The 44197-nt window shown below is 57.4% G+C and carries 43 protein-coding genes and 5 tRNA genes; 9 read left to right on the plus strand and 39 right to left on the minus strand.

Annotated features, from left to right (window positions below):
• The 15 genes from PHU01S_RS19830 to PHU01S_RS19900 form a co-directional block, all read right to left on the minus strand.
• Window positions 1–1283 (minus strand): glycosyltransferase family 4 protein (locus PHU01S_RS19830; protein WP_164763132.1); only part of this gene is annotated, 1283 nt, incomplete at its 3' end.
• A 68-nt stretch (window positions 1284–1351) separates the two neighbouring features.
• A complete protein-coding gene (locus tag PHU01S_RS19835; RefSeq protein WP_127509503.1) occupies window positions 1352–1993 on the minus strand; it encodes a WcaF family extracellular polysaccharide biosynthesis acetyltransferase in 642 nt (213 codons plus the stop codon).
• Window positions 1990–3210 carry a glycosyltransferase gene (locus tag PHU01S_RS19840; RefSeq protein WP_076353634.1) on the minus strand — a complete coding sequence of 407 codons (1221 nt, stop codon included), beginning with the start codon at window positions 3208–3210 and terminating at the stop codon, window positions 1990–1992. Before PHU01S_RS19840 ends, PHU01S_RS19835 begins: the two co-directional genes overlap by 4 nt.
• Before the next feature lie 16 nt (window positions 3211–3226).
• A complete protein-coding gene (locus PHU01S_RS19845; protein WP_127509506.1) occupies window positions 3227–4375 on the minus strand; it encodes a glycosyltransferase family 4 protein in 1149 nt (382 codons plus the stop codon).
• Window positions 4372–5769 carry a hypothetical protein gene (locus PHU01S_RS19850; protein WP_127509509.1) on the minus strand — a complete coding sequence of 466 codons (1398 nt, stop codon included), beginning with the start codon at window positions 5767–5769 and terminating at the stop codon, window positions 4372–4374. The genes PHU01S_RS19845 and PHU01S_RS19850 overlap by 4 nt, the downstream gene beginning before the upstream one ends.
• An 8-nt stretch (window positions 5770–5777) precedes the next feature.
• Complete coding sequence (gmd, locus tag PHU01S_RS19855; RefSeq protein WP_127509542.1) at window positions 5778–6773, minus strand: GDP-mannose 4,6-dehydratase; 996 nt, start codon at window positions 6771–6773, stop codon at window positions 5778–5780.
• A gap of 204 nt (window positions 6774–6977) precedes the next feature.
• Entirely contained in the window at window positions 6978–7916 is a 939-nt protein-coding gene (locus tag PHU01S_RS19860) for a GDP-L-fucose synthase family protein (RefSeq protein ID WP_127509512.1), read from the minus strand.
• A 26-nt stretch (window positions 7917–7942) separates the two neighbouring features.
• A complete protein-coding gene (locus PHU01S_RS19865) occupies window positions 7943–8614 on the minus strand; it encodes a sugar transferase (protein WP_076353624.1) in 672 nt (223 codons plus the stop codon).
• Between the two features lie 47 nt (window positions 8615–8661).
• Window positions 8662–9621, minus strand: a complete 960-nt coding sequence (locus tag PHU01S_RS19870) for a polysaccharide pyruvyl transferase family protein (protein ID WP_076353622.1) — start codon at window positions 9619–9621, stop codon at window positions 8662–8664.
• Window positions 9618–11027 carry an oligosaccharide flippase family protein gene (locus PHU01S_RS19875; protein WP_307721816.1) on the minus strand — a complete coding sequence of 470 codons (1410 nt, stop codon included), beginning with the start codon at window positions 11025–11027 and terminating at the stop codon, window positions 9618–9620. Before PHU01S_RS19875 ends, PHU01S_RS19870 begins: the two co-directional genes overlap by 4 nt.
• A gap of 78 nt (window positions 11028–11105) precedes the next feature.
• Window positions 11106–12005 (minus strand): glycosyltransferase family 2 protein, encoded by a 900-nt coding sequence (locus PHU01S_RS19880; protein ID WP_127509515.1) that lies wholly within the window; start codon window positions 12003–12005, stop codon window positions 11106–11108.
• Between the two features lie 44 nt (window positions 12006–12049).
• On the minus strand, window positions 12050–12964 hold the full coding sequence (galU, locus tag PHU01S_RS19885) for a UTP--glucose-1-phosphate uridylyltransferase GalU (protein ID WP_048746805.1): 915 nt from the start codon (window positions 12962–12964) through the stop codon (window positions 12050–12052).
• Window positions 12965–13575: 611 nt separating this feature from the next.
• Window positions 13576–14271: a CpsD/CapB family tyrosine-protein kinase gene (locus tag PHU01S_RS19890; protein ID WP_048746804.1), complete on the minus strand. Its 696-nt coding sequence runs from the start codon at window positions 14269–14271 to the stop codon at window positions 13576–13578.
• Entirely contained in the window at window positions 14252–15028 is a 777-nt protein-coding gene (locus tag PHU01S_RS19895) for a YveK family protein (RefSeq protein ID WP_048746803.1), read from the minus strand. Before PHU01S_RS19895 ends, PHU01S_RS19890 begins: the two co-directional genes overlap by 20 nt.
• 147 nt (window positions 15029–15175) lie before the next feature.
• Complete coding sequence (locus PHU01S_RS19900; RefSeq protein WP_218032479.1) at window positions 15176–15622, minus strand: hypothetical protein; 447 nt, start codon at window positions 15620–15622, stop codon at window positions 15176–15178.
• 2 nt (window positions 15623–15624) lie between these two features.
• Between PHU01S_RS19900 and PHU01S_RS26420 the strand changes: the two genes are divergently transcribed.
• Window positions 15625–15954 carry a hypothetical protein gene (locus PHU01S_RS26420; protein ID WP_218032480.1) on the plus strand — a complete coding sequence of 110 codons (330 nt, stop codon included), beginning with the start codon at window positions 15625–15627 and terminating at the stop codon, window positions 15952–15954.
• Window positions 15955–16129: 175 nt separating this feature from the next.
• On the opposite strand, the gene PHU01S_RS19905 is transcribed toward PHU01S_RS26420, so the two are convergent.
• Window positions 16130–16564: a GtrA family protein gene (locus tag PHU01S_RS19905; RefSeq protein ID WP_048746801.1), complete on the minus strand. Its 435-nt coding sequence runs from the start codon at window positions 16562–16564 to the stop codon at window positions 16130–16132.
• A 752-nt stretch (window positions 16565–17316) separates the two neighbouring features.
• Between PHU01S_RS19905 and PHU01S_RS19910 the strand changes: the two genes are divergently transcribed.
• The 3 genes from PHU01S_RS19910 to PHU01S_RS19920 all read left to right on the plus strand — a co-directional run bounded on the left by PHU01S_RS19910 (window position 17317) and on the right by PHU01S_RS19920 (window position 19491).
• Window positions 17317–17547: a hypothetical protein gene (locus PHU01S_RS19910; protein WP_021879285.1), complete on the plus strand. Its 231-nt coding sequence runs from the start codon at window positions 17317–17319 to the stop codon at window positions 17545–17547.
• Between the two features lie 117 nt (window positions 17548–17664).
• Window positions 17665–18651, plus strand: a complete 987-nt coding sequence (lplA, locus tag PHU01S_RS19915; protein ID WP_127509521.1) for a lipoate--protein ligase — start codon at window positions 17665–17667, stop codon at window positions 18649–18651.
• Window positions 18652–19041: 390 nt separating this feature from the next.
• Entirely contained in the window at window positions 19042–19491 is a 450-nt protein-coding gene (locus PHU01S_RS19920) for a hypothetical protein (RefSeq protein WP_127509524.1), read from the plus strand.
• A 201-nt stretch (window positions 19492–19692) separates the two neighbouring features.
• Here the strand turns inward: PHU01S_RS19920 and PHU01S_RS19925 are convergent, their stop codons facing one another.
• From PHU01S_RS19925 to PHU01S_RS19980, 12 genes are all read right to left on the minus strand, one after another.
• Window positions 19693–20094: a DUF2500 domain-containing protein gene (locus PHU01S_RS19925; RefSeq protein WP_246029292.1), complete on the minus strand. Its 402-nt coding sequence runs from the start codon at window positions 20092–20094 to the stop codon at window positions 19693–19695.
• A 347-nt stretch (window positions 20095–20441) separates the two neighbouring features.
• Entirely contained in the window at window positions 20442–21470 is a 1029-nt protein-coding gene (locus PHU01S_RS19930) for an ABC transporter ATP-binding protein (RefSeq protein ID WP_048746797.1), read from the minus strand.
• A complete protein-coding gene (locus PHU01S_RS19935) occupies window positions 21467–22504 on the minus strand; it encodes an ABC transporter ATP-binding protein (RefSeq protein WP_127509527.1) in 1038 nt (345 codons plus the stop codon). Before PHU01S_RS19935 ends, PHU01S_RS19930 begins: the two co-directional genes overlap by 4 nt.
• A complete protein-coding gene (locus tag PHU01S_RS19940; RefSeq protein ID WP_048746793.1) occupies window positions 22471–23448 on the minus strand; it encodes an ABC transporter permease in 978 nt (325 codons plus the stop codon). The genes PHU01S_RS19935 and PHU01S_RS19940 overlap by 34 nt, the downstream gene beginning before the upstream one ends.
• Entirely contained in the window at window positions 23448–24413 is a 966-nt protein-coding gene (locus PHU01S_RS19945) for an ABC transporter permease (RefSeq protein ID WP_048746791.1), read from the minus strand. Before PHU01S_RS19945 ends, PHU01S_RS19940 begins: the two co-directional genes overlap by 1 nt.
• Before the next feature lie 216 nt (window positions 24414–24629).
• Window positions 24630–26396 carry an ABC transporter substrate-binding protein gene (locus tag PHU01S_RS19950; protein WP_307721817.1) on the minus strand — a complete coding sequence of 589 codons (1767 nt, stop codon included), beginning with the start codon at window positions 26394–26396 and terminating at the stop codon, window positions 24630–24632.
• A gap of 498 nt (window positions 26397–26894) precedes the next feature.
• Window positions 26895–27965: a M42 family metallopeptidase gene (locus PHU01S_RS19955; protein WP_127509531.1), complete on the minus strand. Its 1071-nt coding sequence runs from the start codon at window positions 27963–27965 to the stop codon at window positions 26895–26897.
• 72 nt (window positions 27966–28037) lie between these two features.
• Window positions 28038–29855 (minus strand): sensor histidine kinase, encoded by a 1818-nt coding sequence (locus tag PHU01S_RS19960; RefSeq protein WP_127509534.1) that lies wholly within the window; start codon window positions 29853–29855, stop codon window positions 28038–28040.
• On the minus strand, window positions 29852–30697 hold the full coding sequence (locus PHU01S_RS19965) for a response regulator transcription factor (protein WP_048746263.1): 846 nt from the start codon (window positions 30695–30697) through the stop codon (window positions 29852–29854). The genes PHU01S_RS19960 and PHU01S_RS19965 overlap by 4 nt, the downstream gene beginning before the upstream one ends.
• A 193-nt stretch (window positions 30698–30890) precedes the next feature.
• Window positions 30891–32606 carry an extracellular solute-binding protein gene (locus tag PHU01S_RS19970; RefSeq protein WP_021879933.1) on the minus strand — a complete coding sequence of 572 codons (1716 nt, stop codon included), beginning with the start codon at window positions 32604–32606 and terminating at the stop codon, window positions 30891–30893.
• A 96-nt stretch (window positions 32607–32702) separates the two neighbouring features.
• On the minus strand, window positions 32703–33596 hold the full coding sequence (locus tag PHU01S_RS19975; RefSeq protein ID WP_048746262.1) for a carbohydrate ABC transporter permease: 894 nt from the start codon (window positions 33594–33596) through the stop codon (window positions 32703–32705).
• Window positions 33597–33635: 39 nt separating this feature from the next.
• Window positions 33636–34586, minus strand: coding sequence for an ABC transporter permease (locus tag PHU01S_RS19980; protein ID WP_048746254.1), 951 nt, complete (start codon window positions 34584–34586; stop codon window positions 33636–33638).
• A gap of 320 nt (window positions 34587–34906) precedes the next feature.
• On the opposite strand from PHU01S_RS19980, the gene PHU01S_RS27230 reads away from it, so the two are divergent.
• The gene (locus tag PHU01S_RS27230) at window positions 34907–35803 is read left to right on the plus strand and encodes a DUF4183 domain-containing protein (protein WP_507763354.1); all 897 of its coding nucleotides are present in this window, start codon (window positions 34907–34909) and stop codon (window positions 35801–35803) included.
• A gap of 202 nt (window positions 35804–36005) precedes the next feature.
• On the opposite strand, the gene PHU01S_RS19990 is transcribed toward PHU01S_RS27230, so the two are convergent.
• From PHU01S_RS19990 to PHU01S_RS20015, 6 genes are all read right to left on the minus strand, one after another.
• Window positions 36006–36091, minus strand: a tRNA-Leu gene (locus PHU01S_RS19990).
• Window positions 36092–36119: 28 nt separating this feature from the next.
• Window positions 36120–36195 (minus strand) — tRNA-Lys (locus PHU01S_RS19995).
• Window positions 36196–36200: 5 nt separating this feature from the next.
• Window positions 36201–36275 (minus strand) — tRNA-Glu (locus tag PHU01S_RS20000).
• A 184-nt stretch (window positions 36276–36459) separates the two neighbouring features.
• Window positions 36460–36550: transfer RNA gene (locus PHU01S_RS20005), tRNA-Ser, on the minus strand.
• Window positions 36551–36553: 3 nt separating this feature from the next.
• Window positions 36554–36629 (minus strand) — tRNA-Asn (locus PHU01S_RS20010).
• A 33-nt stretch (window positions 36630–36662) separates the two neighbouring features.
• Window positions 36663–37142 carry a SprT family protein gene (locus PHU01S_RS20015; protein WP_048746251.1) on the minus strand — a complete coding sequence of 160 codons (480 nt, stop codon included), beginning with the start codon at window positions 37140–37142 and terminating at the stop codon, window positions 36663–36665.
• A gap of 104 nt (window positions 37143–37246) precedes the next feature.
• On the opposite strand from PHU01S_RS20015, the gene PHU01S_RS20020 reads away from it, so the two are divergent.
• Together PHU01S_RS20020 and cmpA are read left to right on the plus strand one after the other, a co-directional pair.
• Window positions 37247–37600: a hypothetical protein gene (locus PHU01S_RS20020; RefSeq protein ID WP_021879928.1), complete on the plus strand. Its 354-nt coding sequence runs from the start codon at window positions 37247–37249 to the stop codon at window positions 37598–37600.
• A gap of 114 nt (window positions 37601–37714) precedes the next feature.
• The gene (gene cmpA / locus PHU01S_RS20025) at window positions 37715–37849 is read left to right on the plus strand and encodes a cortex morphogenetic protein CmpA (protein WP_094248199.1); all 135 of its coding nucleotides are present in this window, start codon (window positions 37715–37717) and stop codon (window positions 37847–37849) included.
• Between the two features lie 272 nt (window positions 37850–38121).
• Here cmpA and PHU01S_RS20030 read toward each other — a convergent pair whose 3' ends face one another.
• The 4 genes from PHU01S_RS20030 to uptA all read right to left on the minus strand — a co-directional run bounded on the left by PHU01S_RS20030 (window position 38122) and on the right by uptA (window position 42396).
• Complete coding sequence (locus PHU01S_RS20030; RefSeq protein ID WP_176587494.1) at window positions 38122–40305, minus strand: Tex family protein; 2184 nt, start codon at window positions 40303–40305, stop codon at window positions 38122–38124.
• Window positions 40306–40488: 183 nt separating this feature from the next.
• Window positions 40489–41124, minus strand: a complete 636-nt coding sequence (locus PHU01S_RS20035) for an MBL fold metallo-hydrolase (RefSeq protein ID WP_049869700.1) — start codon at window positions 41122–41124, stop codon at window positions 40489–40491.
• Window positions 41125–41132: 8 nt separating this feature from the next.
• The gene (locus PHU01S_RS20040) at window positions 41133–41699 is read right to left on the minus strand and encodes a thioredoxin family protein (protein ID WP_127509539.1); all 567 of its coding nucleotides are present in this window, start codon (window positions 41697–41699) and stop codon (window positions 41133–41135) included.
• An 88-nt stretch (window positions 41700–41787) separates the two neighbouring features.
• Window positions 41788–42396 (minus strand): undecaprenyl phosphate transporter UptA, encoded by a 609-nt coding sequence (gene uptA, locus PHU01S_RS20045; RefSeq protein WP_048746248.1) that lies wholly within the window; start codon window positions 42394–42396, stop codon window positions 41788–41790.
• A 165-nt stretch (window positions 42397–42561) separates the two neighbouring features.
• Between uptA and PHU01S_RS20050 the strand changes: the two genes are divergently transcribed.
• Together PHU01S_RS20050 and PHU01S_RS20055 are read left to right on the plus strand one after the other, a co-directional pair.
• Window positions 42562–43017: a cupredoxin domain-containing protein gene (locus PHU01S_RS20050; RefSeq protein ID WP_048745020.1), complete on the plus strand. Its 456-nt coding sequence runs from the start codon at window positions 42562–42564 to the stop codon at window positions 43015–43017.
• 282 nt (window positions 43018–43299) lie between these two features.
• Window positions 43300–43614: a hypothetical protein gene (locus PHU01S_RS20055; protein ID WP_021879922.1), complete on the plus strand. Its 315-nt coding sequence runs from the start codon at window positions 43300–43302 to the stop codon at window positions 43612–43614.
• Window positions 43615–43759: 145 nt separating this feature from the next.
• Here PHU01S_RS20055 and PHU01S_RS25905 read toward each other — a convergent pair.
• A partial coding sequence (locus PHU01S_RS25905) for a hypothetical protein (RefSeq protein ID WP_164763134.1) occupies window positions 43760–44197 on the minus strand: 438 nt, incomplete at its 5' end.

Here is a 44197-nt window from a genome sequence, read left to right on the forward strand (position 1 = left end):
GGAGCGACGCGGACCCGGCGCCCGCGCCGTCCGCCGCTGCCATACAGCGAGAGCAGCAGCTGCCGGTACTTCTCCAGCGAGAGGCTGCGCCGCAGATGGCGCTCGAGGTAAGCTCTTCCGGCGAGCCCTCGCCTCGACAGCTCCCCGCGTCCCATCGCGTACAGCTCCGTGAGCTGGCGCGCCGCATCTCCGTAACGCTGCGGCTCCGACGAGCTGCCGCACCCGCTTTCCATAATCAGGCGATGGGCTTCGCTGCCTTCCTCCAGGACGCCCATGACTGCTTTTCCCGCAGCCATGACGCCGTAGATCTTGCTCGGAACGGACACGCCCTTGATGCCCTTCTGATTGACGACCAGATGCACGTCGGCCGCGTTCAGCGAGTAGCGGAGCCTGTCCTTCGGCTGATAAGGGAGGAAGAGCACGTTGTCGAGCCCATGCTCCGCGACGAACTGCTCCATGAGCGGCTTGACCGCTCCCTCTCCGATGAACACGAACATCAGGTCCGACATCTGCCGGAATTGCGGCGCGATGCGGATCAGATTCTCAAGGTCGTAGTAGAGGCCCAGGTTGCCGGAGTACATGACGACGAATTTGTCCTCCAGTCCGTGCTCCCGCAGGAATGCGGCCACGCCGGGATCGTCCCGCCGCAGAGGTACGATGTCCTGCTCGTCCGTCCAGTTGTTGATGACGGTATGCGCCGGCACCCGGCGTCCGGCAAACCGGCGCTCCAGCGTCTCCTTCATGTCCTGTCCGACCGTAATGATGTGATCCGACAGGCGGCAGTTCAGCTTGTCGAGCTCCAGCGCGGTCCGGTGGATCAGCGGATGGTTCATGAAGCCGACCGCCTGCGCCTGCTCGGGATTGAAGTCCTGGATGTTGTAGATATGCTTGGCCCGCTTGACCAGCTTGCCGATAGTGCCGATCAGCCCGCCCAGAACGGGAGGCTGCGAGATCGTATAGATGAAGTCGACCTTGCGCTGGCGCAGCAGCAGCCGTACCGCATGGAAGAAATAGGAGGCGATGTACTTGAGGCGGCTTGCCTTGCTGCGCTTGTCCACCTCCGGCAGGCGGATCCGCAGGATGGTGATGTTCTCCAGCCGGTCCTCGGCGAAGCGGGCCGCCTTGGCGTCCTTCTTCTCGCCGGCGTAGCCCGGCTGCTGCGCGATGACCGTAATGTCGAAGTCATGCTGCAGATGCAGGCACAGCTCCGTCAGCAGCTGGCCGGTCGAGGCATAGTCGGGATAAAAGTAATTGATGACGAAAACGATGCGCGGCTTGCTCACTTTCTCCAGGCCTCCTTTCTTGCGGGCTGGCCGGCGCTGCGGCCGGACTCCCTGTTCCCTCTGTCCGGCTATCCGGCGCTTCTGCCCGCATGACCGCTATGTCTCGGCGGCAGCCCGCTGTCGGCGACGGCCGCGCTGCCCCCAGCGTTGTCCGCAGCTTCCTCCGCGAATCGGCGCTTCACGAATGCGGCCGGCGTGCCGGCATGCACCTCTCCGTCCGGAATGCTCCGGGTTACGGTGCTGCGGGCCGCGGCGACCGCCATCGTGCCGACCGTGACGCCGGGATAGACGAAGACGTCGCTGGCGATCCAGGCTCCGTCGCGGATGACGACCGGCTTGGTGATGAGGCCGAAGCTCGTATCCCCGATGTCATGCGAGCCGGTGCACAGATAGCTGCGCTGCGAGACGACGCAGTGGCTGCCGACCTTGATTTCATCGAGGCTGTAGAACTCGGCGTCGTCGCCGACCCAGGAGCAGTCTCCGATGCTGATCTTCCACGGATAGGTGAAGCGGGCCGTGGAGCGGATCTGGACGCCGCTGCCGATGCGGGCTCCGAACAGGCGGAGCAGGAACCTTCTCCAGCCGTACATCGGATGCAGCGAATAGCGGAACAGGCTTCCCTGCACGAGCCACCAGAGCAGCACGACGGGACCGCTGCGGCCCCGGGAGTACCCGTCCTGGTAGTACCGATCCAGGCGGATGCGGTTCATCTCGTCATCTCCAGAGCGGCGCCGGCAGAGCGTTCTGCCTGTTGCCGTCCGCTCTTGCCGATCAGCTGCCGGTATTCCTGCTCCAATTGCGCGCCAACCTGGCTCCACTCGTAATATTTCTCCACGAGCTGCTTGCCCTGACGGCCCATTTCGGCTCCAAGCTCCGGATGGCTCAAAATTTCCGATACCGCCTCCGCTACCTTCCCCGGATCGCATGGAACGGCGCGTCCGGCGCCTTCCTGCACGACCTCGCGCCAAATGTTGACCTTGTCCGAGATGACGACCGGCACTTCGCAGGCCATCGCCTCTACAACCGCGATGCCGAAATTCTCCGTATAAGAAGGGAGGATGAAGACATCCGCATCCCGGAGCACGGCAAGCTTGTCCCTGCCGGTCAGCATCCCCGTGAAGATGACGAAGTCGCTTAAGTCCGCCTTGGCCAGCCATTCCTTGACCTTCTGGCCATAGTTCTCGTCGTCCGGGCCTGTCACCACAAGCACCGTATCCGGATGGCGACGATGGATTTCGCGGAAGGCTTCGACCAGGATGTCGAGACCCTTCTTGAAGTTGATGCGGCTGAAGAACAGAAGCATCCTCTTGCCGTCGAGCAGGCGGTAGCCGCGGCGGAAGGATCCCTTCATCGGAAGGTCCGCGTATTCGGAGGTGTTGACGCCGTTCGGAACGACGAAGCCGGAGCTGCCATGGACATAAGGCTTGGCAAGCACCAGCTCCTCCTCCGTCGTGTAGTGGAGGGCGTCGGCGAGTCTGATGTTGCGGTTCTCGAACAGCGTCTCCATGATCCGCTTGCGGCCGCGGTGCCTGGCATACATGACCGGATCGAGCGTGCCGTGCGGCCGCACGATGTAAGGCACGCCGTGCTTGCGGGCGAAATGCCCTGCGGCCATGCCGTGGAACAGGTACAGCGAATGGATATGGACGATGTCGAACTTCGGAATTTCCTTGTTCAACGCAAGCGCCATCGCCGGTGAGGTTCTCCAGAATTTTGGCTGGATGACCGGGAAATAGCGTATCGTCACCCCGTTTTTAACGACCGGCGTATCCACGGGCACGTCAAGGACGCCGTCGCCGTCCTGGTTGGTGGTGAAGATCGTCACTTCATGTCCTTTGGCCGCCAGCACAGCGGCCATCTCCAGCCCGGCCTTGGCCGGCCCTCCGTAACGGGGGGCCAGATTTGCGATGACATGCAGGATTTTCATCTTTGCTTCCCCCTTTTCAATGAATGGAGCCCGACAGCCTTCCCGTATTCCGGCCTTGGCGTGGAATCGCAGGCTTGCCCAGCCGGTCCAGGATATCGTGGAGCCGGGCGGTGTAATTGCCGAACGAGAAGTAACCGAGCTCCTCCGGAACCTCGCCCTTTGGCTTGCGCAGCAGCCGCCGGATGCCCAGCTCCACTTCGGATGGAACCGAAGGATCCACCAGGATGCCCAGCTTGCCCCGCATGAGCGCCTCGCTGCTGCCGTCGGCCTTGCTCGCCAGCACGGGAATGCCGCAGGCCATCGCCTCCAGCAGCACGATGCCGAAGCCTTCGCCGTGGCTTGGCATTGCAAAGCCGTCGGCCAGGCGGTAGTGATCCGCCTTTTCTTCCTCCTTGATCATGCCTGTGAACACGACGGCTTCCTCCAGGCCGAGGCTGGCCGCCTTCTGCTCCAGCCGGCCGCGGTCGGCGCCGTCTCCCACGATGAGATATTTCAGCGAGGGCTCGTCGCGCAGCAGGGAAGGCATCGCCTCAAGCACTTCGTCGAAGCCCTTGCGGCGCTGCTCGCCTGCGAGCCGCCCGAGCGTCATCAAGATGCGATCGGACCGTTGCAGTCCGTATCGGCCGAGAAGCCCCTCCGGGGCCGGTCCAGGCACGAACAGCCCCGGCTCGAAGGAGTTCGGAAGCACGAACGAGGGTACGCTCTCCAGGCCTGCCCAGCCTTGGAAGCGATCCAGCGTCAGCTTGCTCACCGCAATGACCGCATCGACCTGGCGCAGCGAATAGCTTGTTCCCTTGCGGGTAACGGGATCCCATGCGTCGATCCCATGAATGACAAGGGCGAGCTTGGCGCCCGTCAGCTTTTTGGCCAGGACGGCGAACGGCAGCAGATTGATATGGCCGCATACGATGAGATCGCTCTTCCGCGCCCGGCCAAGGACGGAGCGCAGCACGGCGCTCAGATAACGCCCCTTTCCTCCGAGCCCGTCCGTGACGTAGCTCAGGTTGGACGGAATCGGCTCCGGCGGGAACGGCATCAGCCGCGGAATCGCGGTCGCCTCCCTCAGTCCCGGATACGAGCTGAGCGAGGTCAGCAGATCCCGGTTGAACTTGGCGATGCCGCCATGTCCCCCGTATGCGTCGGACAGCAGCACAAGCGGCTTCATGTAAGACTCTCCTTCATCCGTCCGCTGGAGAGCAGGCTTTCCGTCCCGGAGGACGGCTCCTCTTTCGCGGCGGCTTGTTGATTCCGGCGGGCCAATACGGCCGCCGACAGGGCGAGCAGGAACAAATACACGAACTGCTCCAGGATGTTGGTCGAAATGCACAACACGACATTGACGACGAGAAGCACATACAGCTGCATCGATTGGCCTTTCAGCCTGCGGAGCACGGCTGGCGCTGCCGCGATCGCAGCGGCAGCCAGCATGCACAGGACGAACAAGCCGTACTGGGTCAGAATGGAGTTGATCGTTCCATCCATGATTTTGTGCTCCAGATCCACGTCAAGCTGCTTGTTGAGGTTAACGCCGCTGTTGGTGCCGTAGCCGATGCCGTCTCCGAACAGCACGACGGAAAGCGGGTTGTCTGTGAAAAAGCCCGTGACCATGTCGATTCTGCCTCCCTTGACCTGAGCCTCCACGATGCTGCCGCGGTCCGCCATCAGCGTCGCGGCCTGTATGCCCGCCATGAGCACCAGCATGGAGAAGCAGACGACAGCCGGCATAAGCAGGCTTTTTCCCGGAAGCTTGCGGCCGCCGAACGCTTTCTCCACCAGCAGGAAAAACAGGATGAGGAAGCAGCCGATAATGGCCGAGCGCGTTCCCGAAATGCCGGCGATGCCCAGGCAGAGCAGCTGCAGCAGCGGAGACAGGCGAAGCATGGTTCTGTCGAGCTGTCCCCTCGCGGAATAGAGGAGAATGGAGCTGCCAAGCGCCATATAACCCGAGATCGATATGCCGCCGAAGGTTCCGATCAGACGCAGGGAGAACGGATTGACGACGCCGAACCTTCCCGTGAACAATACATACTGGGCGACAAGAACCGCGAACTCGATGACGAGCAGCCATGCAACGCAGCGGCATAGCCTGCGCACGAATGCGGGACGGCCCGCGTAAGCCGCTGCCTTCAAGCAAAACACGATCAGCAGCAGCGACCTCCCTCCCGCAGCGACCTGGTACACATTGAGGCCGGCCTCCCGGAAGACGAGAACGCAAGTGCCGTAAGCGAGCAGCAGCAGTACAGGCAAATACCATTTGGCAAGCCGATAACGCTCTCCCTTCCGGGCATCCAGGGCGAAGAACGCAGCGGTCATCAGGACCAGAATGACGTCCTTGAAGTACCGGATGTTCAATCCGAACAGCGGCTCGTTGATGGAGAATTTGGCGTAGGAGATTCTAGCGTTCAGAATGTCGTTCAGCGCCTCGGGCAGATAAGCCATCGCAGCGAAAATCAGGTACAGAAGGATGCCCCTCTCCATCCACTTGCGTTCCGCCGGCTCCGGAACCCCGCCTTCCAGGACGGCGCCGGAAGCGGCGGCCGCCGGTTGCCTCGTCTTCATGGCAGCCCCTAAGCGTTCACGCTCATGGCATGAAGGTACGCGTTCTCCAGGCCGACCCGCTTGAGGTCCTCATCCACCATCATGGTGATGAGCTGCTTGAAGCCGACCTCCAGCTCCCAGCCGAGCTTCTCCTTCGCCTTCGTGCAGTCGCCGAGCAGCAGGTCGACTTCTGCCGGACGCTCGAATTCGGGATCGATGACGACATAGTCCCGGTAGTCCAGGCCGACATGGGAGAAGGCGACTTCCAGCAGCTCCCGCACCGAGTGCATCTCGCCGGTAGAGATGACGAAATCATCCGGCTCGTCCTGCTGCAGCATCAGCCACATCGCCTTGACGTAGTCGCCGGCGAAGCCCCAGTCGCGGAGCGAATCCAGGTTGCCCATCCGCAGCTCGCCCGCCAGGCCCAGCTTGATGCGGGCAACGCCGTCCGACACTTTGCGGGTGACGAACTCCACGCCGCGGCGCGGCGACTCGTGGTTGAAGAGAATCCCGGAGCAGGCGAACATGCCGAAGCTTTCGCGGTAGTTCACGGTGATCCAGTGGCCGTACACCTTGGCCACCCCATAAGGGCTGCGCGGATAGAACGGCGTCGTCTCCTTCTGCGGCGTCTCGACGACCTTCCCGAACATCTCGCTGCTGGACGCCTGGTAGAACCGGGCCGACGGCTTCACGATGCGGACCGCCTCCAGCATGTTCGTCACAGCGATCGCGGTCAGATGGGCCGTCGCAAGGGGCTGCGGCCACGATGCGGCCACGAACGATTGCGCCGCCAGGTTGTACACCTCGTCGGGATCGGAAGCCCGCACCGCTTCGATCAGCGAAGCCAGATCCGTCAAGTCGCCCGACAGCCACGTGATGCTGTTCTTGATCCGCTCCACGTTCTCGTAATTGGGCGTGCTCGTGCGGCGGCGCATGCCGTACACCTTGTAGCCCTTGGACAGCAGGAACTCCGCCAGGTACGATCCGTCTTGACCGGTTACTCCTGTAATTAGCGCTCTCTTCATCTTCCGCATCCCCCAATAGGTTGTTAGATTGAGCCGTCCATTCCGGACGGCGACAGTACGGTTCATGCCTGTTCGCACCGCCATGCGCTTCTCTCGCGCTTCTGTGCGGCGGTGATGCTGCTTCCACTCCCGATGTTGAATCAGACTTCCTGGACGCCAGGCTCCCGAGTCCGCGGCGGGCCGTGCGGCTGGGCGCCTCGGCGGTCAGCCCAGCGCCGGCTCCGCTTGGCGGTAAGCGGCATAGACCTTGCGGATGCCTTCCGGCAGCGGCGTTCCCGCGCTCCAGCCGAGGCGGTTGATGCGGCCCGTGTCGACCAGCTTGCGCGGCGTCCCGTCCGGCCGCGAGGAATTGAATGCCAGCCGGCCTTCAAAACCGACGACCGAAGCGATCATCTCCGCCAGCTCGCGGATGCTGATGTCGTCCCCGACGCCGACGTTCACGATGTCGTCGCCTTCGTAATTCTCCATCAGGAAGATGCAGGCGTCGGCGAGATCGTCCGAATGGAGGAATTCCCGGCGCGGCGTACCCGTTCCCCAGATCTCCACCTCCGCAGAGCCCGTCTCCTTCGCCTCATGGATTTTGCGCAGCAAGGCCGGGAGCACATGCGACGTTTCGAGGTCGAAGTTGTCGTTCGGCCCGTACAGATTGGTCGGCATCGCGGAAATGAATTTCGTGCCGTACTGGCGGTTGTACGCCTGGCACATCTTGATGCCGGCGATCTTGGCGATCGCGTAAGCCTCGTTCGTCGGCTCCAGATCGCCGCGCAGCAGGCTGTCCTCCTGAAGCGGCTGAGGCGCCAGCTTCGGATAGATGCAGGTCGAGCCGAGGAACAGCAGCTTCTTGATGCCATGCCGGCGCGAAGCCTCGATGACATTCGTCTGGATCATCAGGTTGTCGCGGATGAAGTCCCCGCAAAAATCGTTGTTGGCGACGATGCCGCCGACCTTGGCAGCGGCGAGAAACACATACTCGATCGCCTGGCTGCCGAAGAAGGCTTCCACTTGAATCGGATCGCGGAGATCGAGCTCGCGGCTCGTGCGGCCGATCAGATTGCGATAGCCCTTCGCCTCCAGCGCCCGCCAGATGGCGGATCCCGCCAGGCCGCGATGGCCCGCTACGTATATCGCTGCTTGCTTGTCCATATCCGTTCTCCTCCAGTAGGGGTTGTTTAGAAAGCGTCCTTGCTGCCCGCCAGCACCTTCACCGTCCGCAGCAGAATCCGGAAATCCATGCCGAGAGAGCGTTCCCGCACATAGCGCAGGTCCAGCTCCACCATCTGCTCGAAGCTCAGGCTGCTGCGTCCGCTGACCTGCCACAAGCCGGTGCAGCCTGGCGTGACGTCCAGGCGCTGCCGGTCGTACGGCGTGTATTCCGCCACCTCGCGCGGCAGCGGCGGCCTTGGGCCGACGAGGGACATGTTCCCGAGCAGCACGTTCACCAGCTGGGGAAGCTCGTCGATGCTCGTCTTGCGGATGAAGCGGCCGACGCGGGTGACGCGGGGATCGTTCTTCATCTTGAACATCGCCCCCTGCACCTCGTTCTGCGCCATCAGCTCCTTCAGCTTCTCTTCCGCATTCGATACCATGGAGCGGAACTTGTACATGCGGAACGGCTTGCCGTCCTTGCCGACGCGGGTCTGGTAGAAGAACACCGTGCCGCGGGGATCCTCCAGTTTGATCAGCAGCCCGATCAGGACGAATACCGGGCTCAGCAGCAGCAGGCCGGCCAGCGAGCAGCCGATGTCGACCGACCGCTTAAGCTGCTCGTAGATCGCCAGCTGCCGCGCTTGCGCCGGACAGCCCCCGCCGACCGCTTCCTCGCTTCTGTCGTGAAATGCCAAGTGAAATCATCCTCCGCTCATTTGGATTAAGGCTGCCGAAGACGCTTCTAGTTGGCCAGGGTTTCCGCCGACAGCTCGGCTCCGGGCACCCGATTCGTCCAGGCATTGTAATAGCTCGTATTTTTGCCGTAGGAATTGTCGAGCAGGACGCTCGGCTTGTCCATCAGGCAGGCGAGAATATGGCCGTGCAGCCTTGAAGTGACTATGCTGCCGTAGGCGCCGAATTCGCGGATCGCCTTGTTCACGAGGAACTGGGAGTACCGGTACCAGATCCGCTGCAGCGGCCCCCGCGCTCCAGGAAGCCGATAGAGCTTCATCATGACGACAAGCGCCTTGCGCTCTGCCGCCGTATAGAGGCTTGTCCAGTCTTTGGCCGCGCTGCTTGCTCCTCCCGACCGCTCAAGCCGCTCCTGATGAGGCGTCTTCTCGATGTCGTTCCGGAGAAAGAACAGCGTCTCGCCCGCCAGAGGCGAGGATGAGGCGATCGGATACAGCTGGTGGGCCATGTCCGGGGACATGAACACCTTGATGTTTTTGAACTTCTTGCGGGCCATCTCGTAGCTGAGCGTGTCCCGCACGTACAGATGCAGGTCCCGGTGCCGGTTGAACACGGCCGCGGTCCGGCCGAAGTTCAGCTCGCTCTTGTAGAAGATCGTCTGCGGCAGCATGACGATCCGATGTCCCGGGTACTGCTCCACGATCTTTTCCCGCAGCAGCTGATGCTTCGTATAGAGATCCCCGAAGTTGCCTCCTCCGTGCAGCACGAGGATGCAGCTCGGCGGAACCTTGAGCCCGTCCGGGAAGTCCAGCACGCTGTAGCGGGCGCGGACGCGGATGCCGTAAGCCTTGAAGAACGCCTCGGTGCCCTTCATGATGAGGATGTCCCCGCCGTTGCTGTGCACGGGATAGTCGATATAGATGATTTCAGAGCCTTTTGGAATGCTTCTCGTAATAAGCGAGAGGCGCTCCTTCAGCTGCTCCATCGAATAGGATTCAAGCTTGTTCATGCCTTTCTCGTTCCTCCTCCGGCGGCCGCAGCCGCCATTCTTCTTGACTGGATCCGGTTCAGGAGGAACCGGAAGTCCTCGCGGTCGTACAGGATGCGGCGCAGAGGAACGCCGAACAGCAGCCGCATCGAGGCGATGGACACCGCCATGCGGATCAGCGCTCCGCAGAGCAGCGCCAGCGCAAGTCCCTCAAGCCCCATCAGCGGCGTCAGGACGAAGAACAGCGCCACCGTTGCCGCAAGAGCGATGATCTGGCGGATCAGCACCATCCCGGGACGCCCCATCGCATTGAAAGCCGAGGCGAGAATCCACGATCCCCCGCCGATGATGCATTCGATCGACAGCAGATAGAACGTTCCGCTCGCTTCCAGGAATACAGGGCCGAATACAAGCCCGATCAGCCTGCTTCCGATCAGCATCGCGGGCACGACTGCTGCCAGCATCAGCAGCATCGACAGCCGGAACGCCCGGCTGACGGTGGAGATGACCGCTTCCCGGCCCTCGCCCGTTACTTTGGGAAACACAACGCTCGTAATCGCCGTCTGCACGACGTTGAACATCCGGGAGAGGGCGTATACGACCGAGTACAGCCCGAAATCCCGGGGCGTGAGCAGCGAGAGGATGATGAGCTTGTCGAATTGGCCGTACAGCGTGCCGAGCAGGTCCGTGCCGAACACCCGGCTGCCGTACGACAGCAGCGGAGCGGCGACTTTCCGGTTCCACGCCTGTCTCCAGCTCATCGCGGCGAATTCGCGGCGCATGCCCATCGCAGCCAGCGCGATGACGGCCGCCGTCGTGACGAGATAGACGATGACGGCCGAAGGCACCGTCAGCCTGCCTGCCGCCCACAGGACGGCCAGCCCGGCCAGATTGAGCAGCGGCACATACAGCCGAATGCCGTTGTACACCTGGAAGCGGCCCGCGCTTTGCGCCGCGGCGGCGATCAGATTGACGGCCAGCGCCATCGGCACGGCGATCACCGTGTACAGCCTGGCGGAAGCGACTGCTTCCGGACTGTATCCGTCCATCCAATGGGGAAGGCCGATCCAGGCGACCGCTCCGGTAAGGAGGCTCGCCGGCAGGAGCACCGCCAGGCTGACCGCCAGGCTGCCCGCCATCGATGCGCCCCGCTTGACCTGATAGATCAGCGCCGTCGGCAAGCCGAAACCGGTCAGTCCCGCCAGAAAGGCGGGCCAGAACAGGATGGCGGCCAGCTCCCCTTTCCCCGTCACCCCGAACATCCGGGCGGTCAGGATCGAGGTCAGCGTGCCGAGCAGCATGATCAGCATGTTCGTGCCGCTCGTCCTGGCGATCGTCGCCGCCATTCCGTTGCCTCTCAGCTGGCGCAGCGCCTTGGCCAGCCTTCCGTTCGGGACGGAAGCCTCCTCGGCGATGCCCGCGCTCACAGATCGACGCCTCTCATTTTTTTCATTTTATTATTCATAACGCGACCTCCAGGGTAAAAAAAGAGAAAGCCTTTCCGATTACTTGTACAATCCGAGGCAGCCGGCGATATAGCCATTGCTGTACTGGATGCGGCGCAGCTGGACGATCGCTTTGCGGCGATCAGCCAAGGCGAACGGCAGCAGAAGTGCCGATACCGGCACCTTCACCGCCTGCTTGAGGAGATATCCGGGGCCGCGCTGCTTGCGGGCGGCATCGCTTATGCCCTGCCAATATACCCGGCGCAGAAACCATTTGCGGCTGATGCGGCTTTTGGCGATTTTATGGTCGACGACGGCATGCGGGGTGTAGCACACTTTATGCGTCGCCCGGATCCGGTCGATGAGCTCGCTCTCCTCGCTCGACAGCAGATTGCTGCCGACACGGCCGAGATCCTCGCGGAACGGGGCATGGCGCTTGAATACGTCCGCCCGGAAAGCGACGTTCGCCCCGAATGGAATCCGCGGAGCTTCCATCTCCGTGACGCCCGGCGCGTAATCCAGCACCGTGTACAGCGTCTTGAACATGTCCGGCAGCCAAGCCGGCTCGCCGCCTTCCCATACCGGGTCGATCTTGCCGCCTACGCATCCGATGCCGGCATCCCGCTCGAACACGTCGATGATCGCTCCCATCCAGCCTGGCTTCGCCACGGCGTCGTCGTCCAGGAAGAGGATGTATTGACCTCTCGCTTCTCTGATGGCCCGGTTTCTCGCCGCCGACAAGCCGAGCGTCTCCTCCCGTACGCAGCGCACCCGCTCCGGTCCGACGCCAGGCGTGCGCTGCAGCTCGAGCATCGTCTCCCATGTGCCGTCCGTCGACTTGTTGTCCACGACGAGCACCTCGTACTGATTGGAATCGAACTGCTGCCCGAGCACGCTCCATACCGCTTCCTTCGTGTCTGCGGCGCGGTTATGCGTACAGATTGCGACCGTTACCTTCATGCTTCCAACTCCGTTTCCGTATGGTCCTCCAGCTCCCCGGCAGCCTATTCGCCGCGTGCCGCCAGCAGCCCCCTGCCCAGCTCCCGCTCCAGCATTTCGCCCATCTCGGTAAGCAGAGGATGACGAAGCTCAGGGTTGCGAATTGCGAACTCCAGCGTCGTAAGAATAAACCCGAGCTTCTCGCCGACATCATAACGGATCCCTTCGAAATCATAGGCATACACGCCCTGATGCTCGTTGAGCCGCTGGATCGCGTCCGTGAGCTGGATTTCTCCTCCCGCTCCCGTCTCATGCCTGCCGAGAAATTCGAAAATTTCCGGCGTCAGCACATATCGGCCCATGATGGCCAGATTGGACGGCGCTTCTCCCGGAGCCGGCTTTTCCACGAACCGATTGACGCCATGCAGCCTGCTGAGCGGGTGATCCAGATTGCCGATCGGATCGACGATGCCGTAGCGATGAGTCTGTTCGACGCCTACGGTCTGGACACCGATGACCGATTTCCCGGTCTGGTCATACTGCTCGATCAGTTGCCGCGTGCAAGGGACATCCGATTGCACGATGTCGTCCCCGAGCAGAACCGCGAACGGCTCGTTGCCGATGAAGTTGCGGGCGCACCAGACCGCATGGCCAAGCCCTTTGGCTTCTTTTTGCCGGATATAGTGGATCTCGACGTTGGATGAGCGGCGGACCTTCTCCAAAATGTCCAGCTTGCCTTTCTCCTGAAGCGTATGCTCCAATTCGAAAGCGATGTCGAAGTGGTCCTCGATCGCCCGTTTGCCCTTGCCGGTGACGACGATAATGTCCTCGATGCCGGACTCGATCGCTTCCTCGACGATGTACTGGATCGTCGGCTTGTCTACGATCGGGAGCATTTCCTTCGGCATCGCTTTGGTTGCCGGCAAAAATCGCGTTCCTAAGCCGGCGGCGGGAATAATCGCTTTTCTCACTTTTTGCATGACGCTCACCCTATCTATTTGGAATGGTTTCATTTGCTCAAATACCGCCCATAACGCTCGATTTGCTGCAGCTGATGCACATTGCAGCAAAACCGCTGCAGGTACGGATCGTTCTTCCGATCGCTGTTGAAGCCCGGATTTCATGAACTTCTTTTGGGGGAATCCGGTCTTCAAAGGCGAACGCTCACGCTTCTCCAGAACGATTCCGCCCCTTCCGCTATCAGCAGTCGCAAAAACCTGCGCATCGTCCGCTATCAACTGTTCCAAAAAACTCTACATGGCCATTCCGCCTGCTCATTTCCTACGCCGAAACAAGTTTATGTCCGCCGCGCTCATTTCTCGCACAGCTCCGATTCTCAAAAGCACCGGTGAAACCTCACCGGAAAATCTCCAAACCAACACAGGGGGCATCGAACCCCGCCTCACGTCATGCCCTCGACGATGAACGTCTAAGGCCGCTGGCCCACAGCATGACCGAGTGCCTCCGGTGATAGAGGTGCAGGAGACATTACCTGGGCTGATTCGAACCGCCTCGCCCGGCTTGCCGGCCAATCCTCACGGCTGGAGGCGGCTCAATTTCCGCTTGCGGGAAAAATCCGTCCATTCCGTGCTCAAGCCTGCTCCTCGCCGCCGTAGTAGTAATAGTAGTAGCCGCTGTTGCCGTCCCGGTCGACATTGTTGAGAACGACTCCGAGCATCCGCGACCCGGCGTTTTCAAGCGTTTCCTTCGCTTTCCGCGCCGTATCGCTCTTCACTTTGCCGGAATCGATGACGAGCACGACGCCGTCGCACTTGCCGGCTACGATATGGGCATCCGTCACAGCCAGAATAGGAGGCGTGTCGACAATGACCTGATCGTACTGCTCCTTGGCCAGCTCCAGCAGCGCGGCCATCGCTCTCGACCCGAGCATCTCCGAAGGGTTGGGGGGAGTCGGCCCCGCTGTCAAAATATCGAGATTGTCCACCTCCGCAGCTTGAACCCCCTGCTCGAGCGTGCTGCGTCCTTGCAGCACTCCGGTGAGTCCTCCCCGGTTGCTGAGGGAAAAGATATGATGCTGAGAAGGTTTCCGCATATCCGCATCGATCAGCAGCACTTTTTGCCCCGCCTGGGCAAAGGTGACGGCCATGTTGGCCGAAGTCGTGCTTTTGCCTTCTCCTGCCCGGCAAGAGGTGACCATCAGCAGGTCGACCGGATCGTCGACTCCGGCGTAGTCCACCCCGGTACGGAGCATCCGGTATGATTCCGAGATCGGCGACTTCGGATTGCTTGCCGTTATGAGCGTCCAATTACGCGTCAAGCGAGACATTGCTTTTCCTCCCCACATGGCCGGAAGCCGGTATCGTTTCCGTATTGTTCAGATTGCTGCCGCCCTTGGCGGTCGCCTCTCTCTCCTTGAATTTCGGAATCGCCGTAAGCACCGGAAGTCCAAGGGCGTCGCGGACATCTTCTTCCGACTTGATCGTATCGTCGAGATACTCAAGCAGGAACGCCAGCCCCAGACCCGCCAGCAGCGAAAGGGCGAACGCCGTGACGATATTCAGCTTGGCGTTTGGAGCGACCGGCGCGGCCCCGGCAGCAGGATCGGCTTGATTCAGAATCGAGACGTTGTCGACCTGCAGCAGCTTGGGAATTTCCTTGGAGAAGACGAGGGAGACGGCATTCACAATATTCGCCGCCCCGGCGAACGACTCGTCTCTGGCGGTAACCGACATGACCTGGGTGTCGTTGACGGATGTCACCGTCACCTTCCCGGCGAGCTCGCCGGCGCTTTGATGGAGCTGCGGATATTGTTCGGCGACGATCTGCATGATGCGCGGCGTCTTGATGATTTCCTTGTAGGTTTTGATCAGCTGGATATTGCTGTTGATCATGCTGAGGTCGATGCTGGACATCAAACCGCCGCCGTCCTTGACCTGTCCGACGAGCAGCTTGGCCGACGCCTCGTATTGGGGTTTGGCGTACCAATAGGAGTAGGTTGCGGCCAGCGAGCAGCTCACGATGACGATGGCTGCGATCAGCCATAGCCGCTTGCGGATGATGTAGGCATAATGTTTGATTTCCAAGATGTTCCCTCCAGTAAAAAATGGTTGAATATATGAGAACAGGCTCCTATTTGAATTATTAATTTTCTTTAATTATTCATTTCGAGAACTTCTTGAGAAAAAAAAGAGCGCAATTCCCATTGGCTTCTTCTATCTTATGACGGCTTGTTAGTTTCTCTCCAGGAAATCATCCAGGCTTCCGCCGCGGAGAATATGCTCCATCAGATCCTCGAAGCTTTTATCGATGCCCTTCTTGTCCAGAAGAAGCGTCAGAAGCTCAGCCAGATCGATGCGCGGTTTCTGGCTTCCCGGCACGTAGCGGTTCTTCTTGTAATCGAACACGAATTCACGGCGGAGCGGATATTCCGTCACATACAGCAGCTCGGCAAGCGAATCGGCCTGATTGGCGGAGCCGAGGCTTTCATCCTCCGCGAGTACTTGAAGGAATTGGCGCAATTTCAGCTTTTTCTGCTCCATCTCCATAAATGCCTGCAGGCTCTCCCTTGTTCTCTGGATTTGCTCGTTCAGTCCCTCGTATTCCGTGACAAGCGATAGTTTGCGGACCGCCATCCCTTTGTCCCTCCCTGTATCGTCGCTTCCATCGATGCTCGCCATGCATGGATGAAAAGCGCGTCTGTTGTCAGATCAAAGCTTCAGCATTCGGTATTTTCAGACACGGGCTGCCAGGGGATTGCAGTCAGCCTCACAGCAGATTCGCTGCTATTCAGCTTGTTGGTTCGATTATGACACAGTTCGTCGCAAAAGCTAGAGGGAAGAAAGATGTGTTTGGATTAGTCTTTCCTGTTCATTTTCAGGTCCTGTTTTCAAGTACCCTGCTCCTAGTTTTCATGCATTATAGCGCAGGAATATTCAGACTTGTTCACGTTTTCATGGAAATGTATGCGTTATCGTCATCTTCGATGGAAGCTTCCGCAAGGCTTCCATGAAGCAGACTATTGTCGCAGTCGCTTCCAGGTCCGTGAAAGAACAAAAAACCGCTCTCTTGAGCGGTTTTCCTGTTCTGTCGTCTGTCCCTTCTTGTTTCGGCGCCCCGGCAGTAGTCCTATAACAGACGGCCGCATTCAGGGACTTAGGAACGAGAGGAAGAGATGATGGTGGCGTTCAAGGTTTTTCCAGACCCGATTCGACAGAATTCGAGACTTTGGTCACGTCCGGAGATACTTTCTTGACGCGAAATACCCAATATTTATTGGCGGCAAATCCGGCTCCGGTCGCAACGACGACGGCAATTCCTTTCGCAATCAGCGTATTCCATCCCAACCCGCCGTGAAAAACAGCCAGTACAGCAGTCGAAATTCCGAATGTGAACAGGTTCACGGCCAAAAACCGGAGCCATTCGCCTTTGCGTCCCGGCTCCGAGCTTCTGAACGTCCAGCTCCGGTTGACCAGATAGCTGTTGATTGTGGCGACCCCGTAGCTGATCGTCTGCGCGATCAAATAGTGGACTCCAAAAACCGCGTTCAAAAGGCCGAAAATCGCATAATCCAGAACTGTATTCAATACGCCGGTCAAGGCGTATTTCATTAACATTCCCATCGTAATCCTTCCAATCCTTGTACGTCTCTATATAGAAGCAAGCGATGACATCGGTTCTAGAGATGACCTCTACAACCAAAAGGGCATTCTCCCATTTGCCGTTGAATGCCTATCGTTAGAGAAGGTAGTGATACCTAGAAGAGTATCCCATGTATCTTTATCCAGTCAAGTCAAGATCGATCGTTTTCTTCCGCTCCTTGAACGGAGAAATGAATGGATTCAGGCATAGCCTTGGCGAAGAGCATCCAAGCGGAATGAGGCGTTTCAGCAGAATGATGATAGGGCTGCGGGCTGTTCGATGTCGATACGCGGTCTCATGCGCAAGAAGACCGTCAGGTTCATTCCTTCTCTTCCTATATATATGGTTTTCAATCTCCCGATTCGGACAGCAAGTACTTGCCTTCGCCCGACGGACCGTATGGATGATGCCGTCACACTCGACAATATTCTGTCAGATTATCGGGGAAAAGATATGTCTACTTCCTCGTTTCCACAGGCAGGAATGCGCAAGCACATGAAGAACGTTTAACACGGAACCTTTTTTAGTCATGAAATTTTGGGCTATGGGTTGCATCCGACACACTCAATGATTATACTTACTTTACTAAAGGATTAGATTGCATGCGATTTAAGAACGGAAAAGCTTGATTCCGGGCTAATTGTAACGAATTCATAACCCTTTTTTAAGAATCTATTAATCTTGATTGGGTACAATATACTCAACCATTCGAATTGATTGGAGTGATAAGAACATGAGAACTCTGATTTCCTTCCAAAACAAGAAGATTCCTGTATATATCGCCGAACAAAACAATAAAAAAGCACTGGATAAGTTAGGCGAGGTATTGAACCGCAAGCTGTCCACAGGCAAAAATGCTCTCAAAGGCTCCATCCGTTCCCTGATCAGCGTCGAAATCTCGGGAAGCGAAGCTACTCTCCATACGATCAATGAAAAAGACACGCTTACGATTTCCCTTTATTGATCTCTACCATGCCAATGCCGCCTGCCCCAGCAGGCGGCATTTTTGCATTGAGCTCCGTTATGGTACAGTGGAATCAACATCCGTACAATCCGTACAGAACTCGAGGAGGAAGCGCCAATGCTGTTTGTCGACAACCGGGACATGCATGATCCATCCCTTAATCTGGCTCTCGAAGAATATATTCTTCGCCATCTTCCCGCTGATGAGGATTATCTGCTGTTTTACATCAACGAACCGTCCATCATCATTGGGAAAAACCAGAATACGCTGGAGGAAATCAACGAAGACTATGTCAAGGAACAGAATATTCATGTCGTACGCCGGCTATCCGGTGGCGGGGCCGTCTATCATGATCACGGCAACTTGAATTACAGCTTCATCACCAAGGATGATGGCGAATCCTTCCGCAACTACCGCAAATTCACGGAACCGGTCATTCAAGCGCTTCGCTCGTTAGGCGTAGAAGCCGAGCTAAGCGGACGGAATGACATCCAGGTCGGCGAACGCAAAATATCGGGCAACGCCCAGTTCGCGACACGCGGCCGTATGTTCACTCACGGCACGTTGTTGTTCCAATCCGACATCACACATGTCGCATCGGCGCTCAAAGCCAATCCGGAGAAGTTCAAGTCCAAGTCGACAAAATCCATTCGCAGCCGTGTCGCCAACATTTCTGAGTTTCTGCAGAAGCCGATGACGGTGGAGCAGTTCCGTTCCTATTTGCTTGAGACTTTATACGATGGCCACCCCGTCGAAGCCTACGAGCTGACGGAAGCGGACTGGGAAGGCGTCCGCAAAATCTCGGAGGAGCGCTATCGCAACTGGGAGTGGAACTACGGGCGTTCTCCGGCATTCAACTTGCGTCAGGTGAAGAGGCTATCAGCGGGAACCTTTGATGTACGGCTGAATGTCGAGGCCGGACGTATTGAACAGGCTTCCATCTACGGAGATTTTTTTGGAACCGGCGAAGTTGCCGAGCTTGAAGAGCTGCTTGCAGGAGTGCGCTATGATCAGCAGTCCGTCCGCGAGGCGTTGTCGGATACCGCTTTGACACCTTATTTAGGCCCCGTCAGCTTGGATGAGTTTATTGAACTTCTGTTTTAAAATCCTGTCTCTTCCTCTCCAGTCATGAATGCAAGAGGCTTCTTCTAGATTACGGGCCGAGCAGCTTTCCATTATCTATTCAAAGCTTAAACAGGGATTCCAGTCTCCGGAATCCTTTTTTTGTTGATGGCCTCTATACGGAGTAACTGCTTGCATAGAGCCTCTTTCCTTTTTCTCCATCCTCTCGGAGCTCGAATACTCAAATATTTCTTTAGATTACTTAAAAAGTATTTCTTTCCTTCAGTTTTCCCACATATAAAGAAAAGTATCAAATAAATAAATCGTATTTTTTTTGAAACATTAATATTTTTTAATTTAAATAAAATGGATTTAAACCTTATTTAATGTTATTATTTGTATGTATTAAAAATATCCTAAGGAGGAAAAAACATGAAAAAGCTTTCGTTTGTTTTAGCATCGTCTGTGATTTCAGCCGCCCTGCTTGCTGGTTCCCCAGCTAGTGCTCTTCCTGCCCAAGGAGCCCAATCATCTTCCCTTCTCCATCTTGGATCCCCATCCGAAATTACTCCTCAGCAAACTCTTGTGAATGCTGGAAATTATACCATTAACGGAGGCCAAGGATCGACATCGTTTCATTTCAGCAAAACCGTTGATACTGCGGTAAGAATATACGTTCGAAACGATTCCGCAAAACCCGTAAAATTGTATCTTGTCAGTCCCCAGAATGTGAATTGGCTGGATCGGACCTTGCAGCCAGGTGAAGCTGTGACAAGTGAACCCACGTGGGGAAAAGGACAAGTCGGCACCTGGACGTTCAAATACACCACGTCCGATGGTTCAAATGGTTCGATTTATCTTTCCGTTAAAGATGATGTCTAATTAGGATGAATAGGCAATGATCGGCCATTTTGTTCACTCAAGCTGCTATCCTGTTCTAGGATGGCAGCTTATTTCTGCTTGAGACAGCGCTTCTATTCATCTGCTTAATGAACATGTTTCCAATCTAGCCAGCTAAATTTAAATCAAATAAACCGGAATGCTCCATGAGGGAGATTCCGGCTGGTATTTGCAGATGAAGTATCATCCGAATTGGATGACGCGATTATTGTCTCTTTCAAACCCTTGGTAGCGGGAGCCGCGGAAGGTGAGCTTGCCGGTATCCCCTTCAGCCAGCAGGCCGAAATCCCGGCCTGTGACCGAGAATTCCATCCGATCTCCGCTTTCGACTTCGAAAGTCGCAAAATAATCGGTCAGCGTCTGCTGATGCGAGCCTTCCTCATAGGGCTGCTGGCTGCGGACCCGGGATCGCTTGCTGACCACGGCCGCCTTCACCGACAGCTGAGGCTGGCCGTTGTTGCGGCTCCAGCCCGAGTAGGATTTCCAGAGGCCCGCACCGATGATCACCGCAATGACCGCAATCAGAATCGTGAATGCCGTTCCTGCCGTGGAGAAGATCGATTCCATGCTCATCCCGGTCCTCATTCCCGCTCCCTCCCCAGATGTGTCCGCATGATGTATCCTTAGTCCCATTGTATGACGGCCGAGCCGGCTTATTCTCCCGGAATGGCGGATCTTGTCCTAACGGAGGGCAGGATATTTTGATTTTTGCATGACTGCAGCTAACCGGGTTCCATATTAAGACAACCAAGATTTAACTTACGTTCACGCTTGTACAAAACTTCACCCGTTATTGAATCCCCCCCCCTTCTGGGCTCACGCACTCTAAAGAGTAAAAACCAACTCTGCAAATTCCAATTGGCAGACAACATCCTAAAACGAAAAGAAGCCCCCCGTCAGGGGGCTTCTTCTCTATTTCATTGTGAAATCTATTATCCCAAACGTCCCGAAGCCATGCGCTGCAGATCGCCTTCCTCAAGAAGCGGGAAGTGGCAAGCGACTTGACGGCCAGGCAGCACCTCGCGAAGCAGCGGCTCTTCCGCCTTGCAGCGATCCTGCGCGAGCGGACAGCGCGGATGGAAGCGGCAGCCCGATGGAGGGTTCGCCGGCGAAGGCACATCGCCCTTGAGAATGATGCGCTCGCGCTTGAGAGCCGGATTCGGCTTCGGAATGGAGGACAGCAGCGCTGCGGAATACGGATGCAGCGGCTTGTTGTACAGCTCCTCCGTCGGGCCGACTTCTGCCAGCTTGCCGAGATACATGACGCCGACGCGATCCGAGATGTGGCGGACGACGTTGAGGCCGTGAGCGATGAACAGGAAGGTCAGACCAAGCTCACGCTGCAGCTTCGCCAGCAGGTTGAGCACCTGGGACTGGACGGACACGTCCAGGGCGCTGACGGCTTCGTCCGCGACGATGAACTTCGGATTGAGCGCGATCGCACGCGCGATGCCGATCCGCTGCCGCTGGCCGCCGGAGAACTCATGCGGATAGCGGTTGCGGCGGGAAGCGTCAAGGCCGACTAGCTCCATCAGCTCGACGACACGAGCGTCGATATCTTTTCCAGACATATTCGTATGCACCTTGAGCGGTTCGCCGATGACGTCGCTGACGCGGAAGCGGGGGTTCAGCGATCCGAACGGATCCTGGAAGATGATTTGAAGATCTTGACGGAGATCGCGAAGCTTGCCGGAGCCAAGCGAGTGGATGTCCTCGCCGTTGTAGACCACTTGGCCTTCCGTGGCGCTTTGCAGCCGCAGGATTACACGTCCAAGCGTCGACTTGCCGCAGCCGGATTCGCCGACAAGGCCGAATGTCTCCCCTTTTTTGATTTCCAGGGAAATATCGTCCACGGCTTTGACCTGGCCCACGACTCGGCTGAGCAAGCCCTTCTTGATCGGGAAGTACTTCTTGATATGTTTGACTTCAATCAAAGTTTCGTTGGACAGCTGCCTGCTCATACCGTTACCTCCCCTTGACTGCCAATGTTGATCCTTGGGGATAGCGGAGACTCATCGGAATGCTCCTCGAACAGCCAGCACGCTGCTTTGTGATCATTGCCAAGCTGGAAGAATCCCGGCTCTTCGCGGCGGCAAATATCCATCGCATGCGGGCAGCGCGGGTGGAAGCGGCAGCCTCCCGGAAGCTGATTGATTCGCGGAATATTGCCTTTGATCGTGTAAAGGTCTTCTTCCGTCTTGGCTTCAAAACCAGGAATCGACTTCAGCAGCCCGACCGTATACGGATGGCTCGGCTTGCTGAAAATCTCCTCGACAGAGCCTTCTTCCATGATTCCCCCGGCATACATGACGACGATCCGGTCAGCAACCTCTGCCGCTACGCCCATATCATGAGTAATGAGGACAATCGACATTCCCGTTTCCCTCTGCAGCTGCTGCAGGAGATCGAGGATTTGCGCCTGAACGGTTACGTCGAGCGCCGTTGTCGGCTCGTCCGCAATGAGCAGCTCCGGCCGGCAGGCGAGTGCGATCGCGATGACGACGCGCTGGCACATGCCGCCGGACAGCTCATGCGGATACTGGCGGGCGCGAACCTCCGGAGATGGAATGCCGACCTCGCGAAGCAGATCAATGGCCATCTTCATAGCGTCCTTCGGGCTTTTCCTTTGATGGAGACGAAGGCTCTCGGCTATCTGCTCTCCAACCGTGAATACGGGATTGAGCGAAGACATCGGATCCTGGAAGATCATCGCGATCTGGTTGCCCCGGATACTGCGCATTTCATCCTGATCCTTTTCCGAAAGAACTTCACCGTTGAATTTGATGTCGCCTTCGAGAATCATGCCTCCCGCGTAATCGATGATACGCATGACGGCGAGAGAGGTGACGCTCTTGCCGCTGCCGCTCTCTCCTACGATGCATAGAGTCTGGCCTTCTTCCACGCTGAACGAAATCCGGTCGGTAGCCTTCAAGATCTCCTTGTTCACGAAGAAGCCGGCACTCATTTCGTTGACTTCGAGAATTTTGCGCGCCATTTTTCCAGCCTCCTTGGAGAAAGATGCATTTTTTGACGAGGATCCAGCGCATCGCGGATGCCGTCTCCGATGAAGTTGACCGACAGTACGACTAAAAAGATGCAAAGGCCTGGATATACGCCTTGGATGGGATCAATAAGCATGAATTCTTGAGCATTGCTGAGCATTTGGCCCCAGCTCGTTTGCGGCATTTGAATTCCGAGCCCCAGGTAGGAAAGGCCCGACTCCGCCAGAATGGCCCCGCCCACCATTAAAGTCGCATTGACAATAATGGGGAAGCTAGCATTGCGCAGCAGATGGCGGAAGATGATGCCCCAGCTGGAGACGCCGATCGCTTTGGCTGCTTCCACATACTGCATTTCGCGCAGCTGCAGGAAATTCCCTCGTACAAGACGCGCCACTCCCATCCAGCTCGTAAACGAGAGGATGAGAATAATATAAATGAATTTTGTGCCGAAAATGGCTCCAATCAGTATGTTCAGGAACAACGTCGGAATTGATATCATCACATCGATCAAACGCATAAAGATAATATCAATCCAACCGCCGAAGTAACCGGATATGGCTCCAATCAACGATCCGATCAGAACAGACACCGCGGCAACGGAAAAACCAACTGTTAAGGAGACTCGTCCGCTAAAGACAATGCGGGAGAATATATCCCTGCCCAATTCGTCCGTCCCCAAGAAATGGTTTCCGGTAAACGGCTTCAAATTGGAATTCATCAAATCTTGCTTGGCGGGATCATAAGGAGCGATGTAGGGCGCCAGAATGGCAGACAATACAAAAATCAGCAAGATGGCAAGTCCTGTCATGGCAAAGGGATTGCGCTTGAACTTGTTCCATGTCTGTCTCCAAGGTCCAATCGGCTTTTCCGCATTGGGGGCAGCGCCGGTCTGAACAGGTACGCTTGGATGGCTGGTTGGCTGCAGATTGGCGCTCATTAGGACTTGCCTCCTTTGCTCAGTTGAACTCGCGGATCGACAACGGCATACAAGATGTCTGCAATCAAATTGCCGACGACGACAAAGACGGCGCCCAGAAGCGTAATGGCCATCAAAACGGAGTATTCACGGGAGTTGGCCATTTCGACGAATAAACGTCCCATGCCCGGCCAGTTGAAGACGGCTTCCGTCAAGGCTGCGCCGCCGACTAGGATCGGCAAATCAAGGCCGAACAGGGTAATGAGCGGAATAAGCGCATTGCGCAAAGCATGCCTGAAAACAACCTTGTTCTCCTTCACGCCCTTGGCTCTTGCCGTACGGATATAATCCTGCTCCAAAACCTCAAGCATGCTGGATCGGGCATATTTCAGATAACCGGCAAGCATGCCGAGAGAGAGCACCGATACAGGCAGAATCAAGTGCATGAACAAGTCCGAGATGTTGCCCTCCTTGCCCATTGTATACATATCGGAAAGAGGGAGCCAATCCAGTTTTAAAGAGAAGTAGCTCTGCAGAATAATGCCGAACCAGAAAGCCGGCATCGCGAATCCAGTATAAGAGATGAATGATGCGGTCTGGTCCGATAATCCGTATTCCTTGGTGCTGTTGTAGATGCCCCAGGGAATGGCGATAATCAAGGTCAGAATCCAAGCTGCTCCCATAAGGATCAGCGTGTTTTTGACAGTAGGCCACAGAATGTCGCCAACAGGAATATTATTCTTGAATGTGGAGCCCAAATCACCGCTTAAGATATTGCCCATCCACTGTAAATACTGGACAGGAATAGGCTGGTCAAGACCAAGTTCATGGGCTTTGATCTTTCCTGCTTCAACTGACAAACCTGGGGACAAAAAGATCTGGGTTGGACCGCCTGGGGCGGCGTGGATTAATCCGAAGGTAAAAACCGAAATCAGAAACAGTACGACGACGGACTGCAAAATCCGGCGGACAAGATACTCGCCCATCATTTAATCCTCCTCTGGAACATCAAAACTGAATGCTGGGCAGCTGCCGGCTTTGCGCCGGGCAGAACCGGTGTTCATCCGGGCTTAGGACCGGCCGGTTATGCGCAGGGCAAAACCGTCTTCCTTGACCATCAAATAGTAAAAATCGAGAAAGGAGAAAGGAGGAAGGACAGGGCCTTCCCCCTTTCAATATATCAGTACAAATGCCTCGGTGCCTTATTTGGAATCCTCGACCCACCATTTGTTGATCCCGAAGAAGTAACCATAGGCCAGAGCAGCTACAGGAGCGTCTTCTGCTGCGTATTTCACGCGTGGTCCAAGAACTTCAGGTGTACCGTATTGGTACAAGAAGACATAAGGAAGGTTGGTGGAAATTTGTTGAGCGACCTGCTTGTAAATTTCTTTACGTTTCTCTTGATCCGTCGTGGAGTAGCCGTCAACCCACAGCTTGTCCAGCGTCGGGTTGTTGTACCAGCCGGAGTTTTGGCCGTTCGGCGGGAAGTATTTGGACGAGAAGATGGATTCGGCGTCCGGATCCGGGCTGTTGAGCGACCAGGAAAGCAGGATCGCCTGGAATTTGCCCGGATTGATGTTTTGCTCGATCCAGGAAGAGAAATCAATCGCTTTTGGCGTTGCAACGATTCCTACAGCCTTCAGGTTGTCCTGAATGACGGCAGAAACAGCTTCACGGCGGCTGTTGCCTGCATTGTATTGAAGCTCAAACTCGAATTTTTGGCCGTTTTTAGCCAGAATTCCCGTTTTAGGATCTGCAACCCAGCCATCTTCAGCAAGCAGAGCTTTCGATTTCTCTACATCGTAGTTGTAGGTTACGGCGTCTGCGCCAGGGTCAGCCCATGTGCCTGGCAGGAACGGTGCATTCAAAGCTTTTCCCGTGCCTTTCAGGACATTGTCGAGAATGCCTTGACGGTTCAGAGCGTAAGCGATCGCTTGTCGGGTTTTTTCGCCGGCGAACGGAGATTCCTTGCCTCCCCAGTTCATTTTGTTGAAGTTGAAGCTCATGTACTCGTACAGCGGGCCTGGAGCAAGCAGCACGTTCAGGCCTTTTGCTTTAACGGCTTCAACCTGAGTAACCGGGATGCCGCTGACCATATCGATATCGCCTTTGATGATGGCTTGTACGTTCGTGTTTTGGTCGGCGTAGATTTTGTAGACGACTTTGTCGATGTTGACGTCATTGACGTCTTTGGCCCAGTAGTTGGCATCTTTTTCGAAGCTCAGATATTGCTTTTGCTTCCATTCCGTCCATTTCCAAGGACCGTTTGTCACAGCTTTGGCAGGATCGGTGCCGAATGCGTTCTTTTCCAGTTCTTTAAGCGGAATGTCCTTCAAAACATGGGAAGGAACAATGCTGGAGACCAGTACATTGATGAATGGAGCGTAGACGGATTTCAAGGTAATCTTAGCCGTTTGCGGATCGATTACTTCAACTTTATCCACCTTGTCGTACGAGCTGATGCCAGGGGAAGCAGCTTCTGGATTCTTGATGGTGTTGAACGTAAAAGCGATGTCGTCCGCCGTTACCGGCTGACCGTCGTTCCATTTCGCGTTGGCTTTCAGCTTGACCGTATAAGTCTTGCTGTCTTCCGAAATTTCCGGAAGGCTTTCGAGCAGGGACCAAGGCTCTGCTACGATGTTGCCGTCCTTGTCATAGTCCAGAAGGTTGGAATACATAAAGTAAGCCGCGTCGCCGGAAGAAGTGTCGGCAACATAAATCGGGTTGGTCGTGTTGATGTCCGAGAACGTTCCGACCGTCAGCGTGCCGCCCTTTTTAGGACCGGCCGGATCTGTCGCGCCTGCGTTCGCAGCCGTGTTTTCAGCCGGTGCTGTCGATGCCGGCGTATTTGTCTTTGCGCCGGAATTGCTGTTGCTGCCGTTGTTGCTGTTGCTGGAGCAACCTGCAACCAAAACCCCCATTACGGACACACCCACGAGCAAGGTTTTCCACTTGAATGAACCTGCCACTCCACATTCCTCCTTGGCTCTAGCCAAAACATGTCATTTCCGGTTCCAATTGTAGCACGGTTTTTAACGTCCGAATATAGATTGTTCTGAAAATAATTAAAATTTTATTAACTGCATATTTATTCATAGATTCTTTTTATTGGGGTAGCGCTTACAATCAAGCCGCTGTAAGGTCCGTGGCATCTTTAAAAAGGGAAGTAGAATTGTAGATAGTATGCGTTTTAGGGGATAAACAAACAAAATGTCTCAAAAAACGGGAATTTTTTTACCATTCGAAACTAGTCTGGAGGACAGCTTTAAACCATTATTTTTTCCAATACTTTTTTATGATTTTCATTGTTTTTTGATGCAACGCTTTAACGCAATATAAAATTAATACGTTAAACAATAATTGCGCTTCATTGGAATTATTTTCCCTTTTCGACCAATCATCCAGTCCTGTCGACAGCAAAAAAGCCATCTCCGCTGCAAAGGGAGATGGCTTTCCGAAATAGGGGACTATTGATCCAGAATGGATTCAAAAGCGCTCTTGTCGAGCTTCTGCACGAGCGCGAACAAAAGCTCCTTGGCTGCCGCATAATCATCGATGTGCATGATGGATGCCGCCGTATGGATGTAACGCGCCGGAAGGCCTACGACCGCAGAAGGCACGCCGATGCCGGACAGATGGACCTGCCCCGCATCCGTTCCGCCTTGGGAGAAATAATACTGATACTTGATGCTGCCGTCCTCCGCTGTCTCCCGGATGAATTCAGCGAGGCCGCGATGCGTGATCATGCCGGGATCCTGAATGCGCAGAAGAGCGCCCTTGCCGAGCTGTCCCATCGCATTGCGGTCCCCGGTCGCATCCGCCGCGGGACTTGCATCCAGCGCCAGGAAAAGATCGGGCTGAACGAGATTCGCCGCCGTGCGCGCTCCCCTGAGGCCGACTTCCTCCTGCACGGTCGCTCCGGCATAGACGACGTTGGGATGCTTCTTGCCCTTCAGCTCGCGGGCAAGCTCGATCGCGAGCCCGACCCCGTACCGGTTGTCCCAAGCTTTGGCCATGATCTTTTTGGGATTCGCCATGGGAGTGAACGGACATACCGGCACGATCGCCTGTCCGGGCCGGATGCCGTAGGAGAATACTTCCTCCCGGCTGTCGGCGCCGATATCGATGAACATCGACTTCACGTCGACGACCTTGCTGCGGGATGCGTCGTCCAGCAGATGCGGCGGCGTCGAGCCGATGACCCCGATGACAGGCCCGTTGTCGGACACGATCTCCATCCGCTGCGCCAGCATCGTCTGGGCGTTCCAGCCGCCGAGCGTGACGAACTTGATCATGCCGTTGTCCGTAATGGCCGAGACCATGAGCCCGACCTCGTCCATATGGCCGGCTACCATGATCCGCGGTCCCTGCTCGTCGCCGCGGAAAACGCCGAAGATGCTGCCCAGGCGGTCGCGCACAAGCTCGTCCGTGCAAGCGGCCAGCTGGCTTTCCACATACTTGCGCAGCTCCTTCTCATGGCCGGGAACGGCGCGCATCTCCGTCAAAGTCCGGAACAATCCAAGCGTTTCTTCATTCATCTTTCCTTGCCTCCTGATAACAGCAGAATGATTCCAGTATACCTGATTCGCCTCGGCATGCCCACGCGCGCATCAGCCATGCCGCTCCCGCAGCGGAGAATCGGGCGCATCAAGGCTTCTTCGTGCCGGAATTCGGATCCGGATCGCCGTTCCTTGCCCCTCCAATCCGGTTTCGATCGAAATCCCGTAGCTCTCTCCATAATAGAGGCGGATCCGTTCATGCACGTTGCGGATGCCGTAGCCTTGCCGGCTGCGCCCTGTTTCCCTGAACAGCTCCTCCGCCAGGCCTTCGGGCATCCCGATTCCATCGTCGGCAACCTTGAATTCGATGACGGGATGAATGCCTGGCTTGAGCTCCGCGGATATCGAGATTCGAATCCGGTCTCCCTTCCAGGCATGCTCAAGCGCATTTTCCACGAACGGCTGGAGAATCAGCTTGATCGTCATATAACCGGGCAGCCGCTCGTCCCATTGATAGCTCACTTCGACGCGGTCGCCGTATTTGACCTGCTGGATGGCCAGGTAAGCCTGGATCTGATCGAGCTCGTCCGCCGCAGGAATGATGGTTTTCCCGTCGTTGAGCGACATCCGGTAAAAGCGCGCCAGATTCATGATCATCTGATGCTGCTTGTCCACTTCGCCGAACTTCGCCAGCCTGCTGATCGATGAAAGGGTATTGTAGAGGAAATGCGGATTGATCTGAGCCTGCAGCGTTTCGAGCTCCGCCTCTTTTTTGCGCAGCTTCGTCAGGTACACCTCCTGGATGAGGTTGTCCGTCTGTGCGCCGAGCTCGTTGAGGGCATCCGCAATCATGGAATACTCGTCCTGGCCCTTGTACTGGATCCGGCGGCGATAATCGCCTCGGCGGAACGACTGGAGGACCGAGATGACCTTGCCGATCCGCTTCGTGAACGCGCGCGTGACGAACAGGGCGACTCCGATGATCGCCACCATGCTGATGCCGCAGACGAGCACGGTGAGCCAGGTGATCTTGCGGGCATCGGCCTGCAGGACTTCCTCCGGTATGACCGCGATCAAGCTGTACTGGAGCCCCGGCAACGGCTCGCGGATGACCAGGCTGCCTTTGCCGGCTTCCTCCGCTCCCGCCGCAGGGGCAGGCGCTTGGACTTTATCGACATCTCTTCCCGAAGCATGCAGCACCTTGCCGTCTTCGTCGACAATATAGAGACGGCTGCCGGGCATGATTTTCTTGGCGTCCACGCTGTCGAACAAATCGTTGAAATAGACGCTGATCCGGACGAGGCCGAGCTCCTTCAGATCGGAAGGCGTATAGGTGTCCACGATCCGGCGGATCAGCGAGATTCTCCCGAACTTGGCGTCGTCCCCGATCTGGACCCACTTCATCGTCACGTCGTACTGCTCCTTCGGAAGGGACTTGTACCACTCCTCCTTCTGGATGCGGGACAGATGAAGGATTTCAAAGGAACGGTTGTTGGACTTGAGAATATCCTCGCCGTCCTTGCTCAGATCATAGATCTCGTTGTACACCTCGTTCTTGATGTACACCGACATTCTCATGCTGCGGTCCGTAGAATTGATCGCTTCCCAGAATTTCGGCAGCAGCACCTTCTTGGTCGCGTCGTAGTTGGCCCAGCCCTCTTCCTTGCTCTTGAGCGCCCTCACCAGCATGCTGTCCTGGTAAAGCATGTCGGTGATGCGGACGGTATCGTCGATCCGGTAGCGGACGTTGTCCTCCATCTGCCTCAAAGTGCCTCGGATGTTGTTCTCCGTCTGGGAGCGGACGGAGCCGACCATGATGGAATTCGCGATCCAGCCGAGCAGCGCCAGAGGAACCATCGTAAGCAGCACATAAGACGCGAACAGCTTCAAGCCGAGCGGAATGAATCCCCTCTGCCGCCCGCCTTTCATTCCCGCCTCCTGTATTCGTTAGGCGTCACGCCGAACGTCTCCTTGAACTGACGGCTGAAATAAGGCATGTATTTGTAGCCGACGCGATCCGCGATTTCATATATTCGTAGCCGGGTCCCTCTCAGCATCTCCCCGGCGATCTTCATCTTCCGGTCGATCAGATGCTCGCTGAAGTTGATTCCCGTCTCCTCCTTGAACAAGGCTCCCAAATAATTGGGCGAGAAAGCGAACGCATCCGCAACCTCCTTCAGCGTAATGTTCTCATGGAGGCGGCTCTCCACGTACTGGACGACTTCCGCGATCAGCCTGGCGTTTTTGGACGGCTTGGAAGGAGCTGCAGCAGGCAGGCTCTGTTCCTGGTCTGTCGGCGGCTTCTGTGCCGATGGCGTCTCTGTCGGAGGCATCTGTACCGATGGCGTCTGAGCCGAAGACGACTGTACCGGCGCCGCCTCGAGAGCCGCCTTCTCCCGATCGAGCTGATCGGCCAGCTTGCGCAGCGCCTGCTCCAGCTCCGCATCATCCATGGGCTTGAGCACATAATCCCACGCGCGGAGCGACAGAGCCTGCTTCACGTAGTGAAAGTCCTGATAGCCGCTTACAAAAATGATCCGAATCCGTTCATGAAGCTCGAGCGCCTTCTCGGCAAGCTCAAGGCCGGACATGCTGGGCATATGCACATCCGTCACCAGAATATCGACCGGCTCCCGGGCAAGAATCTCATACGCATCAAAGCCGCTGTGCACCGCGCCGACGATTTCCAGCCCCATCGAGTCCCATGGAATAAATGTCTGCATGCCTTTCAGATCCAGCTCTTCGTCATCCACGATCAGAACCTTGTACATGATGTGTCCTCCCTTGCCGGCTGGCAGCATGCCCGCCTTCTATTCGGCAGTCAGCGCATTCGAAATCAGTCATGGGCCGCTCCATCCGGAATGTAGAATTTAACCGGCGTCATGAAGAAAAAAGACCGCCGCCCCTCCGGGACGGCGGACATGCTTTCAGTATAGCCTTCAAACCGATGCTTGGGGATGGAAATCAGCCATTGCTGCCAATGATCTTCCGGTTTTCATGCCATTTGTTCGTTTTGTAGTCCAGCAGCTGCTGGTAGCCGATCGCCATCGCGTCCTTGTCGGCCTTGTCGAGGATGGCCAGCACTTCCTCGTCGCTTTTCGCATACAAGGCCTTGGCGCGCGACTCGTCCCAGATCTCTTCCACGCTCGTCTGGATGATGCCTTCCTCGGAGTTCGGCGCAGGCGCAAGGTTAATGAATTCGGTCGCGTCCTTTTGCGTTTTCCACGTAATCGTGCTCTGGTATCTCGTTTCCCATGTCTTCTGGTCGTCAGGCAGAGTCGACTCGAACTTCATCTTCGATTTGTCCATGAAGGCGGAGTTGCCGACCCATTGCAGGTTGACCGTCGCATCCATGACTTTGGTGCGGCCTTTGACATCCGTCAAATAAGTATCCTTGAAGAGCGGGGAGCCCTCTTCGTCATGCCCTTCCCAATACATGCCCTCCGGTCCCCACATGAGCGTGCGGGTTCCTTCCGGTCCGGTCAGCCAATCCAGGAAGGCGAAGATCTTCTCGGGATCCTTCGCGGATTTGGTGATGACGCTTACGTTCCAGCCCAGGCCCGTGTAGGTGCCGGGGAAAATCTTGTCTTTGTTGAGGCCTTCCTTGCGGATCGGCCAGATCATGAAGTAGCCGTCGTTCGGATCCGCCTTCTTCAGCTCGGCGTCTCCGGCAGAACCATATTCCGTCGGGCTTGCGCCGGCAAACACGGCGACCTTGCCGGTGAACGCCTTCTCCTTGACCTGATCCTTCTTCTGCGTCATGGCGTCGGGGCTCATGAGCTTCTCGCGGAACAGCCTGGAGTTGAAGAGCATCGACTCGCGATAGACCGGATCCTGGAAAATCGAGGTCAGCTTGTCGCCGGTAATGGCGGCGCGGTTCCCGATGGCGGCCAGATTGGCATCCTCGGCGAAGGCGCTGTAGATGACGTCCAGCCCCTGTCCGTCCACGGCCAGATCCGGATTGAACGGCACGACTGTCGGGAACTTCTCCTTCACTGCCTTCAAATAATTGTAGAAGTCGTCGGTCGTCTCGAGCTTCGGCGAGCCGAGCGCTTCATAATACTTTTTATTGACCAAGTAGCCGGCGTTGCCGAACGGCTGGCTGCTGTACCAGTTCGGGAACTGATAGATTTTGCCGTCGCTGGAGCGGAGCATGTTGATGTTCTTCTCGCCGACCCATTTCTTGAAGTTCGGGTACTTGTCGATGTAGTCGTCGAACGGCACCAGCATGTCGGCTTCGCGGAGCTTCTCGACATCCGCGCCCTTGTCGAGCCAGATGACGTCCGGAAGCTTGCCGGATGCGATCATCGTGTTCAGCTTCTGGGCGGCGTTGCCTCCCGACTGGACAGCCGTGACATTGACCTTCATGTTGTCCATGATCCATTTGGAGGAGACGTCTCCTCCCCACTTGGGCATCGTGTACCAATCGTAGTGGCCGTACATGCTGTACTCCAGCGGCTCGCTGCCTACCTGCCAGCCGCTTGCCTCCGGCGCTGTCGACGCGTCTGGCGACGGCGCCGTCGAAGCCGCCGGCTCCGGAGAAGCGCCATTGCTGCCTGCCGATCCCGAATTGCCGCCCCCGTTGTTGCCGCCTGAACAGCCTGCCAGCGCCGTTGCGGCTACCATGGCGAGAGCCATGCTCTTGAACGCAGTCACTTTCCATTTGCTCAACTCGTTCATCCCCTTTTCCGAGCTCTAAAATCTATATTTTAAATGCACGGCCCGTTGCCGGACTTGCGTGCCCTTAAAACCAATCGTCGCTGCAAGATACCCGGCTCAGCCCTTCACGGCGCCGACGAGCACGCCCTTCACGAAATAACGCTGAACGAACGGATACACGCAGATGATCGGAAGCGTGGCGACCATCATCGTCGCCATCGACAGCGATTTGCCCGTTATGGTCTTCATTGCCGACAGCCTGGCCTGCGCGGCGGAGTCGAGCTGCTGCATCTGCTCGGTCATAATGTTGGAGTTGAGAATCTGCTGCAGCTTCGTCTGGATCGGGATCAGGTTCTCGTTGTTGATGTAGATGCTCGGCATGAACCAGTCGTTCCAGTGGCTGATCGCCGTGAACAGAGCCAAGGTCGCGATGACAGGACCCGACAGGGGCAGCACGATCCGGAAAAACGTTCCCCAGTAGCCGCAGCCGTCGATGCGCGCCGACTCGTCCAGTCCCGCCGGCAGTCCCAGGAAGAACGTGCGGAATACGATCATGTTCCAGACGCTGATCAGCGACGGAATGATGAATACCCAGAAGGAGTCGAACAGATGCAGGCTGCGGATCAGCAGGAAGGTCGGAATGAGGCCGCCGCTGAAATACATCGTGATGATGCAGGCGACCATGTAGAACTTGCGTCCGACAAGCTCGCTGCGCGTCATGCCGTAGGCGAAGATTGCCGTGCAGAGAATGGCGGATGCGGTTCCGACAATCGTGCGGAGCACGGAGACCAGAAACGCATGGAGGATCCGGCTGTCCTGGAACACGATCTCGTAATTTTCCAGCGTGAAGGCGCGGGGCCATACCGTCACGCCTCCCAGAGCGGTATCCATTCCTTCATTAAAGGACACCACCACCGCGTTCCAGAACGGATAGAAGCATGTGACGGAAAGCAAGACTAAAAACGTATAGATGAATCCGGTGAAAAAGCGGTCGCCATAGCCGAGTCTGATTTTCAAGCCTCTCTTCCTCCTTCGATCCAAGATGTCATCTTACCACAGGCTGTTGCCGGATCGGCGCGCAAGCAGATTGGCTATGGTGAGCAGCGAAACGCTGACGACGGCCTTGAACAGTCCGACGGCGGTCGCATAGGAGAAGCGCTGCGATTCGATGCCCATCCTGTATACATAGGTTTCCAGCACATCCGCCACCGGCCTCAGCACCGGATCGCTGCCGATCAGGAGGATGTCCTCGAAGCCGGCCGTAAGCAGGTTGCCGACGGCAAGGATGAAGAAGATGATGATGACCGGCATGATCGTCGGGAGCGTGACGACGAACATCTGCTTGAACCGGCTCGCGCCGTCCATGGAGGCGGCTTCGTACAGGCTCGGGTCCACTCCGGCGATCGCCGCCAAATAGACGATGGAGCCGAAGCCGATTTCCTTCCAGACATTGGCCGAGATCAGGATGCTCCAGAAATGCTCCGGCATGTTGAGCCATCCGACCGGCTCGTCGATCAGGTTGACCGACTGGAGAAGCATGTTGAGACTTCCGTTCTCCGTGGAAAGGATCGACATGGCAAGTCCCGAGACGATGACCCAGGAAAGGAAATGCGGCAGGTAGCTGATCGTCTGGACGATCCGCTTGAAGTAGCGGCTGCGCACCTCATTGAGCATGAGCGCGAGCAGAATCGGCGCCGGGAAGCAGATGACCAGCTTCAGAAAGCTGATGACGAGCGTATTGCGCATCACCCTGCCGAATACGGGGTCGTTGAAGAAACGCTCGAAATGCTTGAACCCGACCCAGGGACTTCCCGATATGCCTTTGAAAATGTTGTAGTCCTGGAACGCGGTTATGGTTCCGTACATCGGAAGATAGAAGAAGATGACGATGAGGATAAAGGCCGGTATGACCATCAATTGCAGGTCCCACTGGCGCAGAAAGCGAATGATCGCGGGCCGCTCTTTGCGGCGTTGGTGCAGGTCGACTTCCAGTTGTGCCATGTTGTTCCCCCCTGCGTACATTGTACGTTCGGGATGGAAGCCTTTTCTATGGGTTGATTCAACGAAATATGATAGAAATCAATGAAATGTTATTTTACATCACATAATTGACCGAAATTATCATGTTTTAGCATCCCACCTAGAGATGTATGCGCTATCCAATAAAACTGGTTCCGTTTTCATCTGACATCGCTTTTTTTCCTTCTGCGGGAAGGGAAGTAACCTCACATTGCTGCCGTCAGGGAAGATCGGCTTGCCGCGACGAATGCCGTCTCGGTTCCTCTTGCTTCGGCATAAGCTTATGGAGAGGTGGGATGGCTATGCGAACCGGCAAGCGAGGAGGAAAAAAGGACCGCGATACCTCCAGACAGGCAAAAAGGAAAGGCGTCCGCAAACAGCGGCCCGCTTCTTCAAGCCGCATTCTGAAGGTCAGAAGGATCTATTTCTACGGCTTGTCCGACGGTGTGTGCAGAGACTTCGGTCCGGCCCGCGGAGGCGCAGGCCGAATTCCCGCTCCCAGCCAGGTCAGCTGGTACAACCTCTATGTCAACCAGTCCATCCAGCCGCCGGCCTTGTATCGGATCGGGCCCAACAGCCTCCATCTGCTGAGCCGGGATGTGCCTCCGAGAGGAGCCCCTGTCCTTCTGGAGAGCGTGAGCCTCCTGCTGTCCCGGAAGCTGCGCAAAAGAAAGCGCCGGACAAAGGCCCGCCACGAGCAAATGCCTGTTGCCTCTAAGACAAGTCGCTCATACGCTATCACATCCCAATGGAAAGGAGATGAAGGCGATATGCCTCCGTCCTTGATCAAAGCCTTTTTTGCCGCAAGCAGCGTTGTCAGCGGAACCGTGGATACGGTCACGTCGACCAGCGTCGTCGACACGGCGACCCGGTTCAATGCCGCCGTCACCGCGCCGATGATCGATGCGGGAGCAGGCACGACGACGATTCCCGCGACAAGCTTCCTTGACGACGCGGGCAATCCCGTGCCCGCGGGAAGCTTGCCTGCCGTCGCCCCCGGCGGCTCCTTCGACGTATACGTCAACGGCATCCTGCAGCAAAGCGAGCTGTCCGCGCCAAGTCCGACCGGACTTGTCCTGGCGACAGCCGATATCCTCCCCGGCACCCCCGTAAACCTGGCCATCCACAATTATGGCGGAACGACCTCCACCAGCACCTCCACCCCCTCGCTGACGGTCACGACGACAATCAGCTCCTGATCTCTGCGCGCACAAAAAAATCAAGCTCGACAATCCTTCCATCAAGCGGCATCCGTGCATGGCCGCCCTGGCGGCGGACCGCCCTTTCACGGGCATGGAAAAGGGGTGCCCCTTGAAACCCGGGCACCCCTTATTTTAGGTCTGGACAATCCATTAACAACGCAAAAAAGCCTTCCGTAAACGGAAGGCGTCATCATCGATATGGTGCGGTAGAGAGGACTCGAACCTCCACGGGCGTACGCCCACTACCCCCTCAAGATAGCGTGTCTGCCATTCCACCACTACCGCACGTATAGGGGAAAAACCTAGGAAAAAATGGTGAGCCATGAAGGACTCGAACCTTCGACACCCTGATTAAAAGTCAGGTGCTCTACCAACTGAGCTAATGGCTCGAATATGGTGACCCGTAGGGGATTCGAACCCCTGTTACCTCCGTGAAAGGGAGGTGTCTTAACCCCTTGACCAACGGGCCATGCAGCTTGTCCTTCAAGGAAGAACTTTTCAAACAACATGAATGAATATATCATACGCGACGATTCCGTGCAAGTCCTTTTTCAAAAAAAGATTTCATCCGGAAAGACGGAAAAAGTTCGCCGGCCGGCTGCCCGGCTCCAAAACAAAAAAAGACCGGGTACGGTCTCTTCTGTCCAGAAGAATGGCGGAGAGAGAGGGATTCGAACCCTCGCACCACTTACGCAGTCTAACCCCTTAGCAGAGGGTCCCCTTGAGCCACTTGGGTATCTCTCCGAATGGCTCCCCGAACAGGACTCGAACCTGTGACAACTCGATTAACAGTCGAGTGCTCTACCAACTGAGCTATCAGGGAACAATGAAATAAACGGTAACAAAATCTAATTTATCATGCCTCGCTGACGCTGTCAAGCGCTGTCAAAACAAGCTTCCCCCTGCACTTTCCGCATCGATAACGAGCCGGATCCACCTTGCGCTTGCGCTTGTATTCCATGCGGCAGGCGGTGCAGACCAGCTTGTAGCGGAACGGAAGCGGCTTGCGCTGCTCCCTGTCCGGCAGCGGACGGCAATGCCTGGATCCTCCCGAACGAGCGAGCCATTCCTTGAAATCGGCATCGCGATGCCGGTATCCCATCCCGAGCAGATGCAGATGATAATGGCATAGCTCATGCCGGATGATCTTCTCGGTTTCCTCGGGGCCGTAGATCTCCAGCTGCTTTGCGCTGATGTCGATGTTATGCGACTTCAGGAAGTAGCGGCCCCCCGTCGAAGTCAGCCTTCTGTTGAACGTCGCGCGGTGCCGGAACGGAATTCCGAACGCCTCCAGCGATACCCTCTCCACCCATGCTTGCAGCTCCTTATCCTCCATCACCTCTGGACATCCCTCCCTCTTGAATTGTAAAGCCACCTTGGGCTACACTGTCAAGTAGATTGCCGCCCTCCGCGGGCGGGAGAGGAGCAAGAACCCAAGCCATGCCTACCATGAAATATGTATTGTTCCGGCAGGGAGAGCAGCTCTCCATCGTCGAGATGCCCGCAACCCACGCCTACCAGCTGTCCGCCCTCAACCTTCGCCTCCATAAGGAGCTGGACAAGCTTACGGCCGCCAACGTTCCCAGCCTGCCGCATTGCATCGCCGAATTCTCCGAGCTCGAGCTGCATGACGGCGCGGTGCCGGTCCAGTCCGGCATCGACTATCTCAACGAGCTTGTCGAGAGCTTCTTCAACATTGAAGAGAAGGCCTATCCGATCAAGTCCTTGCGGACGGAGATGGTCGCGCTGCAAGCCCAGCTCGAGCAGTGGTACGAGGAAGAGTACGAGGACTAGGACGGAACGCTGCGGCGGATGAAGCCGCCTGCTCGTCCCAAGCTGGACCTGCACGCTCCGTCAGTCCCCCCCATATGCTATACGAACCATTCCTGGCAGAGGGGGGAAGATGCGATGCCGCAATGGCTGAGCAGCCAACTGATGCGCGCGTTCCAGCAAAAGGACCTCCGGCAGATCCGGCTCCTGAACGACTGCTGGTTCATTTATCGCACCAAGGAGCCGCGCGACGATTCCGCCACGACCGTCTGATTCCGAGGCTTCCCCGCTGCCCGTCCGGCAGCAGGGAAGCCTCTTTCTCTTTCCCTGTGTGTAAGCATGCCTGCCGAACGGATGGAGGCCATAACGGAGTATCGCGCTGCCGACGCGCCATCAACGAACTCGTTCCTCGCCGATGGGCAATAGCCAAACAAGGTGCCCCACGGGACACCTTGTTTGGCTTGGCCGGCTTTTGGACATGCGGCTGCCGGGCTGCCGTGTATGAGAAGCTCCAGTGCGCAACGGGCCGGGACCGGCCGGCGCAATCAACCGGGAGAGCGCATGGTGAGGCCGACACGGCCTTTTTTCAAGTCCACGTTCAGCACCCATACCGTCACGACGTCGCCGACCGCCACGACATCCATCGGATGCTTGACGAAGCGGTCGCTCATCTGGGAAATGTGGACAAGACCGTCGTTCTTGATGCCGATGTCCACGAAAGCGCCGAAGTCGATGACGTTGCGTACCGTCCCCTGGAGCTCCATGCCGGCCTGCAGGTCCTCGATCGCAAGCACGTCCTTGGAAAAGACGGGCGCAGGCAGCTCCTCGCGCGGATCCCTTCCCGGACGCATCAGGCTGTCGATGATATCCTTCAGGGTCGGCTCGCCAACGCCGAGACGTCCAGCAAGCGAGGAGGCATCCGCTGCCGAGAGCCGCTCCCGCGCATGATCCGTTCCGATGGCGTCCATGCCGAGCCCGAGCTCCCGGAACAGTCCGGAGACGACGGCATACGATTCAGGGTGGATCGGAGTGCGGTCAAGCGGGTTGGCCGCTTCGGGAATGCGGATGAAGCCGATGCACTGCTCGTACGTCTTGGCGCCCAGACGCGGCACCTTCTTGAGCTCTGCCCGCGATCCGAACCTGCCGGTCTCCTCGCGATGCTTCACGATGTTCTTGGCGGTCGTCGCATTTATTCCAGCGACGTAAGACAAGAGAGATGCCGAAGCGGTATTGGCGTCGACTCCGACATGGTTGACGGCCGATTCCACGACGCCGCCGAGCGTCTCGCCGAGCCGCTTCTGGCTGACGTCATGCTGATACTGGCCGACTCCGATCGCCTTCGGCTCGATCTTGACGAGCTCGGCCAGAGGATCCTGCAGGCGGCGGGCGATGGAAACCGCGCTGCGCTCCGCCACGTCAAGCGAAGGAAACTCCTCCGCGGCAAGCTTGGAAGCCGAATAGACGCTTGCGCCGGCCTCGCTGACAATGATGTATTGGAGCGCCTCCGCGCCCTTCTTGCCTGCCGCGGCCCGGTTCTTGATAAGGCCGGCGATAAAGCTCTCGGTCTCTCTCGAGGCGGTGCCGTTGCCGATGACGATGAGAGTAACGCCGTATTTGTCGATCAGGCCGCCGATGATCCTCTCCGCATCCGCGACCTTGTTGTTCGGAGGAGTCGGGTAGGTGACGGCGACTTCAAGCAGCTTGCCGGTCTCGTCCACGACGGCCAGCTTGCAGCCGGTCCGGTAAGCCGGATCGACGCCGAGCACCACATATCCCGGAACAGGCGGCTGAAGAAGCAAATTCCGCAAGTTGGCGGAGAAAATGCCGATCGCATGCTCTTCCGCCTTGTCCGTCAGCTCCGACCGGACTTCCCGCTCGATGGAAGGAGCGATCAGGCGCTTGTAGGCGTCCTCGATGGCGGCGACGAGCGCCTCCCTGACGCCTGGCGAGGTGCCTTGGCGCAGCGTGTGCCGGATCATGTAGTCATGAATCCGATCGGCCTGAACCTCCAGGCTGACGCGGAGCACCTCTTCCCTTTCCCCGCGGTTGATGGCAAGGACGCGATGCGGCGGAAGCTTGCGCAGCGGCTCCCGATAGTCGTAGTACATCTCGTAGACGGATTCCTCACCGGCTTGCCTGACGACGGTACGAAGAGCTCCCTGCTCCATTGTGAACTTGCGCACCCATGCCCGTGTCCTCGCCTCGTCGGCCATCTCCTCCGCAATGATGTCCTGGGCTCCCGCCAGGGCATCGGCAGGCGTTTCGACGCCTTGGTCCGGATGGACGTAGGCCTCGGCCTCCTTCAGCGGATCCCCTTGACGGGGCTGCGACAGCAGCCACCGGGCAAGCGGCTCGAGTCCGCGCTCGCGCGCGACGGAAGCGCGCGTTTTGCGCTTTTGCCGGTAAGGACGGTACAGATCCTCCACTTCCTGCAGCTTCATGGAGCCGAGCACGGCTTTTTCCAGCTCCGGTGTCAGCTTTCCCTGCTCGCCGATGAGCCGAAGGACTTCCCGCTTGCGTTCTTCCAGGCTGCGGCGGTAATTCAGCTTCTCCTCGATGGAGCGCAGCTCGTTCTCGTCCAGCTCGCCGGTCATTTCCTTGCGGTAGCGGGCGATGAAAGGAATCGTGTTGCCTTCGTCGAGCAGCCCGACTGCCGCCTTCACCTTGCCGAGAGGAAGGCCGAGCTCCTGGGCGACGCCCTTCACGATGCGCTCCTGTTCGGCCGCCATCTCCTCCGGCGAAAGCGCTGGCCGCGCTTCCCCTTCTTGCCTTGCGTCCGTATCCGTGCCGATTCTATCCGCCAATCTCATTGCCGCCTTTCCATTGCTTGATGGGAATCAAAAGCTGCCGAAGGAAATAAAAACCGCCCCTTCCGCGGAAACAACCGGGCGGAAGGAAGCGGACTATCGCTCTCAGCCGATTCGTACATAAGGATTGTTCTGCATTTCATGCCCGATCGTCGTCGCCGGCCCGTGGCCGTTGTGGACCTTGACCTGCGGATCGAGGCGATAGAGCTTGGACCGGATGGAGTTGTACAGATCCGCCTCGCGCCCGCCGGGCAGATCCGTGCGCCCGATCGATTGCCGGAACAGCACGTCGCCGGAAAAAAGGTCCGAGCCATGCAGGAAGCTGACGCTTCCGGGGCTGTGGCCCGGAGTATGAAGGACACGGAAGCTGAATCCCGCCAGCTCCAGCTTCATGCCCTCGTCGAGAGCGTATTCGGCCGGATCGGTTACAAGCGGCGGCGTCATATGGCTCCACCGCAGCGATCCGTTCTTCGCGGGATCGGTCAGCCAATCCGCCTCCAGATCGTGGATATAGACCGGGCAGCCGAATGCCTTGCGAACTTCGTCCACGCCGCCCATATGGTCCAGATGGGCGTGGGTCAAGAGAATCGCCTCCAGCTTGAAGCCACCGCTGCGGATGCGCTCCACGAGGCGCTTCGGCTCCATGCCGGGATCGATGACGACCGCCTGGCCGCTCTCTTCGTTGATCAACAGGTAGCAGTTCGTCTGGATGGGGCCGAGCACGAACTTCTCGATCTTCATCGCGCTCATCAGATCGACGAGAACAGCTCGCGCAGCTCGCGAACGACTTCTCTCTGATAGGCGGCGTCTTCGCCGTAGCGGCGCATGATCTCCTTGCGCGTCTCGGCCAGGTTATCCTGATAGTCGGGCGCTTCGCGGTCGGTGTTCTCCTGCTTGAACCGGACCATCGGCTCCTGGATGCGTTCCGGGCGCGGGCCCCATTGCCCGAGCACATGGCCGCCGGTGTCGGCGACGATGACGATCGGCACCGAGCGCCCTCCCATGGTGAGGAACTGGTCCATCGTATCGAGATGCTCTTCCATAATCAGCACTTCGACGGGCACGCCGCTGTTCTCCAGAGCGCGAAGCACGGCCGGGATGTTGCGCACGACGTCCCCGCACCAATCCGCCATCAGGATCAGCACGCGCAGATCGTCGCGGTTGTTCAGCGATTCGAAAAACTCGCGGTCGTCCTCGCTTTCCCATTCGAAGCGGTCGTACCAGGAGTCGAAAGCTTCCTTGTTTTTCGTCATGCCTTCGCGGAACTGCTGCGGCGTGATTCCCTTCGACAGCTTGTCGGCTATTTGCTTGGCCATAGGTTATCCACTCCTTGTCGCCTTGCCGCCGGCGGCGGCTTTCGGCCCATTTCCATCTATTGTACCAAACGTCCGGACTGCGCCACAATCAGACCGTGCGGCCGCGGGAGCGCAAGTATTTGAACAGCACGTACATGATCAGCACCGCGACGGCGACCAGAATGGCCGGCATCGTGTAAGGAGCCGCCTTGTCCTTGATCTGTTCCCAGTTGCTGCCCAGGCTGCGGCCGATGTAGACGAACAGGATCGACCACGGAAGCGAAGCGATCGCCGTCAGCAGCGTGAACGTGGACAGCGGCATGCGGGCCATTCCCGCAGGAATGGAGATGACCTGGCGCATCACCGGAACGAAGCGGGCGGTGAACACCATACCCGGACCGTAGCGCTGGAACCAGCCTTCGGCGATATCGATATGCTTCGGCTTGATCTTGATGTATTTCCCGTATTTGTCCAGGAACGGACGCCCTCCGTACAAGCCGATCGCGTACAGGATCCACTGCTGCAGGATCGCGCCGATCGTCCCGCAAAGAACCGCTCCCCAGAAGGTCATGCTTCCCGTGGATACCATGTAGCCGGCATAACCGAGTACGATCTCGCTCGGAATCACTTCCATGGCCAGCCCCAGAATGATGCCGAAATACCCGAGCTTCTCTACGATGCCGAGCAAATAAGTGACGAGTTCATGAAACAAGTGCATGCCTTCCACTCCAATCTCATAATGAGGCGATGCTTTCGCCGCCGGTGTTTGTCCCGGTAATTCTATCATAGGCTTCCCAAATGGTGCCATAGGACAAACGGTCATGGCGGCCAGAACGGATGCATAGAATATGTTGATGTCATGGACAAGAAGGGGTGGACCGCAATGAACGCCATTATTGTAACGAGAAAACAGCTCCGGCTCGCGGCTCTCGCGCTCACGATCGCCATTCTTGCCGTCGCCTGCTGGAGGCTGTATCCGAGCGTTTCCGGCGAAGCGGCTTCGGCGACGGCAGCGGCGAATCCGCAAGTATTCGAGATGGTCACCGGCGAGTTCAGAAGCCAGACGGCAGACGGCAAGGAAATCGAAGTGTACCAATGGAGCCCGAACTTCCTCACGGTGAAGAAAGGCGAGCAGGTCACGCTGCGCATCACCGGCGTCAACGGCGCCAGCCACCCGTTCGTCATTGAAGGGCTCGGCGTAAAAGGAGTGGTCAAAAAAGGGTCGGTGACGGAAGTCAGCTTCACGCCGGAAAAAGCAGGCACCTATCCGATCATCTGCATGACCCATACGGACCTCAAGCACGGCGGACCGATGGTCGGGTACATCCATGTCCAGTAGGCCGACCGTTACCGGGCATGCTTGAAACGATTGGAAAGCCGAAAAAGCTGCGTTCCCTTTCGGGGAAGCAGCTTTTTTTTCATGAGGCCGAGGGCGGATCGCCGCCCCAAGCCGGAACCGGAGCGGAAGCTATCGGCATAGCGCGGCCAAGGCGTTCGCGGCAGGAGCAAAAGGCGAAGCAGAGCATAACGTTCCGGGCGATAAAGCGGATGGCCTCCGGCTTGCGCCGGCCTGCACATCCTGCCTGCCCGAACATATATTGTGGGGAAAGGAGTGGGCTCGATGAACGGCATGCCAAGCAACAAGCATCAGCGTGAGCTCCCTACCGCCCGCAAAATCCGGCGCGCCTGCAGCAATGAGCTGTACCGGACCGCCAAGCGCCTGAAAGGATACATTTCCAAGGAGCAGATGGAGCAGGCGGAAAAGCTGTATACGCGCAAGGTTTATCTCAATCTCGTGTTCGTCCACGAGAACCGCGACAACCGCAAAAAGCTGTGCGACTGGTGGGACGACAACGTCGCCGCCGAAATTGCCGAGCTGTGGCAGGCCGACCCGGAAAAGCTGAAGTCGGCATTCCGCGATGCCTTCGGCGGCTGAAGGAAATCCAAACCGCGGCGCGAAGGCTGCGGCTGAACGCGCTTAGGGTTCCAAAGGCTGCGGACTACGGTATGGCTTCATGCGATGAGGACCAAGGCTGCGGACTACGGTATGGCTTCATGCGCTGAGGACCAAGGCTGGCGGACTACGGTATGGCTGCCGCCATCCGGCCGTCCAGCAGCTCCGCAAGCGAAGCGGCAGCTGCCGCAGCTTCCGGCATCATGAGGAAGCCGCGGCTGTTCGCCGGCGTCCCGGGGAGCGGTGCTTGCCGGACAAGCTCCGAGTAGTCCGCATACAGCGCGAGACCCCGCCTGGCCGTGCCTCGGGCCAGCGCAGCCTTTCCTTGCCGGAGCTGCAGCTGCGCCAGCTGTAGCAGCAGCTCCGGCACGGCCGCCTGCCTGGACGCGTTCCACTTGTCCAGGCGCAGCGCCGCGCGCAGCCGCGCTTCCGCGCGCGGCGCATCCCCAAGCTCGGCATAAGCCACGCCGAGCTCCCACTGCAGCGGAGCGGACTGCGGCTCATAGCGCAGTCCGTCCGCCAGCAGCGCCGTCCTCCCGCGAGGCGGGAGGAGAGGCGCCAGGTC

The organism is Paenibacillus humicus NBRC 102415, from assembly GCF_004000905.1.
In the GTDB taxonomy this organism is placed as follows: domain Bacteria; phylum Bacillota; class Bacilli; order Paenibacillales; family Paenibacillaceae; genus Paenibacillus_O; species Paenibacillus_O humicus.

Excerpts from the sequence above, each read along its gene's own strand:
- PHU01S_RS19970 (WP_021879933.1), bottom strand. The coding sequence starts at position 32,606 with ATGAACGAGTTGAGCAAATGGAAAGTGACTGCGTTCAAGAGCATGGCT.
- PHU01S_RS19955 (WP_127509531.1), bottom strand. The coding sequence starts at position 27,965 with ATGAATGAAGAAACGCTTGGATTGTTCCGGACTTTGACGGAGATGCGC.
- PHU01S_RS19910 (WP_021879285.1), top strand. The coding sequence starts at position 17,317 with ATGAGAACTCTGATTTCCTTCCAAAACAAGAAGATTCCTGTATATATC.
- PHU01S_RS27230 (WP_507763354.1), top strand. The coding sequence starts at position 34,907 with ATGCGAACCGGCAAGCGAGGAGGAAAAAAGGACCGCGATACCTCCAGA.
- PHU01S_RS20015 (WP_048746251.1), bottom strand. The coding sequence starts at position 37,142 with ATGGAGGATAAGGAGCTGCAAGCATGGGTGGAGAGGGTATCGCTGGAG.
- PHU01S_RS19860 (WP_127509512.1), bottom strand. The coding sequence starts at position 7,916 with ATGGACAAGCAAGCAGCGATATACGTAGCGGGCCATCGCGGCCTGGCG.
- PHU01S_RS26420 (WP_218032480.1), top strand. The coding sequence starts at position 15,625 with ATGGATGAAAAGCGCGTCTGTTGTCAGATCAAAGCTTCAGCATTCGGT.
- lplA (WP_127509521.1), top strand. The coding sequence starts at position 17,665 with ATGCTGTTTGTCGACAACCGGGACATGCATGATCCATCCCTTAATCTG.
- PHU01S_RS20030 (WP_176587494.1), bottom strand. The coding sequence starts at position 40,305 with ATGGCGGCCGAACAGGAGCGCATCGTGAAGGGCGTCGCCCAGGAGCTC.
- PHU01S_RS19850 (WP_127509509.1), bottom strand. The coding sequence starts at position 5,769 with ATGAAGACGAGGCAACCGGCGGCCGCCGCTTCCGGCGCCGTCCTGGAA.
- PHU01S_RS19890 (WP_048746804.1), bottom strand. The coding sequence starts at position 14,271 with ATGTCTCGCTTGACGCGTAATTGGACGCTCATAACGGCAAGCAATCCG.
- PHU01S_RS19920 (WP_127509524.1), top strand. The coding sequence starts at position 19,042 with ATGAAAAAGCTTTCGTTTGTTTTAGCATCGTCTGTGATTTCAGCCGCC.
- galU (WP_048746805.1), bottom strand. The coding sequence starts at position 12,964 with ATGCAAAAAGTGAGAAAAGCGATTATTCCCGCCGCCGGCTTAGGAACG.
- PHU01S_RS19960 (WP_127509534.1), bottom strand. The coding sequence starts at position 29,855 with ATGAAAGGCGGGCGGCAGAGGGGATTCATTCCGCTCGGCTTGAAGCTG.
- PHU01S_RS20020 (WP_021879928.1), top strand. The coding sequence starts at position 37,247 with ATGCCTACCATGAAATATGTATTGTTCCGGCAGGGAGAGCAGCTCTCC.
- PHU01S_RS19925 (WP_246029292.1), bottom strand. The coding sequence starts at position 20,094 with ATGAGGACCGGGATGAGCATGGAATCGATCTTCTCCACGGCAGGAACG.
- PHU01S_RS20055 (WP_021879922.1), top strand. The coding sequence starts at position 43,300 with ATGAACGGCATGCCAAGCAACAAGCATCAGCGTGAGCTCCCTACCGCC.
- PHU01S_RS19965 (WP_048746263.1), bottom strand. The coding sequence starts at position 30,697 with ATGTACAAGGTTCTGATCGTGGATGACGAAGAGCTGGATCTGAAAGGC.
- PHU01S_RS19980 (WP_048746254.1), bottom strand. The coding sequence starts at position 34,586 with ATGGCACAACTGGAAGTCGACCTGCACCAACGCCGCAAAGAGCGGCCC.
- PHU01S_RS19880 (WP_127509515.1), bottom strand. The coding sequence starts at position 12,005 with ATGAAGGTAACGGTCGCAATCTGTACGCATAACCGCGCCGCAGACACG.
- PHU01S_RS19935 (WP_127509527.1), bottom strand. The coding sequence starts at position 22,504 with ATGGCGCGCAAAATTCTCGAAGTCAACGAAATGAGTGCCGGCTTCTTC.
- PHU01S_RS19905 (WP_048746801.1), bottom strand. The coding sequence starts at position 16,564 with ATGGGAATGTTAATGAAATACGCCTTGACCGGCGTATTGAATACAGTT.
- uptA (WP_048746248.1), bottom strand. The coding sequence starts at position 42,396 with ATGCACTTGTTTCATGAACTCGTCACTTATTTGCTCGGCATCGTAGAG.
- PHU01S_RS19930 (WP_048746797.1), bottom strand. The coding sequence starts at position 21,470 with ATGAGCAGGCAGCTGTCCAACGAAACTTTGATTGAAGTCAAACATATC.
- PHU01S_RS19945 (WP_048746791.1), bottom strand. The coding sequence starts at position 24,413 with ATGGGCGAGTATCTTGTCCGCCGGATTTTGCAGTCCGTCGTCGTACTG.
- PHU01S_RS19870 (WP_076353622.1), bottom strand. The coding sequence starts at position 9,621 with ATGAACAAGCTTGAATCCTATTCGATGGAGCAGCTGAAGGAGCGCCTC.
- PHU01S_RS19900 (WP_218032479.1), bottom strand. The coding sequence starts at position 15,622 with ATGGCGAGCATCGATGGAAGCGACGATACAGGGAGGGACAAAGGGATG.
- PHU01S_RS19940 (WP_048746793.1), bottom strand. The coding sequence starts at position 23,448 with ATGAGCGCCAATCTGCAGCCAACCAGCCATCCAAGCGTACCTGTTCAG.
- PHU01S_RS20040 (WP_127509539.1), bottom strand. The coding sequence starts at position 41,699 with ATGGCCAAGCAAATAGCCGACAAGCTGTCGAAGGGAATCACGCCGCAG.
- PHU01S_RS20035 (WP_049869700.1), bottom strand. The coding sequence starts at position 41,124 with ATGAAGATCGAGAAGTTCGTGCTCGGCCCCATCCAGACGAACTGCTAC.
- cmpA (WP_094248199.1), top strand. The coding sequence starts at position 37,715 with ATGCCGCAATGGCTGAGCAGCCAACTGATGCGCGCGTTCCAGCAAAAG.
- PHU01S_RS19835 (WP_127509503.1), bottom strand. The coding sequence starts at position 1,993 with ATGAACCGCATCCGCCTGGATCGGTACTACCAGGACGGGTACTCCCGG.
- gmd (WP_127509542.1), bottom strand. The coding sequence starts at position 6,773 with ATGAAGAGAGCGCTAATTACAGGAGTAACCGGTCAAGACGGATCGTAC.
- PHU01S_RS19840 (WP_076353634.1), bottom strand. The coding sequence starts at position 3,210 with ATGAAAATCCTGCATGTCATCGCAAATCTGGCCCCCCGTTACGGAGGG.
- PHU01S_RS20050 (WP_048745020.1), top strand. The coding sequence starts at position 42,562 with ATGAACGCCATTATTGTAACGAGAAAACAGCTCCGGCTCGCGGCTCTC.
- PHU01S_RS19845 (WP_127509506.1), bottom strand. The coding sequence starts at position 4,375 with ATGAAGCCGCTTGTGCTGCTGTCCGACGCATACGGGGGACATGGCGGC.